At 71.0% G+C, this 57,300-nt stretch carries 55 protein-coding genes and 1 pseudogene (2 of these 56 cut by a window edge); 41 read left to right on the top strand and 15 right to left on the bottom strand.

All coding sequences use genetic code 11. The annotated features are described in order from the left end of the window. The 17 genes from OG622_RS22610 to OG622_RS22530 form a co-directional block, all read left to right on the top strand. On the top strand, window positions 1-254 hold the 3' portion of the coding sequence (locus tag OG622_RS22610; protein ID WP_371578448.1) for a polyamine aminopropyltransferase. The gene continues 1,378 nt to the left of window position 1, outside the view; the window shows 254 of its 1,632 coding nt (coding positions 1,379-1,632); the start codon falls outside the window, past its left edge; it ends in the stop codon at window positions 252-254. 206 nt (window positions 255-460) lie between these two features. Beyond that, entirely contained in the window at window positions 461-1,315 is an 855-nt protein-coding gene (locus tag OG622_RS22605) for an SRPBCC family protein (protein ID WP_371578447.1), read from the top strand. 340 nt (window positions 1,316-1,655) lie between these two features. Then, a complete protein-coding gene (locus OG622_RS22600; protein WP_371578446.1) occupies window positions 1,656-2,447 on the top strand; it encodes an aldose 1-epimerase in 792 nt (263 codons plus the stop codon). A gap of 33 nt (window positions 2,448-2,480) precedes the next feature. After that, entirely contained in the window at window positions 2,481-3,035 is a 555-nt protein-coding gene (pyrE, locus tag OG622_RS22595; protein ID WP_371578445.1) for an orotate phosphoribosyltransferase, read from the top strand. A gap of 260 nt (window positions 3,036-3,295) precedes the next feature. Then, entirely contained in the window at window positions 3,296-4,318 is a 1,023-nt protein-coding gene (gene fbaA / locus OG622_RS22590; RefSeq protein ID WP_371578444.1) for a class II fructose-bisphosphate aldolase, read from the top strand. A gap of 349 nt (window positions 4,319-4,667) precedes the next feature. Next, entirely contained in the window at window positions 4,668-6,140 is a 1,473-nt protein-coding gene (locus tag OG622_RS22585) for an MFS transporter (protein ID WP_371578443.1), read from the top strand. Window positions 6,141-6,271: 131 nt separating this feature from the next. Beyond that, the gene (locus tag OG622_RS22580) at window positions 6,272-6,685 is read left to right on the top strand and encodes a DUF3151 domain-containing protein (RefSeq protein WP_371578442.1); all 414 of its coding nucleotides are present in this window, start codon (window positions 6,272-6,274) and stop codon (window positions 6,683-6,685) included. A 153-nt stretch (window positions 6,686-6,838) separates the two neighbouring features. Then, complete coding sequence (locus tag OG622_RS22575; protein WP_371578441.1) at window positions 6,839-7,684, top strand: tryptophan 2,3-dioxygenase family protein; 846 nt, start codon at window positions 6,839-6,841, stop codon at window positions 7,682-7,684. Then, window positions 7,677-9,062 carry a kynureninase gene (locus tag OG622_RS22570; RefSeq protein WP_371578440.1) on the top strand — a complete coding sequence of 462 codons (1,386 nt, stop codon included), beginning with the start codon at window positions 7,677-7,679 and terminating at the stop codon, window positions 9,060-9,062. The genes OG622_RS22575 and OG622_RS22570 overlap by 8 nt, the downstream gene beginning before the upstream one ends. A 273-nt stretch (window positions 9,063-9,335) precedes the next feature. After that, complete coding sequence (locus tag OG622_RS22565) at window positions 9,336-10,346, top strand: alpha/beta hydrolase (protein WP_371578439.1); 1,011 nt, start codon at window positions 9,336-9,338, stop codon at window positions 10,344-10,346. A gap of 390 nt (window positions 10,347-10,736) precedes the next feature. Further along, window positions 10,737-11,627: an alpha/beta hydrolase gene (locus OG622_RS22560; protein ID WP_371578438.1), complete on the top strand. Its 891-nt coding sequence runs from the start codon at window positions 10,737-10,739 to the stop codon at window positions 11,625-11,627. A gap of 16 nt (window positions 11,628-11,643) precedes the next feature. Continuing rightward, window positions 11,644-13,038: an acyltransferase gene (locus tag OG622_RS22555; protein ID WP_371578437.1), complete on the top strand. Its 1,395-nt coding sequence runs from the start codon at window positions 11,644-11,646 to the stop codon at window positions 13,036-13,038. A 10-nt stretch (window positions 13,039-13,048) separates the two neighbouring features. After that, complete coding sequence (locus OG622_RS22550) at window positions 13,049-14,485, top strand: sensor histidine kinase (RefSeq protein ID WP_371578436.1); 1,437 nt, start codon at window positions 13,049-13,051, stop codon at window positions 14,483-14,485. After that, on the top strand, window positions 14,482-15,156 hold the full coding sequence (locus tag OG622_RS22545) for a response regulator (protein WP_371578435.1): 675 nt from the start codon (window positions 14,482-14,484) through the stop codon (window positions 15,154-15,156). Before OG622_RS22550 ends, OG622_RS22545 begins: the two co-directional genes overlap by 4 nt. A gap of 156 nt (window positions 15,157-15,312) precedes the next feature. Continuing rightward, window positions 15,313-16,668, top strand: coding sequence for a sensor histidine kinase (locus OG622_RS22540; RefSeq protein ID WP_371578434.1), 1,356 nt, complete (start codon window positions 15,313-15,315; stop codon window positions 16,666-16,668). Then, complete coding sequence (locus OG622_RS22535) at window positions 16,665-17,330, top strand: response regulator (protein WP_371578433.1); 666 nt, start codon at window positions 16,665-16,667, stop codon at window positions 17,328-17,330. The genes OG622_RS22540 and OG622_RS22535 overlap by 4 nt, the downstream gene beginning before the upstream one ends. Before the next feature lie 81 nt (window positions 17,331-17,411). Continuing rightward, window positions 17,412-18,629 carry a cytochrome P450 gene (locus OG622_RS22530; protein ID WP_371578432.1) on the top strand — a complete coding sequence of 406 codons (1,218 nt, stop codon included), beginning with the start codon at window positions 17,412-17,414 and terminating at the stop codon, window positions 18,627-18,629. A gap of 632 nt (window positions 18,630-19,261) precedes the next feature. Here the strand turns inward: OG622_RS22530 and OG622_RS22525 are convergent. Together OG622_RS22525 and OG622_RS22520 are read right to left on the bottom strand one after the other, a co-directional pair. Next, window positions 19,262-20,905, bottom strand: coding sequence for an ABC transporter permease (locus OG622_RS22525; RefSeq protein WP_371578431.1), 1,644 nt, complete (start codon window positions 20,903-20,905; stop codon window positions 19,262-19,264). Then, window positions 20,902-21,858 (bottom strand): ATP-binding cassette domain-containing protein, encoded by a 957-nt coding sequence (locus tag OG622_RS22520; RefSeq protein ID WP_371578430.1) that lies wholly within the window; start codon window positions 21,856-21,858, stop codon window positions 20,902-20,904. The genes OG622_RS22525 and OG622_RS22520 overlap by 4 nt, the downstream gene beginning before the upstream one ends. Window positions 21,859-21,987: 129 nt before the next feature. Between OG622_RS22520 and OG622_RS22515 the strand changes: the two genes are divergently transcribed. Then, window positions 21,988-22,545 (top strand): GbsR/MarR family transcriptional regulator, encoded by a 558-nt coding sequence (locus tag OG622_RS22515; protein ID WP_371578429.1) that lies wholly within the window; start codon window positions 21,988-21,990, stop codon window positions 22,543-22,545. Between the two features lie 25 nt (window positions 22,546-22,570). On the opposite strand, the gene OG622_RS22510 is transcribed toward OG622_RS22515, so the two are convergent. The 3 genes and pseudogenes from OG622_RS22510 to OG622_RS22500 all read right to left on the bottom strand — a co-directional run bounded on the left by OG622_RS22510 (window position 22,571) and on the right by OG622_RS22500 (window position 24,403). Further along, a complete protein-coding gene (locus OG622_RS22510) occupies window positions 22,571-23,053 on the bottom strand; it encodes a DNA-binding protein (protein ID WP_371578428.1) in 483 nt (160 codons plus the stop codon). 156 nt (window positions 23,054-23,209) lie between these two features. Continuing rightward, window positions 23,210-23,629 (bottom strand): annotated as a pseudogene (locus tag OG622_RS22505) (hypothetical protein); the annotation flags it as partial. 219 nt (window positions 23,630-23,848) lie between these two features. Next, entirely contained in the window at window positions 23,849-24,403 is a 555-nt protein-coding gene (locus OG622_RS22500) for a hypothetical protein (RefSeq protein WP_371578427.1), read from the bottom strand. A 598-nt stretch (window positions 24,404-25,001) separates the two neighbouring features. Here OG622_RS22500 and OG622_RS22495 point away from each other — a divergent pair. Genes OG622_RS22495 through OG622_RS22485 form a run of 3 tightly spaced genes read left to right on the top strand, consistent with a single transcriptional unit; the run spans window position 25,002 to window position 26,343 of the window. After that, complete coding sequence (locus tag OG622_RS22495) at window positions 25,002-25,385, top strand: hypothetical protein (protein WP_371578426.1); 384 nt, start codon at window positions 25,002-25,004, stop codon at window positions 25,383-25,385. A 33-nt stretch (window positions 25,386-25,418) separates the two neighbouring features. Then, on the top strand, window positions 25,419-25,955 hold the full coding sequence (locus OG622_RS22490; RefSeq protein ID WP_371578425.1) for a hypothetical protein: 537 nt from the start codon (window positions 25,419-25,421) through the stop codon (window positions 25,953-25,955). 16 nt (window positions 25,956-25,971) lie between these two features. Continuing rightward, entirely contained in the window at window positions 25,972-26,343 is a 372-nt protein-coding gene (locus tag OG622_RS22485) for a peptidase inhibitor family I36 protein (protein ID WP_371578424.1), read from the top strand. A gap of 103 nt (window positions 26,344-26,446) precedes the next feature. On the opposite strand, the gene OG622_RS22480 is transcribed toward OG622_RS22485, so the two are convergent. Continuing rightward, complete coding sequence (locus OG622_RS22480) at window positions 26,447-27,448, bottom strand: diacylglycerol kinase family protein (protein WP_371578423.1); 1,002 nt, start codon at window positions 27,446-27,448, stop codon at window positions 26,447-26,449. Window positions 27,449-27,646: 198 nt separating this feature from the next. Between OG622_RS22480 and OG622_RS22475 the strand changes: the two genes are divergently transcribed. Continuing rightward, a complete protein-coding gene (locus OG622_RS22475; protein ID WP_371578422.1) occupies window positions 27,647-28,930 on the top strand; it encodes an adenylosuccinate synthase in 1,284 nt (427 codons plus the stop codon). Between the two features lie 229 nt (window positions 28,931-29,159). After that, window positions 29,160-29,453, top strand: coding sequence for a DUF3303 family protein (locus OG622_RS22470; RefSeq protein ID WP_371578421.1), 294 nt, complete (start codon window positions 29,160-29,162; stop codon window positions 29,451-29,453). A gap of 18 nt (window positions 29,454-29,471) precedes the next feature. On the opposite strand, the gene OG622_RS22465 is transcribed toward OG622_RS22470, so the two are convergent. From OG622_RS22465 to OG622_RS22450, 4 genes are all read right to left on the bottom strand, one after another. Then, window positions 29,472-30,122, bottom strand: a complete 651-nt coding sequence (locus OG622_RS22465) for a hypothetical protein (RefSeq protein WP_371578420.1) — start codon at window positions 30,120-30,122, stop codon at window positions 29,472-29,474. 98 nt (window positions 30,123-30,220) lie between these two features. After that, complete coding sequence (locus OG622_RS22460) at window positions 30,221-32,677, bottom strand: dolichyl-phosphate beta-glucosyltransferase (protein WP_371578419.1); 2,457 nt, start codon at window positions 32,675-32,677, stop codon at window positions 30,221-30,223. Beyond that, window positions 32,674-33,474, bottom strand: a complete 801-nt coding sequence (locus OG622_RS22455) for a GntR family transcriptional regulator (protein WP_371578418.1) — start codon at window positions 33,472-33,474, stop codon at window positions 32,674-32,676. The genes OG622_RS22460 and OG622_RS22455 overlap by 4 nt, the downstream gene beginning before the upstream one ends. A 223-nt stretch (window positions 33,475-33,697) precedes the next feature. Further along, entirely contained in the window at window positions 33,698-35,053 is a 1,356-nt protein-coding gene (locus OG622_RS22450; RefSeq protein ID WP_371578417.1) for an aspartate aminotransferase family protein, read from the bottom strand. A 234-nt stretch (window positions 35,054-35,287) separates the two neighbouring features. Between OG622_RS22450 and OG622_RS22445 the strand changes: the two genes are divergently transcribed. The 3 genes from OG622_RS22445 (at window position 35,288) to OG622_RS22435 (ending at window position 38,783) form a co-directional block, all read left to right on the top strand. Continuing rightward, window positions 35,288-35,899, top strand: coding sequence for a DJ-1/PfpI family protein (locus OG622_RS22445; protein WP_371578416.1), 612 nt, complete (start codon window positions 35,288-35,290; stop codon window positions 35,897-35,899). Continuing rightward, window positions 35,896-36,381, top strand: a complete 486-nt coding sequence (locus tag OG622_RS22440) for a MarR family winged helix-turn-helix transcriptional regulator (RefSeq protein WP_371578415.1) — start codon at window positions 35,896-35,898, stop codon at window positions 36,379-36,381. The genes OG622_RS22445 and OG622_RS22440 overlap by 4 nt, the downstream gene beginning before the upstream one ends. Window positions 36,382-36,509: 128 nt before the next feature. Beyond that, window positions 36,510-38,783, top strand: coding sequence for a protein kinase (locus OG622_RS22435; RefSeq protein ID WP_371584178.1), 2,274 nt, complete (start codon window positions 36,510-36,512; stop codon window positions 38,781-38,783). Window positions 38,784-39,004: 221 nt separating this feature from the next. Here OG622_RS22435 and OG622_RS22430 read toward each other — a convergent pair whose 3' ends face one another. Then, complete coding sequence (locus OG622_RS22430) at window positions 39,005-39,772, bottom strand: SLATT domain-containing protein (protein WP_371578414.1); 768 nt, start codon at window positions 39,770-39,772, stop codon at window positions 39,005-39,007. A gap of 255 nt (window positions 39,773-40,027) precedes the next feature. Here OG622_RS22430 and OG622_RS22425 point away from each other — a divergent pair, with 255 nt between their 5' ends. From OG622_RS22425 to OG622_RS22405, 5 genes are all read left to right on the top strand, one after another. After that, window positions 40,028-40,375, top strand: coding sequence for a YbaB/EbfC family nucleoid-associated protein (locus OG622_RS22425; RefSeq protein ID WP_371578413.1), 348 nt, complete (start codon window positions 40,028-40,030; stop codon window positions 40,373-40,375). Between the two features lie 110 nt (window positions 40,376-40,485). Next, window positions 40,486-41,085: a recombination mediator RecR gene (recR, locus tag OG622_RS22420; protein WP_371578412.1), complete on the top strand. Its 600-nt coding sequence runs from the start codon at window positions 40,486-40,488 to the stop codon at window positions 41,083-41,085. Beyond that, entirely contained in the window at window positions 41,078-41,740 is a 663-nt protein-coding gene (locus OG622_RS22415; protein WP_371578411.1) for a DUF5063 domain-containing protein, read from the top strand. The genes recR and OG622_RS22415 overlap by 8 nt, the downstream gene beginning before the upstream one ends. 276 nt (window positions 41,741-42,016) lie before the next feature. Beyond that, window positions 42,017-42,952 carry a M56 family metallopeptidase gene (locus tag OG622_RS22410; RefSeq protein ID WP_371578410.1) on the top strand — a complete coding sequence of 312 codons (936 nt, stop codon included), beginning with the start codon at window positions 42,017-42,019 and terminating at the stop codon, window positions 42,950-42,952. Window positions 42,953-43,083: 131 nt separating this feature from the next. Next, entirely contained in the window at window positions 43,084-43,815 is a 732-nt protein-coding gene (locus tag OG622_RS22405) for a DUF6082 family protein (RefSeq protein WP_371578409.1), read from the top strand. Window positions 43,816-43,869: 54 nt separating this feature from the next. Here OG622_RS22405 and OG622_RS22400 read toward each other — a convergent pair whose 3' ends face one another. Together OG622_RS22400 and OG622_RS22395 are read right to left on the bottom strand one after the other, a co-directional pair. Further along, window positions 43,870-44,721 carry an alpha/beta fold hydrolase gene (locus tag OG622_RS22400; RefSeq protein WP_371578408.1) on the bottom strand — a complete coding sequence of 284 codons (852 nt, stop codon included), beginning with the start codon at window positions 44,719-44,721 and terminating at the stop codon, window positions 43,870-43,872. Next, on the bottom strand, window positions 44,714-45,154 hold the full coding sequence (locus tag OG622_RS22395) for a hypothetical protein (RefSeq protein WP_371578407.1): 441 nt from the start codon (window positions 45,152-45,154) through the stop codon (window positions 44,714-44,716). The genes OG622_RS22400 and OG622_RS22395 overlap by 8 nt, the downstream gene beginning before the upstream one ends. A gap of 135 nt (window positions 45,155-45,289) precedes the next feature. Between OG622_RS22395 and OG622_RS22390 the strand changes: the two genes are divergently transcribed. From OG622_RS22390 to OG622_RS22365, 6 genes are all read left to right on the top strand, one after another. Then, window positions 45,290-46,045, top strand: a complete 756-nt coding sequence (locus tag OG622_RS22390) for a helix-turn-helix transcriptional regulator (RefSeq protein ID WP_371584177.1) — start codon at window positions 45,290-45,292, stop codon at window positions 46,043-46,045. Further along, window positions 46,038-46,229, top strand: a complete 192-nt coding sequence (locus OG622_RS22385) for a DUF397 domain-containing protein (protein WP_371578406.1) — start codon at window positions 46,038-46,040, stop codon at window positions 46,227-46,229. Before OG622_RS22390 ends, OG622_RS22385 begins: the two co-directional genes overlap by 8 nt. Window positions 46,230-46,554: 325 nt before the next feature. Beyond that, a complete protein-coding gene (locus OG622_RS22380) occupies window positions 46,555-47,535 on the top strand; it encodes a hypothetical protein (RefSeq protein ID WP_371578405.1) in 981 nt (326 codons plus the stop codon). Then, entirely contained in the window at window positions 47,532-47,750 is a 219-nt protein-coding gene (locus tag OG622_RS22375; RefSeq protein WP_371578404.1) for a hypothetical protein, read from the top strand. The genes OG622_RS22380 and OG622_RS22375 overlap by 4 nt, the downstream gene beginning before the upstream one ends. A gap of 50 nt (window positions 47,751-47,800) precedes the next feature. Then, a complete protein-coding gene (locus OG622_RS22370) occupies window positions 47,801-48,379 on the top strand; it encodes a Uma2 family endonuclease (RefSeq protein ID WP_037702672.1) in 579 nt (192 codons plus the stop codon). Between the two features lie 416 nt (window positions 48,380-48,795). Further along, the gene (locus tag OG622_RS22365; protein ID WP_371578403.1) at window positions 48,796-49,296 is read left to right on the top strand and encodes an SgcJ/EcaC family oxidoreductase; all 501 of its coding nucleotides are present in this window, start codon (window positions 48,796-48,798) and stop codon (window positions 49,294-49,296) included. Between the two features lie 81 nt (window positions 49,297-49,377). On the opposite strand, the gene OG622_RS22360 is transcribed toward OG622_RS22365, so the two are convergent. Both OG622_RS22360 and OG622_RS22355 read right to left on the bottom strand, forming a co-directional pair. Beyond that, complete coding sequence (locus OG622_RS22360) at window positions 49,378-50,766, bottom strand: ATP-binding protein (RefSeq protein WP_371578402.1); 1,389 nt, start codon at window positions 50,764-50,766, stop codon at window positions 49,378-49,380. After that, window positions 50,763-51,506 carry a response regulator transcription factor gene (locus OG622_RS22355; RefSeq protein ID WP_371578401.1) on the bottom strand — a complete coding sequence of 248 codons (744 nt, stop codon included), beginning with the start codon at window positions 51,504-51,506 and terminating at the stop codon, window positions 50,763-50,765. Before OG622_RS22355 ends, OG622_RS22360 begins: the two co-directional genes overlap by 4 nt. 353 nt (window positions 51,507-51,859) lie before the next feature. On the opposite strand from OG622_RS22355, the gene OG622_RS22350 reads away from it, so the two are divergent. The 4 genes from OG622_RS22350 to OG622_RS22335 form a co-directional block, all read left to right on the top strand. Beyond that, complete coding sequence (locus OG622_RS22350; protein WP_371578400.1) at window positions 51,860-53,140, top strand: aspartate kinase; 1,281 nt, start codon at window positions 51,860-51,862, stop codon at window positions 53,138-53,140. Between the two features lie 85 nt (window positions 53,141-53,225). Next, window positions 53,226-54,323 (top strand): aspartate-semialdehyde dehydrogenase, encoded by a 1,098-nt coding sequence (locus tag OG622_RS22345; protein ID WP_371578399.1) that lies wholly within the window; start codon window positions 53,226-53,228, stop codon window positions 54,321-54,323. A 645-nt stretch (window positions 54,324-54,968) separates the two neighbouring features. Beyond that, window positions 54,969-55,643 carry a SigE family RNA polymerase sigma factor gene (locus tag OG622_RS22340; RefSeq protein WP_371578398.1) on the top strand — a complete coding sequence of 225 codons (675 nt, stop codon included), beginning with the start codon at window positions 54,969-54,971 and terminating at the stop codon, window positions 55,641-55,643. A 383-nt stretch (window positions 55,644-56,026) separates the two neighbouring features. Beyond that, window positions 56,027-57,300, top strand: partial view of a hypothetical protein gene (locus tag OG622_RS22335; protein ID WP_371578397.1) — the 5' portion only. The gene runs 10 nt beyond the window's last position; the window shows 1,274 of its 1,284 coding nt (coding positions 1-1,274); its start codon is at window positions 56,027-56,029; its stop codon lies beyond the right edge, outside the window.

Here is a 57,300-nt window from a genome sequence, read left to right as displayed (position 1 = left end):
CGACCGTCCGCGCCACCGGTCTGCGCACCATGCCCTACCGGGTCACCGCCGCCCCCGGCTTCGTCACCGGCCCCGACCGCGCGGCCCACACCTCCCAAGCCCCCCACGACTGGGGTTTCGTCCTGGCGACGCGGCCAGGCCCCGGCCGACGCCCACCACCGGACCTCGGCACCGGGGCCACACCACTCGACGCCGCCGACCGGGTGCGGGGCCTACCGCCGTCGACCCTGGTGCACCCGAGGTACACGGGCTGAGCCGTGCGGGGTCGCGTGGGGCGTATGGGAGCGGGGGCCTCCCGTGTGGCCCATGGGATCGGATGGAGCGCATGCGGCATGGCACCCGTGAGGCCCGTGAGGCCCGTGGGATCGGGTGGGTCGCCGGGGATCGCGTGGGGCGGAATACGAGCAATAACGCGTATGTATGGGTGCGGTGCGGTGCCACCTGGGTAGGCTCGGTTTCCATGGAGCATGAGGTGTTCGTTCCGGTTCCCGTCGGCCGCCTCCGGGAGGCGCTGTCCGACCCCGAGCGGGTGGCCCGAGCGGTCCCCGGGCTCCAGCAGGACGCGGGTACCCCGCCCGTCGCCGGCCGCGTGAAGGTACGCGTCGCCGGCCACACCATCACCTACCGCGGCACCCTCCGCGTGACCGCCCAGGACGACGGCTCCTATGCCGTGGAGGGCGACGCAACCGAGGCCCGAGGCACCGGCGCCGTGAAGCTCACCCTCACACTCCGCCTCACCCCGGCCACCGAGGGCACCACCCTCATCTGCACCGGCACAGCCACCGCCGACGGCCGCATCACCGAACTCCCGGCCGACTCGGTGTCCTCGGCGGTGACGCGACTGCTGGCGAGGTTCGCGGAGAACCTGGCGACGGCGGCCGAGCCCGAGCCCGAGCCGAAGCCCGAGCCGAAGCCCACGGCCGGATCCGAGGCCCCTGAATCCGGGACCGCTGAATCCGCTGAAGCCGCCGACGAGCGAGGCGGGGAGGAGGACAAGCCCTCGGCCCCCGTCGAGGACGAGCCGCCCGCCTCCGTCTTCGAGGCCGAGGTACCGCCGTCGGCGCTGGACCCCTTCGCCGAGGGGGACTTCGTCGCCGGGGGTGAGCCGCCGGCGGAGGCCGCGCACGCACGCCGGACGATGATCGGCCGTAGCGCGGAGGAGGTCGACCACGCACCGCCGCGCGGCCGGTACGCCCCGGTCCCGGCCCCCGAGCCCGTCTCCGCGAGCGACACCCTCCGCTGGGCGGCACCCGCGGCGGCCCTCGCCGTCGCCTCCGCCATCATCGTGAGCCGCGCCCTCCGCAAACGCCGCTGACGGCACGGCCCGTGGGCGTCGGCCGCCCCGCCGCACGGGCGAACCGGCCCGCCACACGGCCGCACCGTGGTCCCGGCCCTTGGCCCCTGCCCCCGGAGGCTGCTCCCGGCCCGATTCCGTCGACGCGGCCCTCCGTCGGGCGACTCGTCGCGCGGGGCGGCGACTCGCCGCAGACGTATCCGCCGCGCGGGCCGCACGCCCACCCGCTCCGTTCCGGCGCCCCGCCCGTCCCGCTCCGGCGCCCCGCCCGTCCGCGCCGAAACCGGCCTCCGTCGGCCGCCCCGTCGCGGGAAGCGTGGTCCGGCAACTCCTCGGTGGGGTGGGCCAGTAGGGTCGAGGGGTGAGTAGCGAAGAGATCAGGTTGGCCGCGGGTGACGCGGAGGTGGCGCTGGCGCCGGGGAACGGTGGCCGGGTGGCGGGCCTGCGGGTCGGTGGGGTCGAACTGCTGCGGCAGGGCGAGCGGTTCGGCTGCTTCCCGATGGTGCCGTGGTGCGGACGGATTCGGGACGGACGGTTCCGCGACGGCGGCAGCGTGCAGCAGATGCCCCTCAACGCCCCGCCCCACGCCATCCACGGCACGACCCGCGAGGGAGCCTGGCGCGTCGCGAGCCACGGCGGTACCGAGGCCGTCCTCACCTACGACCTCGTGGAGCCCTGGCCCTACCCCGGCCGCGTCACCCAGGTGGTCACCCTCACCCCGGACGCCCTGACCCTCACCATGTCCGTGGAGGCGCACGACTCCTCCTTCCCGGCTCAGATCGGCTGGCACCCCTGGTTCAACCGGAACCTGTCCGGCGGCGAGGACGTACGGATCGACTTCACGCCCACGTGGCAGGAGGAGCGCGGCGCGGACCACCTCCCCACCGGCAAGCGCCTCGACCCCGGGCCCGGCCCCTGGGACGACTGCTTCGGCATGCCCGACGGCGTCGACGTCACCCTCACCTGGCCGGAACGGCTGGAACTGAAGGTCGCCTCCCGCGAGGAATGGGTCGTGATCTACGACGAACAGGCGGAGGCCGTGTGCGTCGAACCCCAGACCGGCCCGCCCGACGGCCTCAACACCCACCCCCGCCTGGTCACCCCCATCGACCCCCTGGAAGCCACGACGACCTGGACCTGGCGGCACCTGTAAGCGGACATTAAGGGCCCCCTTAAGCTGGCTGCCATGACTGACGTGGACGTACGTGGATCTTTGCTGCAGCAGATCAAGGACAAGGCCGTGGTGCACGGCAAGGTGACCCTGTCGTCGGGTCTGGAGGCGGACTACTACGTCGACCTGCGCCGCGTCACCCTCGACGGCGAGGCCGCCCCGCTGGTCGGGCAGGTACTGCTCGACCTGACGGCCGACCTCGACTTCGACGCGGTCGGCGGTCTCACGATGGGCGCCGACCCCGTGGCCGGCGCGATGCTGCACGCGGCCGCCGCGCGGGGCCGCAGGCTGGACGCGTTCGTCGTCCGCAAGGCGGCCAAGGCGCACGGACTGCAGCGGCGGGTCGAAGGGCCGGAGATCAGCGGCCGACGCGTACTCGTCGTCGAGGACACCTCCACCACGGGCGGCTCCCCGCTGGCCGCCGTCGAGGCCGTGCGCGAGGCCGGGGCCGAGGTCGTCGCCGTCGCCACCATCGTCGACCGGGCGACCGGCGCCGCCGAGAAGATCGAGCAGGGCGCCGGAGTCCCGTACCTCTTCGCGTTCTCGAAGGACGAACTGGGCATCGACTGATGTCCACCGGGCTGCGGGGACAGTCCGTCGGGCTGCGTGAACCGTCCACCGGGCTGTGGGAACCGTCCGTCGGGCTGCTGGGGCAGTCCGTCGGACTGTAGGAACACCTGAGAACACCAAGGTCAGGGGTTACCGGGCAGTTCTGGACGCCCTGGCCGGAGCATCGGGTCCCGTCTGGAAGGATGGGGCCGACGATGACGTCGCAACCCTAGGTCAGGGCTCGTAAGCACAACGCCACCCGCACATACAAGGAGCGGACCATGCCCATCGCAACCCCCGAGGTCTACAACGAGATGCTCGACCGGGCGAAGGCAGGCAAGTTCGCCTACCCGGCCATCAACGTGACCTCGACCCAGACGCTGCACGCCGCGCTGCGCGGCTTCGCGGAGGCGGAGAGCGACGGCATCGTCCAGATCTCGACCGGCGGCGCCGAGTTCCTGGGCGGTCAGTACAGCAAGGAAATGGTGACGGGTTCCGTCGCCCTGGCCGAGTTCGCGCACATCGTGGCCGAGAAGTACCCCGTCACGGTCGCGCTGCACACGGACCACTGCCCGAAGGACAAGCTGGACGGCTACGTACGTCCGCTGATCGCGGTGTCGGAGGAGCGGGTCGCGCGCGGCGCGACCCCCCTCTTCCAGTCGCACATGTGGGACGGTTCGGCGGAGACCCTCGCCGACAACCTCTCCATCGCGCAGGAGCTCCTCGCCCGCGCCGCCGCCGCGAAGATCATCCTTGAGGTCGAGATCACCCCGACCGGCGGCGAGGAGGACGGTGTCTCCCACGAGATCAACGACTCCCTCTACACGACGGTCGACGACGCGATCCGTACGGCCGAGGCGCTGGGCCTGGGCGAGAAGGGCCGCTACCTGCTGGCCGCGTCCTTCGGCAACGTCCACGGTGTCTACAAGCCGGGCAACGTCGTCCTGCGCCCCGACCTCCTGAAGCAGCTGAACGAGGGCGTCGCCGCCCGCTTCGGCAAGGAGTCCCCGTTCGACTTCGTCTTCCACGGCGGCTCCGGCTCCACCGAGGAGGAGATCCGCACGGCCCTGGAGAACGGCGTCGTCAAGATGAACATCGACACCGACACCCAGTACGCCTTCACGCGTCCGGTCGCGGCCCACATGTTCCAGAACTACGACGGCGTCCTGAAGGTCGACGGCGAGGTCGGCGACAAGAAGACCTACGACCCCCGCACCTGGGGCAAGCTCGCGGAGGCGTCGATGGCGGCCCGCGTCGTCGAGGCCTGCGGCAACCTGCGCTCGGCGGGCACGAAGATCAAGTAACCGACCGGGAACGGCCCCGCCGCCCGATCCGGGCCCGGCCACACCACCGCGACTGCCCGCAGCCGGCATCACTCAGCTGCGGGCAGTCGTGTCGCTGCGGGCAGTCGCGGAGATGGTGGCGATGGCGGCGCCGAGGGTACCTCCGCTCGGGCGAAGCCGAGAGCGGGGGAGGGCGGGCGCAGCGGCATCCCGTCCGCCGCCGGGCTCGCGACCCCGCCCGGCGGCGGACGCCCACCGCCCGCCCGGCCGGCACCCTCACCACCCGCCCCCACCGCTACGGGCGCGTACCGCGCAACCGGCCCACCCGCACATCTGGCCCGATCGCCCCCGTCGCGGGATGATTCCGACCATGGCCGACGTACGCATGGCCTCCACCCAGGGCAAGTGGATCCTGTTGACCACCGTGCTCGGCTCCAGCATGGCCCTGCTGGACTCGACGGTCGTCAACGTCGCTCTTCCACGCATCGGCCTGGACCTGGACGCCGACCTCGCGAGCCTCCAGTGGATCGTCAACGCGTACACGCTCACCCTGGCCGGCCTGATCCTCCTGGGCGGCGCGTTGGGCGACCGCTTCGGCCGCCGCAAGGTGTTCGTCGTGGGCGTGGTGTGGTTCGCCGCGGCCTCGCTCCTCTGCGGCATCGCCCCGAACGGCGGCGTACTGATCGCCGCCCGAGCCCTCCAGGGCGTCGGTGGTGCCCTCCTCACCCCCGGTTCCCTGGCCCTCATCCAGGCGTCGTTCCACCCCGACGACCGCGCGAAGGCGGTCGGCCTGTGGTCCGGCTTCGGCGGCATGGGCGCGGCCGTCGGCCCGTTCCTGGGCGGCTGGCTGGTCGACGGACCCGGCTGGCGCTGGGTCTTCCTCCTGAACGTCCCCCTGGCCCTCTTCTGCGTTCCGATCGCCCTCCGCCACGTACCGGAATCCGCGGACGGCCGCAGCCACGACCGGGGCTTCGACATCCTGGGTGCCGTGCTCGGCGCCGCGTCCCTCGCCTTCATCACGTACGCGCTGATCGAGGCCCGAGCGGGCACCCTCGCGGTCGTGGTCACCGCAGTCGCCGGCGTGGCGGCGGCGGTGGCGTTCGTCCAGGTCGAACGCCACCGCCCCGACCCCATGATGCCGCCGGACATCTTCGCGTCCCGCCAGTTCACGGCGGTCAACATCGTCACCCTGTTCGTGTACGCGGCCTTCAGCGGCTTCTTCTTCCTCGCCGCGCTCCAGCTCCAGGTGGTCTCCGGCTACTCGGCCCTCGGCGCCGGCACGGCCCTCCTCCCCATCACCGCCCTGATGCTGCTCCTGTCCGCCCGCGCGGGCGCCCTCGGCGAACGCATCGGCCCCCGCATCCCCCTCACCGTCGGCCCCCTGCTGTGCGCGGCGGGCGTCCTGCTGATGCTCCGCGTGGGCCCCGACGCCGTGTACGCCACGGACGTCCTCCCCGCCCTCCTGGTCATGGGCCTCGGCATGGTCGCCCTCGTGGCCCCGCTGACCGCCACCGTCCTCGCCTCGGTCTCCACCGACCACGCCGGCCTCGCCAGCGGCATCAACAACGCCGCCGCCCGAGCGGCGGGCCTCCTGGCAGTGGCCGCACTGCCCCTGATCGCGGGCATGGGGCCGGAGGCGTACCGCTCACCCACGCAGTTCGACAGCGCGTTCGACACCGCCATGGTCGCCTGCGCCCTCGTCCTCCTCGTCGCCTCGGCCCTGGCCTACACCACGGTCCGCCGCCCCGCCCCCGACTGCCGCCACCCCGAATGCCGCACCCACGGCTGTGTGACGGCTCCACCGCTGGAGGGCACGCAGACGGGAGAGACGGCGGAGAAGTAACGGGCTGACGGGCCCCCGGGGGAAAGCCAGGGGCGCGGGCCTGCTTTTCAGGGGCGCGGGCAACCGCGCGAGCGACCCGCGCCACCCCCGCCCGACGAGCCCCACCCTCCACATGGGCCAGACTGGAACCCATGACGATTCACGAGAACCTCCTCGGCGGCCCACCCCCGACGCACCTCCCCGACTACCCGGAACCCCGCGAACTCCTCGCGAACGGCACACCCCCGGCCGACGTCGCCGCCAAGTACCCCACCTCCTCCCTCGCCTGGGCCCAGCTCGCCGACGACGCCTACGAGCGCGGCAGCCTCGTGGAGTCGTACGCCTACGCCCGTACGGGCTACCACCGCGGCCTGGACTCCCTGCGCCGCAACGGCTGGAAGGGCCACGGCCCCGTCCCCTGGGAGCACGAGCCGAACCGGGGCTTCCTGCGCGCCCTGCACGCTCTCGCCCGCGCCGCCGGAGACATCGGCGAGCAGGAGGAGTACGAGCGCTGCTCGCAGTTCCTGAAGGATTCCTCCCCGACGGCGGCGCAGACACTGAGCTGACCGAGGGACGTTCGTGCAGGTCCGCCTGGTGTGACCAGGCGGACCTTGCGGTGCGGGGGTGGTATCGCCGACTATGCGGGTGGGGACCGGGGCCCCCGTGTCGGAATTCGGCAGGGGCGGACCGCTACCCGGAGTACACAGCAGGAGACAGCGATGTCGCAGCCGGCTCAGCCCCACGAGGCTTCGGAGCCCGAGACCCCGCATCTCGACTTCCAGGGAACCACCCCGTACGAGGACTACGTCCAGGCGGACGTTCTCACCCACCTTCAGCACCCCCTCTCCGACGATCCCGGAGAGATGGTCTTTCTGGTGACGACCCAGGTCATGGAGCTGTGGTTCACCGTCATCGTGCACGAGTGGGAGACCGCGACCAACGCGGTCCGCAACGACGACGTGGCGACCGCGAAGGACGCCCTGAAGCGTTCCGTACGCGAACTGGAGGCCCTGAACGCCTCCTGGCGCCCGCTCGCCCAGCTCACCCCCGGCCAGTTCAACTCCTACCGCGCCGCCCTCGGCGAGGGCTCCGGCTTCCAGTCGGCGATGTACCGCCGGATGGAGTTCCTGCTCGGCGAGAAGTCCGCGTCCATGCTCGTCCCGCACCGGGGCGCCCCCCGCGTCCACGCCGAGCTGGAGAAGGCGCTGCACGAGCCGAGCCTCTACGACGAGGTCCTGCGGCTCCTGGCCCGCCGCGGCCACGCGATCCCCGACTCCGTCGTACGCCGTGACGTCTCCCAGCGCTACGAGCCCTCCCCCGAGGTCGAGGAGGTGTGGACCGAGCTGTACTCCGGCGACCCGGACCACGAACTCGCCCGCCTCGGCGAGGCGTTGACCGACGTCGCCGAACTCGTCTGGCGCTGGCGCAACGACCACCTCGTCGCCACCCGCCGCGCGATGGGTTCCAAGGCCGGCACCGGTGGCTCCGCCGGGGTGGCCTGGCTGGAGAAGCGCGCCCGGAAGAACGTCTTCCCCGAGCTGTGGACGGCGCGCTCCCATGTCTGAATCCATCGAACTCGGTACTGAACTGGCCTCCCTGGCAAGGGAGTTGGACGCGGCCGACGAACTGTCCGGCCTGCGCACCCGCTTCGTCCTCGACGACGCCGTGTACCTCGACGGCAACTCGCTCGGCGCGCTGCCGGTGTCGGTCCCCGGACGGCTCACGGATGTCGTGTACCGCGAGTGGGGCGAACTGCGCATCCGTTCCTGGGACGAGAGCGGCTGGTGGACCGCGCCCGAGCGGATCGGCGACCGGATCGCTCCGCTGGTGGGTGCGGCACCCGGCCAGATCGTGGTCGGCGACTCCACGAGCGTCAACGTCTTCAAGGCGGTCGTGGCGGCGGTGCGCATGGCGGACGAGTCCGGTGACGGCCGCCGCGACGAGATCCTGGTCGACGCGACGACGTTCCCGACGGACGGCTACATGGCCGAGTCCGCGGCCCGCATGACCGGCCGCACACTGCGCCCGGTGACCCCCGCCGATGTCCCGGCCGCCCTGAGCGACCGTACGGCCGTCGTCCTCCTCAACCACGTCGACTACCGCACGGGCCGCCTCCACGACCTCCCCGCCCTGACGGCGGCGGTCCACGAGGCCGGCGCCTACGCCGTCTGGGACCTCTGCCACAGCGCGGGCGCCCTCCCCGTGGGCCTCGACGAACACGGGGTCGACCTCGCGGTCGGCTGCACCTACAAGTACCTCAACGGCGGCCCCGGCTCCCCGGCGTACCTCTATGTCCGCCAGGACCTCCAGCCCCGCTTCGACTCCCCCCTCCCCGGCTGGACCTCCCACGCCCAGCCGTTCGCCATGCACCCGTCGTACGAGCCGACCACGGGCGCGCCGCGCGGCCGGGTCGGCACACCTGACATCCTGTCGATGCTGGCGCTGGAGGCGGCACTTGACGTCTGGTACGGGGGGAGGGGAGGCGGCTCCACCGCGGGTACGGGTACGGGTACGGGCGCAGGCGTAGGTGCTGGTGCTGGTGCTGGTGCTGGTGCTGGCCTGGGTGCAGGCGCCGGAGTCGGAGCTGAGGCCGGGACTGTGACGGGGTCCGGGGCCGTGCGTGGGACCAGGGTGACGATCGAGTCGGTCCGCGCCAAGTCCCTCGCCCTGACGGACTTCTTCCTGCGCTGCGTGTCGGCGTACGTTCCCGACGGCCGGGTCGAGTCCCTCACCCCGACCGCCCACGCGGAACGGGGCAGTCAGGTCGCCCTGCGGTGCGACGACGCCGGCGACGTCATGAAACGCCTCATCCACCAGGGCGTCATAGGCGACTTCCGCCACCCCGACGTCCTCCGCTTCGGCTTCACCCCCCTCTACGTCACCTTCGCGGACGCGGAGCGAGCGGCCCGAGTACTGGGGGAGACGCTGAAGTCGATGGGGTAGCGGCGCAGGGGAGACGAGGGGCCGTGGGAAGCGGCGCCGGGTAGGGGGAGGGGGCGCTGGGGTAGCGGCGTGGGGACGGCCCAACTGTCCCAGCGACTGGGCCGCGGTGCCGCCTCCCCAGCCGCCCCGTCCCTGCCGCCTGACCCGGCGTCACATCCGCGTGTCGACGCACGTCACGGGCCTGATACCGTCCCCGCCAACGGCAGGCGCGCCTTTCCCAGGCGCCCGCCCACCCAAACCCTTCCAAATCCGTTTTCCCCGAGAGGTTGGCACATGCCGGACGACGACGCCGCAGCCCGCGATGCCGCCGAAGAGGCATCCGCCTTCTCACACCCGCCGATCGCCCCCGACGCCACGGCGGCCTACGGCGACCACCCCGACCAGGTGATCGACTTCTACGCCCCCCGCACCTCCGACTCGGGCGGGGACGCAGGGATAGGGATAGGGATAGGGATAGGTAGAGGAGCAGGAGCGGGAGCGGGAGCAGGCGGTGGCACGGGCGCGGGCGCGCCCTCCGAGCCCGGCTCGGCCGCATCCACAGGCGCCGCCCCCGTGGTCGTAGTCCTGCACGGTGGAGCCTGGCGGGCCCCCTACGACCGCCATCACGTCACCCCCTTCGCCGACTTCCTCGCCCGCCACGGCTTCGCGGTGGCCAACATCGAGTACCGGCGAGGAAGCCCACTCCCCACCCAGGCCGGCCCCACGGGCACCCCCGCACCGACAGCGGGCCGCTGGCCGGAGACGTTCGACGACATCGCCGCCGCCCTCGACGCCCTGCCGGACCTCCTGCGCGCGGCCCTTCCCCAGGCAGACCCCCGCCGCATGGTCCTCACCGGCCACTCCGCCGGCGGTCACCTCGCCCTGTGGGCCGCGGCCCGCCACGTACTCCCGCCCGACGCCCCGTGGCGCACCTCGCGCCCCGCCCCCCTCCGCGGAGTCGTCGCCCTGGCCCCCATCGCCGACTTCACCGTGGCCGACAAGCTGGACGTCTGCGGCGGCGCGACCGCCCAACTCCTCGGCGGCCAGGACAAGTTCACCGACCGTCGGCCCTACGCCGACCCCGCGCTCCTCCTCCCGACCGGCATCGCCACCACCCTCGTGCAGGGCCGCTCCGACATCGTCGTCCCCGAGGCCGTCGCCGAGGCGTACGCCGACGCCGCGGCCAAGGCGGGCGAGGTCGTGGGCCTGACTCTGCTGGAGGACGTGGGGCACTTCCCCCTCATCGACCCGGCGGCGGACGCGTGCGCGGTGGTGGTGGAGGAGATCTCGCAACTGGCCTGGTGAACGGGGCCCTGACACGACCCCCGTCACCGTCCTCACCCCTCCCCGCTGATACCCGTAATACCTGAGAGCTACATCCCAGGTGAGCTCCCTGGCGTGACGCGGACGACGACCCCCGATCCATAACTTCCTTCTCAGAGCGGCCCGATGGACGGGCGGCCCGAATGGGAAGGGGTGGGTGGCATGGGGGTCGCGACATGGCCGGAGGCAGACCTCCGGCCGGCCACGGAACCACGCTCCACGGCACAACCACCCCGACCGTCCCCCACACCGGCGGACCTCCGACACGGCGGTCTCCGGCGTCCCACTCCCCGGTGTCCCACTCCCCGGTTTCGCCCCTCCTGGTCGGCCCGGCTGCGCCGAGCGCTGCTCGCCCTCCTGGTGGCGACGGCCGTGATCGCCCCCATCTCCGCCGCGGCCAGGCCGCGGATCCCGGCCCCGGCCCCGGCGTCCATCGCCCCGCCGACCCCGACGACCCTCCGGTCGACGTACGAGGCCAACCGCGAGAACGCGGCGGAGGCGGCCCGCATGGCGGACGCCCACGGCGACCGAAGCCGAGCCGCGACCGACCGGTGGATGGCGGCACCCGCCCGGCAACTCCTGACGTTCGACGGCCGAGGCTCCGGCCAGGCGGTGGAAGTCCTGGGTGACCTGCTGAAGGCCGACCACATAGCGGTCCTGGTCCCGGGCTCGGACACGAGTCTGGACACGTACGACCGCTTCCACAGAGCCGCACAGGCCCTGCACGACCGCACGGGCCCGGACACAGCGGTGATCGCCTGGCTCGGCTACGAAACGCCCGTAACCATCAGCACGACGGTCCTCACTCCCACCCGAGCCGAACAGGCGGCCCCTCACCTCCGCGCGTTCATCGGCGAACTGCGAGGCCTGGTGGGCGACTCCACCAGCGTCGCCCTCATCTGCCACTCCTACGGCTCGGTCGTCTGCGCCCGCGCCGTCACCGATCTCGACGCCGTCGACGACATGGCACTGATCGGCAGCCCCGGCACCGGCGCGGACAGCGCGGCCGCCCTGCACACCTCGGCACGCGTATGGGCGGCCCGGGGAACGGACGACTGGATCGGCATGGTCCCCCACACCCGATCCGACTTCTTCGGCACCACCCTCGGCTTCGGCACCGACCCCACGTCCCGCTCCTTCGGCGCCCACGTCTTCACCGCAGGCCCCGCCGGTCACAGCGACTACTTCACCCCCAACTCCACCTCCCTGAAAAACCTCGCGCACATAACCCAAGGCGCCTTCCCGGAGGAAACCCATGCCTGACCACACCAGCACGCCCATGGCTACCCACACTGCGGGAGCGGGAGCGGGAGCGGGAGCGGGAGCGGGGGCCGGGGCCGGGAGCGGCGCACGACCCGCCCAGACCGAACGCCCCCGATCCCCCCTCAGCGCCGCCCGCCGAGCCGCCCACCACATCGACACCGCCACCCCGCCCCACCGAGACCGCGCAGTGGACGCCCTCCGAGCCCTCGCCATACTCGGCATAGTCCTGGGCCACTGGCTGGTCACCGCCCTCGTCGCGGACGGCAACACCCTCCACACCACCAGCCCGCTCCAACACATGCCCCAACTGGCCCCCATCTCCTGGCTCTTCCAGACTCTCGCCGTCTTCTTCCTGGTGGGCGGCCACGTAGCCACGAAGAGCTACGCCTCGGCCCGAGCCCACGGCACCACGTACACCCAATGGCTCCGCACCCGCCTGACCCGCCTGTTCCTCCCGGTCGCCGCCCTCCTGACCCTCTGGACGGCGGTCACGATCACCCTCCTGGCCACAGGCACCCGCATCGACACGGTCCACACCCTCGCGAAACTGGCCCTGTCCCCGCTGTGGTTCCTGTTGGTCTTCGCCGCCCTGACGGCAGCGACGCCGCTACTGACCCGCCTCAACCCGCTCTGGCCCCTGGCCGTCGTCCTCCACGTGGACCTCATCCGCTTCGGCCTCGGCGGCCCCCAGGGCATCGGCTGGATCAACCTGGCGGCGGGCTGGCTGGTCCCGTACACCCTGGGCGCGGCCTGGACCCGAGGCGAACTGAAGAGCCTGCGCGCAGGCTGGACCCTGCTGGTGTCCGGCACGGCGGCGACGGCGGCCCTGATCATCTGGGCCGGCTACCCGGCGTCGATGGTCGGCGTCCCCGGCGCGCAGATCTCCAACCTGAACCCACCCACCCTGGCCGCCGTCACCTTCGGCCTGGCCCAGTGCGGTCTGGCCCTCCTGTCGCGCGGCCCTCTCCGCCGCGCCCTGCGGCACCGACCGATGGCCTGGGCGGCGGTGGCAGTCGTCAACCTCTCGGCGATGACCCTGTTCCTCTGGCACCAGACGGCGATGATGGCGACGACCGCCACAGGTCTGGCGGCAGGCCGCCTGCCCGGCCTGCACACCCTCCCCGACAACCTGACCTGGGTGGCGGCCCGCCTCGCCTGGCTCCCGGCCTTCGTCCTCGCCCTCCTGCTCTGCTGGTCGGCGTTTCACGGCTACGAGAACAGCGGCCCCAAGAAGACGTCACGACCGGAGACGTCACGACCGGAGACGTCACGACCGGAGACGTCACGACTGGAGACGTCACGACGGACACGGCCCCGAATCAGCCATCAGCCCCGGCCGCCACGTCCGTCACGGCCCCGAACCAGCGCCCAACCACCGAACAGGCAGACCTCATCGGTGCGCCATGCCTAGGCTCATCCGAATGAGCGAGGTGGAGGAGCGGCTGACCAGAGGACTACGGCTGCTGCGTGAGGACCTGTGGAGTGCCAAGCCCCACCCGCTGCCGCCCTCCGCCAGGCTGCGCCGACTCCCACACGGGCTGGTCGTCGTCGTCGCGCTCGTCACCACGCTCGGCAACATCGAGGTGATGGGCGAGAGTTACCGACTGGGCGCGCAGTACGCGCTGTTGTGCTCGCTGGCACAGGCGGCAGCGGTGGTGCTCGCCCTCTGGTGGCCGGTACCGGCATGGTGGGCCTCCATGGTGGTCACCACCGTGGTGGCGATCGGTGTCCGAGCCCAGTTGTTCACCCAGCAGACAGACCCCGACTCCGGCTTCCGGCGCCCCGACGCCACAGACGGTCTCGGCTCCCCCCTTCCCCACGGCACACCCGACACCGACGTGCCCTGGCCATGGAGCCCCATGGGGCTGATCGCGCACGCGGTCATCCTCTTCCTCCTCGCCCTGCGCCTGCCCAACCGCGTGGTGATCGGGTCGCTGGTGCTGACCACGCTGGGCACCTTCGCCCTGCAGGGCCTCGCCGGCTCCCATGAGTACGCGCCGACGACTTCGCTGGCCCTCGTCTTCTTCGTCGGTGCCGTCCTCCTCGGCAGCGCCATCCGCGGCCGCCGCGAGGCCCGCACCCAGCTCGTCGAGCTGACCAGCATCACGGCCGAGGAGCGCGCCCGCCGCACGCTCCTGGAGGAGCGCAGCCGTATCGCGCGCGAACTGCACGACGTGGTCGCCCACCACATGTCGGTGATCTCCATCCAGGCCCAGGTCGCCCCACACCTGGTGGAGAACCCTTCCGAGGAACTGAAGGAGAACCTCCACGGCATCCGGCAGAACGCGCTGGAGGCCCTCACCGAACTCCGCCGCGTCCTCGGCGTACTGCGCTCCGAGAACCCCCCGGACGCCGGCCCCGACGGTCCGCACGGGATAGCGGCCGTCACCGAGGGCACCGCCCCGCACGCCCCGCAGCCCACCCTGGACCGTCTCGACGCGCTCATCGACAACACCCGCGCGGCCGGCCTGGCGGTCGTCACCGAGATCCACGGCGAGGTGAGCCCGCTGTCGTCGGGCGTGGAGCTGTCGGCGTACCGGATAGTGCAGGAGGCGCTCAGCAACGCCCTGCGGCACGCGCCCGGGTCGACCGTTCGGGTGGAGCTCACCCACTTCCCGCACGGTCTGCAGGTGCGGGTGATCAACTCCCGTCCCGTCCGCAAGGCCCCACCGTTCCCCGGCGCCGGTCACGGGCTCCTCGGTATGCGTGAGCGTGCCGCGATGCTCGGTGGCACCCTCATGGCGACCGAGACCTCCCACGGCGGCTTCGCCGTCGTGGCCTTCCTCCCCCGTGACGGCGACCCGGGCAGCGAGCCCGCCCAGCCGACATCGGACACGACAGGAGAAAAGAGTCCATGACGAGCAGCACCATCCGCGTACTGATCGCCGACGACCAGCAGATGGTCCGGCAGGGCTTCTCGGTGCTGCTCAACACCCAGCCCGACATCGACGTCGTCGGCCAGGCGGTGCACGGCCTCGACGCGATCGACAAGGTCGCCGAACTCGCCCCGGACGTCGTCCTGATGGACATCCGCATGCCCGAGCTGGACGGTATCGAGGCCACCCGGCGCATCACCACCGAGCGCCCGCACATCAGAGTCCTCGTCCTCACCACCTTCGACCTCGACGAGTACGTGTACGAGGCGCTGCGCGCCGGCGCGTCCGGCTTCCTCCTCAAGGACGCCTCCGCCGACCAGCTGGCCGAGGCGGTACGGGTCGTCGCGGCGGGAGACGCCCTGCTCGCACCCGGCATCACCCGCCGCCTCATCGCCGAGTTCTCCCGCCTCGGCACCACACCTCGCGCCCCCCTGAAAGCCCGCGTCGGCGACCTGACCGAGCGGGAGACCGAGGTGCTCACCCTGATCGCCCAGGGGCTGTCGAACGCCGAGATCGCCCAACGCCTCGTCGTCGCCGAACAGACCGTGAAGACCCACGTCGGCCGCATCCTGGTCAAACTGGGCCTCCGCGACCGCACCCAGGCAGCGGTCTTCGCCTACGAATCGGGCCTGGTCCGCCCCACGGGCTACTGAACGAACGCCACCGACGGACCCCGTATACGGACCGCCGACCACGATGCGCACGACCACGACCACCACGCGCACTACCCGTAGTACCTGAGGTGGACCTGGACAGACCCTCCTCACTGGTGACGACGCCGCACCTGCCCTCCGCCTACCGTTTTCAACGTGACCGAGACGACCCAGACCCAGACGATGCCCTTGCGCGGCGGGGGCAAGCCGAGCAGCCCGGAGTTCCGGGTGGCGATGGACGCGTGGCGCAGGCTGCGTCAGGACCTGTTCCGCGACGGGTTCGCCTACCGGCCGATGCCTCCGATGAAGATGGAGGGCCAGTTCACCAGCCGGCTCTCCGGCCGCCTGCGCGAGTACGTGGCCTGGGCGCCGCACGCGGCCGTGGTGATGGCCGGCCTGTTCTCGATGGCCATCGCCGTCTCCGCCTCCGCCAGCGACGGAAGCGGACTCGGCGCGATGCTGGCTGCCGCCTTCGCCCTGCTCCCGGTCCTGCTGACCATGATCAGACCCGTGGCAGCCTTCTGGCTGTCCATGATCGCGACCCCCGTGACCGCGGTGGGCAGCGGTCTGTGGGACGACTGGCCGTGGACGGCCGGCAGCTTCGCGGCCCACCTCGTGGTGATGACGGTCGTGGCCTTGCGTACGCGGCCGCGCGTAGCCGCCTGGATGTGGGGCCTGACCGCGGCGTACGGGGCGTTCTTGGAAGGTGTGATGGGCGGCGGCCACTACGCGCCGAACAACACGGCCCCGCTGCTCGTCGTCTCCGCCATGTCCTTGCTGGCCGCCTGCGCCGTGACCGTACGCCGCACGGCCCAGCGGGAGGTGACCGCCCAACAGACGGTGACCGAGCACGAGCGCTCCCGGCGCACCCTCCTGGAGGAGCGCACCACGATCGCCCGCGAGCTGCACGACGTGGTCGCCCACCACATGTCGGTGGTCGCCATCCAGGCCGAGGCCGCGCCCTACCGCGTGGAGAACCCGCCGCCGGAGCTGGAGCAGGCCTTCGTCACGATCCGGGAGAACGCGGTGGCGGCGCTCACCGAGCTGCGCCGCGTCCTCGGGGTGGTCCGTGCCGAGGACTACGAGGCCCCGGACGCCCCACAGCCCACCCTCGCCGACCTCGACGGCCTGCTCGCCAACGTGCGGGAGGCCGGCCTCACGGTCGACAAGGCGGTGACCGGAGCGGTCCGTGAGCTCCCGCAGGGCGTGGAGCTGTCGGCCTACCGCATAGTGCAGGAGGCCCTCAGCAACACGCTGCGGCACGCGCCGGGCGCCGCGGCCCGCGTGGAGATCGGCTACGTCCTGGGCGGCCTCGGCCTGCGCATAGTCAACGGCCCGTCGCCGGAGGTGAGCCTGGTGAAGTCCACGCACGGCACCGGCCACGGCCTCACCGGCATGCGCGAGCGCGTCACGATGCTGAACGGCGAGATGACGACGGGCGAGACGGAGGACGGAGGCTACGAGGTGACGGTGTTCCTGCCGGTGTCGAGCGTGAGCGAGGCCGACGCATGACGATCCGTGTGCTGATCGCCGACGACCAGATGATGGTCCGCGAGGGCTTCTCCGTGCTGCTCGGCGCGATGCCGGACATCGAGGTGGTCGGCGAGGCGGTGAACGGCCGGGACGCGGTCGACCGGGTCCGGGAGCTGTCGCCGGACGTCGTCCTGATGGACATCCGGATGCCGGAGATGAACGGCATCGAGGCCACCCGGGAGATCGTCGCGTCGGACGGCGGGGCGAAGGTACTGGTCCTGACCACGTTCGACCTCGACGAGTACGTGTACCAGGCGCTGCGCGCGGGAGCCTCCGGCTTCCTCCTCAAGGACGCCTCCGCCCGCCAACTGGCCGACGGGGTCCGCGTGGTGGCCGCCGGGGAGGCCCTCCTCGCCCCGTCCGTCACCAAGCGCCTGATCACGGAGTTCTCCAAGCTGGCCCAGGCCCCCCGCCCGTCGGCGGCCACCCAGCTGGCGTACGGCGAACTCACCGACCGCGAGACCGAGGTCCTGGTCCTCATCGCCCAGGGCCTGTCGAACTTGGAGATAGCCGAGCGTCTGGTGGTCGCCGAGTCCACGATCAAGACCCATGTGAGCCGGGTCCTGGTCAAGCTGGGCCTGCGTGACCGCACTCAGGCGGCTGTGTTCGCCTACGAGGCACGCTTGGTCACTCCCGGCTGACAGGGCCCGGGAGCGGCTCAGTCGAGGTCACGCGTCGGTTCCCCCTGGTCATAGGGCCCGCTCGCGGGTTAGCGTCCGGTCATGGCAGCTGCTTCCGACCTCGCTTTCGACCCGTGGGACCCCGACTTCGTGGCCGACCCGTACCCGGCGTACGCGGAGCTGCGGGCCCGGGGCCGGGTGCGGTACTTCGAGCCAACGAACCAGTGGCTCGTGCCGCACCACGCGGACGTCTCGGCGTTGCTGCGGGACCGGCGGCTCGGACGGACGTACCAACACCGGTTCACGCACGAGGACTTCGGGCGGGGCGCGCCGCCGGCGGAGCAGGAGCCGTTCCACACGCTGAACGACCACGGGATGCTCGACCTGGAGCCCCCGGACCACACACGGATCCGGCGGCTGGTGTCGAAGGCGTTCACACCGCGCACGGTGGAGCGGCTGAAGCCGTACGTGCGGGATCTGGCCGGTGAGCTGGTGGCCGGGCTGGTCGAGGCGGGTGGGGGTGATCTGCTGACGGATGTGGCGGAGCCGCTGCCGGTGGCGGTGATCGCCGAGATGCTCGGTATCCCCGAGTCCGACCGGGCTCAGCTGCGGCCCTGGTCGGCGGACATCTGCGGGATGTACGAGCTGAGTCCGGCGGACGAGACCGCGAAGCGGGCGGTGCGGGCGTCGGTGGAGTTCTCGGAGTATCTGCGAGGGCTGATCGCGCATCGTAGGGCGGAGCCGGGTGAGGATCTGATCTCGGGTTTGATCGCCGCGTACGACGAGGGCGACCGCCTCACCGAGCAGGAGATGATCTCCACCTGTGTGCTGCTGCTGAACGCGGGCCATGAGGCGACGGTGAACGCCACGGTGAACGGCTGGTGGGCACTGTTCCGGAACCCGGAGCAGTTGGCGGCCCTGCGCGCGGACCACTCGCTGGTGCCTGCGGCGGTGGAGGAGCTGATGCGGTACGACACGCCGTTGCAGTTGTTCGAGCGGTGGGTGCTGGACGACATCGAGATCGACGGGACGACCGTCCCCCGGGGCGCGGAGATAGCGATGCTGTTCGGCTCGGCGAACCACGACCCGTCCGTGTTCGCGGACCCCGAGAAGCTGGATCTCACCCGCGAGGAGAACCCGCACATCTCCTTCAGCGCGGGCATCCACTACTGCATCGGCGCCCCCCTCGCCCGTATCGAACTGGCGGCCTCGATGACGGCCCTCCTCGACAAGGCCCCGACGCTCGCCCTGGCCGCCGAGCCGACAAGGAAGCCGAACTTCGTGATTCGCGGCCTGGACGGCCTGTCCGTCAAGATCTGAGGCACCCTCCACTGCCTGCCTGCCTGCCTGCCTGCCTGCCTGCCTGCCTGCCTGCCTGCCTGCCTGCCTGCCTGCCCCTGACCCCTGCTCCGACCCCTGCTCCGACCCTTGCCCCGACCCCGAGCGGTTTCTCGACCTGCGTCTCCGGGCCAGCAGCAGTGCGATGACCAGGCAGACGGCGGCCGGGAGGGCGGCTCCGGCCAGGGCGATGAAGGGGAGTTCGGTGGCGAGGACGGTGTAGTCCATGTCCTCGCCCTCGAAGCCGCCCCGGAGATGGTCTTGCGTGCGGTCGGAGGTGCCCCAGGCGAGCGTCGCGGCCAACGCGCCCACCGCCGACAGCGCACAACCACCACACCCCAGGGCACTCTGCCGATCCAACTCCCGCCCCCCTCGTCCAGCCCACCCCGCTGTGCCGGGCCGCTCCGGTTGGTCCATGAGCGGAAGGACGCGTCCCGTTCCGCCATGGTTCTCGCGGTCGGAAGGGCGCGACCCGGCTTCGGGCGACAGGCGGACCCACCGGCCCCGAAGCCGCACCGACGCCGAGCCAACCTCTTCGCACCACCCTTCAGCTTCTTCGTCCCTCCGCCCTGCCGTCCTCAGTTGCCCCGCTGCCCTCAGTTGCCCCGCTGTCCTCAGTTGCTGAGATCCCGCCGCCGCAACCCCGCCAGACCTCCCGCCACCAGCACCACCGCGATCCCGGTCAGCACCAGTACCGGCGTCCACGCCATCTCCCCGCCCGGCAGCTTCGGGAGGTGGCCGAAGGGGGAGAGGTCGAGCACGGCTTGGGGGACGTCGAGCACGGGGCCGATCCAGCCGATGAGCAGGACGGCGCCGGCGAGACCCCAGGCCGCCGGCGCCGCTCGGGGGGTGAGCCCGTGGAGCAGGACGGTGGCGCCGCCGATGACCCACACCCCGGTGACCTGGACGAGGCACGCACCCAGGATCGGGCCGGCCGCCCTGCCGTAGCCGAGGGCGAAGCCGAGACCGGCGAGGAGCATGATCCACATGGTTCCGCCGAAGGCGACGACCAGATGTCCGGCGGCCCAGCGGACCCGGCCCACCGAGTTCGCCAGCAGCGGTTCGGCGCGTCCGGAGGTCTCCTCACCGTGGAGGCGCAGCACGGTGCCGACGATGTACAGCGCGGCGATCAGGCCGAGCATGCCGATCATCGAGGCGAGGAAGGCGTCGGTCAGACCGGACTGGCCGCCCATGCGTTCGAAGATCTCGCGGGCGCCCTCGTTGTCGCCGACGAAGTCGGCCGTGCCCTCGGTCAGCCCGCCGTAGACGACCCCGGCGAGGAAGAAGCCGATGCTCCAGCCGAGGACGCTGCCCCGCTGCAGCCGCCAGGCCAGGGCGCCGGCCGTGCCCAGTCGGCCGGACGCCGGTCCCGGCCGGGTCGGCAGGAAGCTCATGCCGACGTCACGGCGCCCGGCGAGTTCGTACGCCACCGCACCCTGGATCGCCGTCGCCGCCACGAACAGCAGCAGCACCCACCACCGCTCATCCGCGAACGAACGCTCGTTCTCCAACCAGCCCAGCGGCGACACCCATGTCAGAGAAGACGAACCGCCGTTCTCGGAAGCGTCGCCGGCCGCCCGCAGCACGAACGCCGCGCCCAGTACCCCAGCCGTCAGCCCCCGCGCCAGCCGCGCGCTCTCCGTCAGTTGCGCGACGACCGCCGCCGTCGTCGCGAACACCATTCCGACGCCCGCGATCCCCAGCCCGAAGGCCGCTGCTCCCGCCGCGCCCTGCCCGGCCAGTCCGAGCGTGACGAGCGACGCCAGCCCACCGTTCGCGACGGCCGCCGTGAGCAGGGCGGCGGTCAGCGGTGCCCGGCGGCCGACCATGCCCGACGCGACCAACTCCTGGCGGCCGCTCTCCTCCTCGTCGCGGGTGTGGCGGATGACGACGAGGAGGCTCATGACGGCGGCGAGGAGCCCGGCGTAGACGCCGACGCGCCAGGCGGTCAGGGCGCCGAGGGAGTCGTCGAAGACGGGGCCCACCAGGGCGCGCAGTGACGGGTTCGTGGTCATCTGGCGCACGAGGTCGGCGCGTTCGGCGGCGGTGCCGTACAGGCTGTTCAGGCTGTTCGGCATGGACAGGACCATCAGCCCGGTTGCCGCGGCCCAGACCGGGACCATCACACGGTCGCGGCGCAGGGCGAACCGCAACAGCGCGCCCGTACCGGCCAGTTGGTGAGAGCCACTGGACCGCACGGCGAACGGGCCGGAGGTGGTGGTGCCGGTGGTGCCGGTTGTGCCTGCGGTGGCCGTCATCGCGAGACCGCCTCTCCCGCCACTCCTCCGGCGTCAACCTGCACGCCGTCCCGCTCGCCGTCCCGCACGTCGTCCTGGTAGTGCCGCAGGAACAACTCCTCCAGCGTCGGGGGCGTGGACGTCAGGGACCGTACGCCGGACTCGGTCAGGGAGCGGAGTACGGCGTTGATTTTGTCGGTGTCGACCTGGAGGTGGACGCGGTTGCCCTGGACGTCGAGGTCGTGGACGCCGGGAAGGCCGGTCAGGCCGACGGGTGGACCGGCGAGTTCGGCTGTGACGGTGGTGCGGGTCAGGTGGCGCAGATCGGCGAGGGAGCCGCTCTCGACGGTGACGCCCTTGCGGATGATGCTCACCCGGTCGCACAACTCCTCGACCTCGCTGAGGATGTGGGAGGACAGCAGGACCGTACGGCCCCGGTCGCGCTCCTCCCGTACGCACCGTTGGAAGACCTCCTCCATCAGCGGGTCCAGGCCCGAGGTGGGCTCGTCCAGGATGAGGAGGTCCACGTCGGAGGCGAAGGCGGCGACGAGGGCGACCTTCTGCCGGTTGCCCTTCGAGTAGGTGCGGCCCTTCTTGGTCGGGTCCAGCTCGAACCGTTCGACCAGCTCCGCGCGGCGCCCCGCGTCCAGCCCGCCCCGCAGCCTGCCGTAGAGGTCGATGACCTCGCCGCCGGACAGGTTCCGCCACAGGGTCACGTCGCCGGGGACGTACGCGATCCGGCGGTGCACCTCCACCGCGTCCACCCACGGGTCGCGGCCCAGGACCTGCGCGGCGCCCGAGTCGGCGCGGAGCAGTCCGAGCAGGACGCGGATGGTGGTGGACTTTCCGGCGCCGTTGGGGCCGAGGAAGCCGTGGACCTCGCCGGTCTCGACGGTCAGGTCGAGGCCGTCCAGCGCGTGGGTCCGTCCGAAGGACTTGTTGAGTCCGGAGACGGTGATGGCCTTCGTCGTCATGTTCAGAACGTACGCTTACTTCAGAAATTTGTGAAGTTAAGGAAAGGTGTGAATCACCGGTAGGCTGGCCGTGGTGTCTGACCAGGGGATATCGGATATCAAGGGAATGCCGAGGGAGTTGATCCAGGGATGACGGATGCGAAAGCCGGAGTGGCGGCCAGGGCGAAGGCCGGGGCGAAGGCCGGAGTGACGGCCGGGGCGGAAGCCGTGGGGCGCGACCCCGAGTCGGTCTCCCGTTTCGTCGAGCACTTCGCGGCGCAGCTCGTCGAGGCCGGGGTGCCGCGTATGCCGGCCCGGGTCTTCGCCGCGCTCCTCGCCTCCGACACCGGTGTGCTGACCTCCGTCGAGCTGGGCGAACAGCTGCGGATCAGCCCGGCGGCCGTCTCCGGCGCGGTTCGCTATCTCGCCCAGGTGCACCTGGTGTCACGCGAGCGCGAGCCCGGGTCGCGCCGCGAGCGCTATCGGGTCCACAGTGACCAGTGGTACGAGGCCCTCACCAACCGTGAGGCCCTCATCAAGCGCTGGGAGGACGCGTTGCGTGAGGGTGTCGCCAGTCTGGGCGCCGACACCCCGGCGGGGCGTCGGCTCTCCGAAACCCTCGCCTTCTTCGAGTTCATCGAGACCGAGGTCGAGGCGATGATGGGCCGCTGGCGCGTCCACCGTGACGAGATGTTCGGCCGAGGCTGACCGGCGCCTCGGCCTGCGCCGGCCCCTACCTGTCCGTCTTCTCCGTGCCCGCCTCCGTGCCCGCCTCCGTGCCTGCGCCCGTCTCCGTACGGCTCGCCAGGCGTTCGTAGCGCTGCCTCGCCGCCTGGGGGGTCCCCAGGCCGAGACCGAAGGCGATCTCCGGCCAGGTCATGCCGCGACCCCGGGCCATTTCCAGGAGTCCGACCTCCAGTTCGTCCATCTCGCCACGGGCGAGGGGGATGAGCGTCAGGGCGGCGGTGATGTCGGCCTGGTCGACCTCGGCTTCCCCGTCGCCGAGGAGGGCGGCACCGCTGAGCAGGTACGAGACCAGTCTGATCGCTTCGTGCGCGCCGAGGATGTGCGGGTGGACCTGACGGTGACGCTGCTCGGCCGTGGCCGCGTGCCGCTCGGCGATGCGGAACAGGGACGTGTAGACGCGCTGGGCGCGCGCCCCGTCCGCGCTCGGGGGTGTGAAGGGGTCGGCGGGTTGTGGAGGTGTTGACGACATGCGGCCAGCATCAGATAGAAACACTATGTTGTCAACGGTTTATTGTTTCCAGGGCTATCGCCTGCTCCTGGTTGCCGTCCGAACCTGCGGTGGATGGTTCCGCGGTCAGTCGCAGCCGGGCGGGAAAAGTGACGCCCGTCAGTTCCTCGGAGACGGTCACAGGCGGCGCGGGGAAGGCTCAGGCACCTCGACGTCGGCGTACCGGTCCCCGGCCAGTGCGCCGCGCGCCGCGTACCCGTCAGGGGCCCGGACCAGCGCCGCCGCAACCAGCCGGGCCGCGCCGTCGTCGGACAGCAGCGGCCCGTACGTGACCAGCTCATCCCGCCACGCGGCCGGTACCCGGTGCTCGGCGGCGTCGCCCGAACCGGGCCCGAAGCCGAGTACCAGGCACCGGGGGCCACCGCTCCGCCCGCCGGGGAAGTCCCACATCGTGCGGCCCATCAGATTCCGCCACCGCCGCCGCAGCAGGTCCCGGTACTCGCCGGCCTGCTGGTTGGGCTCGTCGAAGGCGAACGCGAACGCCGCGGCGGGATCCGGCCGATCGACGATGTGCACGCTCCCGGAAGGTGTACGCCCAGTGCGCCTCCACCGCCTAGGACGGCGCTCGCGGTTTTTGGTAGGGCGATGTGCGGCAGGGCACGGGTGGAGTAGTCACAGGACCGTGGCTGTGCCGCACGGATTAATATGGGGAGGTCATCTCCCAGCGGGATGCCCCGTGCCGGAACCCCGGCTCGATTACGGCGAGCCGGGGTTTCCGATGGTGCAATGAGGGGCTTCAGCCCTGCGTCGTCATATTCAGTGGTGTCCGTGGATCACGCGGAAACTGCCCAGGACGACCGGAGACCGCTGCTGCTGTTGCTGTTGCTGCCGTCCGGTGACCGAGTTGCTGGAGCTGCGAGGGCCGACCGTGGCAACGGGAGCGCCGTTGTCACAGGTGACCCCGTTGTAGAACTCCACGGTCCGGTCGCTTTCGTTTCGGATGTTGAAGCTGTTGGCGCCGAGCCCGGGGAAGGCCGCGTTGCTCACGTTGACCACGACGATGCAGGAACCCGGGTCGGCGGAATAGGACCGCTCGTTGACGTAGATCCGGCCCTCATCCCGGTTCCCACCGCGCCTGGAGCCGCCCCAGCTCTCCTTCGCCCCTGCGTCGGCCGGGGCGTTGGCGGCGTTCGAGCCGGCTTCGGTGCCCGTGCCGTTCCCTCCACGCGGGGCTACGGGGGCGGCGTCCTGGACGACCGAAGTGGACTTGGGGGCGGACTCCAGGGCGGAGCTGGCGTAGGTGACACCTGTGGCTGCCGCGACTGCCACGCCGACGGAGGCGGCGATCACTGTGGCTTTACGAGTGCGCAATGCGCTTCCCCTTCTCTTCGTTCTCGTCGGCAGGACCTGCCGACGAGAACGAACGTAATGACGGCCATTTCCGCTGTCATTTCGAGGGAGCCCGGAGCGGTGTGAAAATAGGGCTGGACGGCCGTGTGGAATGTCGCCCCGGAGAGTGATGGTCGGCGCGCCTGACGCCTCATCAAAATATGGCAATGAGCTGGTGTTTTGATCTGAGAGAAGCATCTGTTGGGAATGCCCTGATGCGTCGTCACCCTGTTGGGGGTGCCGTCGGGGTCGCATCCCGAGCGTCTGTCGGACCGCCTCCCCATCGGTGTTGCTGATGGCTCCTCAGGAGCCTTTGGGGTGCGGGTAAATGGCTTTGCACCCCCCTGTATGAATTCGCTGCCGATAAATTATCGCAACGGCGTGTCGCGCGCTCGTACGGGCATTCCTGTGCCTATCGTGATCGGTCCTCTGTCGAGGGCCGCGACGTCGGCAACACGCGCCCCCCGCGCGCTCACCTGAAGGGGTGGAAGCGGGCATATCGGTGTGCGTGCTGGGCAGGTCGCCGTGTCAGCTGTGGCTGGCCCCTGTCGACCGACCACCATTTCCGGGAATCCACCCCATGCGCCAACTCGCCATCCTGTCCGCGGCCTTCGCGGCCCTCCTTCCCACCGCCTCCCCGGCGGTCCCGGCCACCGCGCCGGCCGCCCCCGCCGCCGTACCGCCGGGGCATGTGTACTTCTGGCCCGAGCGCGGTCAGATGGGTCCGGGCGGTGCCTGGGACTACGCGCCGCGCGGCTACCGCGAGGCCGACGCCCGAGTGAAGCGCCACGCGTACTCCTTCGACTCGCACGCTCCCATCAGCGTCTTCGCCATCCACTACAGGTCCGGCGGCGGCTGCCTCTACCGCGAGATCCGCCCCGACGACTACGACGACGACTGGAGCGACTGGGCGACGAAGTTCGACGGCGTCAGCGACACACGGATGGGCTGCGAGGCGGGTTGACCGACGGCAACCGTCGAGCGGACCGAACCCACGATGAACCCCCGCACCCGCCCCCGTACCGCCCTCGCCGCGCTCCTCGTCAGCGGTCTGCTCCTCACCGTCGGTACCGCCTGTTCGGCTGCCTCGGCCCCGCCGCGGCTCTCCCCGGACGACGTCATCAAGGCCGCGACCCAGCGGCTGACCGACACCTGCCTGACCCGCCGGGGGTTCGCTCCGCCGCGCCCCGGGGACAGCGCGCCGCCGGACGCCGAGCGGGCGCGGGTCGCCGAGGCGATGTTCGGGGCGGGGCGTACGGAGCTGTCGTTGCGGCTGCCCACCGGATTCGTCGTCCGCGCCCACACCGACGGCTGTCTGGCCGCGGCCCAGCGGCGGCTCTACGGCGACCAGCGCCGCTGGTTCCGTACGTCGACGATCGTCAACAACCTCGAACCGGAGGCCGCCCACACCGACCGCAGCCTCGCCGAGGTCCGCGCGGAGCACCGTACGGAACTCGCCGACTGGCGGCGGCTGCGCGGCCGCGCCCTCACCGAAGCCACCTCTCTGATCAGCAGTACCAACCCCCCGCCCTGAAGGGAAAAACAGCCCAGTGAAGCGCTTCACCGCCCTGTTCTCCGCCGTACTCCTCTCCGCCGGAGTGGTCCTCGCGTCGTCGGGCTCGGCTCAGGCCGCCGCCTGCGGCAGCGGCAACTTCTGCGTCTGGACGGACGCCTATTTCTCCGGCATGAAGATCGAGTGGCCGGGCGACGACCACTGGTGGGAGAGCAACATCGCCGACGCGGACTCCTCCTGGGCCAACCACGGCATCTCCGGCGCGGGCATCAAGGACCACGTCAAGGTGTACTCCAGCGGCAACCTCGGCGGCCACATGACCATCTGCCTCACCCCCGGCCAGGAGGTCGGCTACAACGGCGCCGCCAACGACGACGGCGACTCCCACACCTGGGCCGCGAGCTGCTGACCCCGTGAGCCAGGGGGCGCCCGGCACGCACCGAGCGCCCCCACCCCGGCCTCACCCTCACCCGAGCCGTCACCCGCGCCCTCACCCGAGCCGTCCCGCGCCCTCACCCAGGCAACGTCAGCCCCCAGGCCCCCTCCCGTACCGTCCACGTCCGCGTCCGTACCGGCCCCGCCACCAGGGAATCCGCCCGGTAGCGGAAGTCCGCGCCGGACACGGTCACCCGGTGGCCGACCGCGTGCAGCGGGGCCGCCTCGGCGCCCACCGACACCGGCCGGATCTCGATGTCGGCGCCGCCGTCGATGCCGGGCGTGATCGACACGGCCTCCACGGGCTGGTCGAGGTCGACGAGCAACACCCCGTCCACCTCCACCCGCAGCCGCGAGGGCCCGGCACCGCCCCCGGCGGCGACCCGTATGCGCGCCGGTCGCAGGGGACGGGTCAGCCGGGCGGGCCGCGTCGGACGCGTCGACAACGTACGGGCGAGGGACTGCGGCCAGGCGCGCAACCAGGAGTGATGGCCGGGCGACGAACCGTCGTCCGGCGACGCGCCCGCCGCCGGTCCCCGGTCCGTTCCCGTGCCGGCGCCCGTCCTGGGGCCCGTACCTCCGCCCGGTCCCTGGCCCGTGTCGGTGGCCGCCGCCGTCCCCTCGGCCAGGTCCGGCGGGGGCGCACCGGGCAGGACCGGGATGCGCAGCATGCCCAGCACCACCCCGTCGCTGTCGTCGACGAGCAGGTCGAGCCGGCGCTCGACACCGTCGAGGGCGGCGCGGGCCGCCGCGACCGCGCCGGTGGGCACGCCGAGGGTGTGGGCGAGACCCAGGGCGGAACCCACGGGGATCAGGGAGAGGGCGCACGCCGCCAGCTCCCGCCGACGGTGCAGAAGAGCCACCGCCCGCAGCAGCGCGCGGTCGTCGCCGATCACCACCAGCCGCCGCGAGCCGCGTCGGATGAGCGCCCGCGCGAATTCCTCGGGCCCCTCCGGAAGACATACTTTCGTACTCGCCGCACCCGCGCTGAGCACGTCTTTCGCGATCCGTACAGCCTCGCCGTCCGTGCGACGGGCGAGGGGGTCGACGACCACGAGGAGCTGGTCGGGAGTCACCACCTCGGTCCTGCCTCGCTTCCTCGGGTAGCATCTTTGTGCAAGAGCCCCTTGCGCTATTGCGCCAGGGGCTTGGTCTATTCCGGGGCATCCGGGTCCTACAGGTGCGACCAACGGCGGTCGCGGTGCACGCGGCGGTAATGAGCCACCGCGTACGCCCCCCGACCTTGGACATGCCCCGCCCGGAAGGGGTGTACGCGCGTGCCCGCACTTGTGCTGCTCGGTGCTCAGTGGGGTGACGAAGGCAAGGGAAAGGCGACGGACCTGCTAGGTGGGTCCGTCGACTATGTGGTGCGCTACCAGGGCGGCAACAACGCCGGCCACACGGTAGTCGTGGGTGACCAGAAGTACGCCCTCCACCTTCTCCCTTCCGGGATCCTCACTCCGGAGTGCACTCCGGTCATCGGTAACGGTGTCGTCGTCGACCCGTCGGTCCTGCTCTCCGAGCTGAGCGGTCTGAACGAGCGCGGCGTCGACACGTCCAAGCTCCTGCTCAGCGGCAACGCCCACATCATCACGCCGTACAACGTGACCCTCGACAAGGTCACCGAGCGCTTCCTCGGCAAGCGCAAGATCGGCACGACGGGGCGGGGCATCGGCCCGACCTACGCGGACAAGATCAACCGCGTCGGTATCCGTGTCCAGGACCTGTACGACGAGTCGATCCTGACGCAGAAGGTCGAGGCGGCCCTCGACGTCAAGAACCAGGTCCTCACCAAGCTCTTCAACCGCCGGGCCATCTCCACGGACCAGGTCGTCGAAGAACTGCTCGTCTACGCCGACAAGCTCGCCCCGTACGTCACCGACACGGTCCTGGTCCTCAACCAGGCCCTTGAGGACGACAAGGTGGTGCTCTTCGAGGGCGGTCAGGGCACTCTCCTCGACATCGACCACGGGACCTATCCCTTCGTCACTTCCTCCAACCCCACCGCGGGCGGCGCCTGCACGGGCGCGGGCGTCGGACCGACGAAGATCAGCCGGGTCATCGGCATCCTCAAGGCGTACACGACCCGTGTCGGCGCCGGCCCGTTCCCGACCGAGCTGTTCGACGCGGACGGCGAGGCGCTGCGCCGCATCGGCCGCGAGCGGGGCGTCACCACCGGCCGGGACCGCCGCTGCGGCTGGTTCGACGCGGTCATCGCCCGTTACGCGACCCGCGTGAACGGCCTGACGGACTTCTTCCTCACCAAGCTCGACGTCCTCACCGGCTGGGAGGAGATCCCGGTCTGTGTCGCGTACGAGATCGACGGCAAGCGCGTCGAGGAACTCCCGTACTCGCAGTCCGACTTCCACCACGCGAAGCCGATCTACGAGACCCTGCCGGGCTGGTCCGAGGACATCACGTCGGCGAAGTCCTTCTCCGACCTGCCGAAGAACGCCCAGGCGTACGTGAAGGCGTTGGAGGAGATGTCCGGGGCGCCGATCTCCGCGATCGGGGTCGGCCCAGGCCGCGACGAGACGATCGAGATCAACTCGTTCATCTAGTTCAACTCGTTCATCCAGTTCATCCAGTTCGTCCAGCCGTTCACGCTCGTGGCGACACCCACCGGGCCGGGCACGCACATGGCGTGCCCGGCCCGGTCCGTGCGTGCCCAGCCCCTGCGTGCCCGGTCCGTGCTGGGCGCCGAACTCGCCGGGCCGAGCGTGCCTACCGGGCATATCCTGGAAAAGCGGGCGATCTGCGCATGTTACGCGACCAGGGAAGGTGAGTGCGATGCGCGTCCTGTTCAAAGCAGAATTCGATACGGAGAAGTCGAACGAGACCATCCGCAACGGCACGCTGGGGAAGCTGATGCAGGCCTCCATGGAGCAGGTCAAGCCGGAGGCGGCCTACTTCACCACCGACCATGGCCATCGCACCTGCTTCATGGTCTTCGACATGCAGGACAGCTCCCAGATGCCGTCGATCGCCGAACCGTTCTTCCTCGAACTGGGCGCCGATGTCACGTACACCCCGGTCATGAACCCCGAGGACCTGCAGAAGGGCCTGTCGGCGCTCGGCCGCTGAGCCGCACGCCGCCGGGCGTCAGCTGAACACGATCATCGAACCCTGTGCCAGGCTGCGCGTCGCCGCCGCGTGCAGGCCCAGCCAGACGTGGCGTTCGCGGGCGAAGGGGCTGGGGTCGTACGGGGCGGGGACGGCCGGTTCTTCCAGTTCCGTGGGCGCGAGCGGTGCTTCGGGCGGTGCCGGAGGGTTGGCCGGGTCGATGCCGATGGCCGCGGCCACGAACTCCAGTTCACGCAGGAGGCCCTGGGAAGAGCCCAGGGGGCCGCCGCCGGCGAGGAGTTCGTCGCTGGAGAGGGGCCCCGGGAAGTCGACGGGGACGTAGGCGCCCGCATGGTCGTAGTGCCAGACCAGGTGCGACTGCTGGGCTGTTCCCTCGAACATCTCCAGCAACTGCTCGTAGTCGCCGCCCAGCGCGTCCACCGGTGTCACCTCCAGGCCGCACACCTGGAGCAGATAGGCACGGCGCAGGAAGTGCAGCGCGTCGTAGTCGAAGCCGGCGACGGGGGCGACCTCCCCGCTCAGCCCCGGCATGTACTGGTACACCGGGACCGGTGGCAGTCCGGCCTCACCCAGCAGCTTGTTGTAGAGCGCGAGTTCCTCGGCGAAGGGGTTGTCGGGCGTGTGGCACAGCACGTCGACGAGCGGGACCAACCAGAGGTCACAGGCCAAAAGAGAACTCCTCGGTCATCCGGCACGCACACGGACGGTACGGATACGTTCGCGTACGGCACACAGTGGTCAGGGAAGCGTAGTCGCTGAACGCGGCTTCAGTCCCCTTCGTGCAGGTCCCATACCCACACACCGCCCACCCATTTACCGGGTCGCCCGACGAGCTTCTCCACCGCCTCGCGCACCTGCTCGTCGTACGGCTGCGGGCGCAGCACCAGAGCGCCCGCGTGCCAGTACGCGAAGTCCTTTCGGGCCTGCGCCCGCCAGTTCACGCCGATCACCGGGACCTTGCCGCTGTAGCGGACGTCACGCAGCAGTTTGGAGGTGTGGCGGGGGACGGCGCCGTAGATGCCGACGCGTTCCTCGCCGAACGGGCCGTTGAAGTAGCCGCCGGGCATCCGGAAGCCGAATCCGGCCGTGGTCTGCCAGCGCAGGGCCTCCGCGTTGCCCGAGTCCGGCAGCGGCACGGGCACCAGGGTTTCGCCGGCCCTGGCGTCGACGTACGACTTCCAGGTGCCGTCCGCGATGAACGCGGGGACCTCGGCGCGTTCCACGGACTTCAGTGGGGCCGGGACGATGGGGAGCAGGGCGAGGGTGATCGCCATGAAGCCGGTGTACCGGGTGCCGAGGCTCGGCACGGCGGTGAGTCGCTCCCAGGCGATCGCCAGCAGCATGCCCAGGACCGGGGCGCAGATCATCGCGATCCGGCCCTCGATGACCGACTCGAACAGTGGCTTCCCGGCGAGCAGCGTCCACGGGCCGGGCAGCACGAGGTCCGTCCTCGGGAGGCGGATCTCGGGGCCGAGGGAGAGGACGGCGGCGGCGACCGCCGTGAAGGCCAGCGCCTTCACCAGGGCGTGCTCCCACAGGCGTACGACGATGCCCAGGGCCAGGAGGACCAGCGGCCAGCCGTAGAAGGCGTTCTGTTCGGTGGAGTTGAGGGAGAGCGCGTCCGCCCGTTCCTTGTCGCCGGCGAGGAGTGAGCGTTCGGCGAAGGAGAGCAGGGCGAGCGGGCTGTTGCCGGCACGGTCGCCGTGCGCGATGTTCCCGTAACTCTGCGGGCCGAAGAACTGCCAGCTGAGAGGGAAGGCGGCGAGGGGGAGCCCGACGAGGACCGCGATGCCCAGGCCCTTGAGGAGCGGCCGCAAGGAGGCGCGTGCCGCGTCCCGCCGTACGAGCCCGTACGCGGCGGCGAACAGCAGCATGCCCATCGCGGCGAGGAGGAGGGGTTCCTCGCCGAGGAAGATCTGGTAGGCCACCATCAGGCCGAGGACGATCCCGTCCCGCTGGGTCCGGGCGCCCGTGCACAGGCGCAGCGCCCGGTCGATGATCAGCGGGATCATGAACAGGACGACGAAGTTCGGGTGCGCGTTGGCGTGGCTGACCATCGGCGGCGCGAAGGCGGCGAGGGCCGCTCCCGCGAAGGCCGCGCCCCGGTGCCGTGCGACTCTTCGCACGATCAGCCAGTACCAGGCGGCGGCCGTGGCGGCGAGGCCGAGGGTCATCACGAGGGCGAGCGTGACGGCCGGCCCGAGGGCGAGCGTGACGGGCGCCAGGGGGACCGACAGGCCCAGCATGACCGTGTTGGCCATCAGGTTCACGCCGTCGGGGAAGCCCTGGAAGGTGGTGAAGAGCGGGTTGCGGAGGTGGACGAGGTTGTCGGCGGTGACCGCGAAGAACCACTCCCACTGGTTCTGGTCCTGGAGGGAGTCGGGGAGGTAGCGGCCGTTCGGGTCGAGCCGGCGGCCGATGTGGAGGGCCACCGCCATCAGGAGGAAGAAGGCGACGGCGAAGGCGTCGGCCGGGCGGACGGAACGGGCCCGCAGGACGGCGAGTTCGCCGAGGACACGGGCGTAGTCGCTCGGCCGGATCTTCGAACCGGGCTGGTGGGACCAGCGGACGGGGACCTCGACGACGGGCCAGCCGCTGCGGCGGAAGTACCGGAGGATCTCCACGTCGATGCCGAACCCGTCGAGCCGGGAGGCGGCGAACGCCTCGCGGGAGCGGTCGCCGTCGAACAGCTTGAAACCGCACTGGGTGTCGCGGATGCCGGGCACCGCGACCCCGCGTATGAGCAGGTTCCCGGCCCGCCCGAGTGTCTCGCGCAGCCGGTGCTGATGGTGCTCGATGCTTGCGCCGGGCGCCTCGCGCGAGCCGATCGCGGCCGTGTGCCCGTCGGAGAGGGCCTTGTCGAGCCGCTCCAACTCGTCGATGGGCGCGGCGAGATCGGCGTCCGTGAGCAGGACCCGGCGGCCCTGCGAGGCGAGGACACCGAGCCGCAGTGCATGGCCCTTGCCCCGGTTGCGGGGTCCGCCGGAGACGAGTTGGACCCGGGCGTCGCGGGCGGTGACGGCGGCCACGACGTCGGCCGTACCGTCCGTCGACCCGTCGTCGACGACGACGACCTCCCAGCGGGCGGCGGCCTCGCTCGCCGAGAGATGGCTGATGATCGAGTCGAGCGTGGGGGCGAGCCGGTCCTCCTCGTTGTAGGCGGGCACGACGACGGAGAGGTCGACGCTCGCCTGCGCACCGCCCGCCTTGAGGGCTGTGCTCATCCGTCCGCCAGGCGTTCCACCAGGGTCAGGGACTGCTCGTCGTACCCGGCGATGAGCTCCTGCGCGGTGTACGTGTCCCGGCGGGAGAGGGCGTCGACGAGGTCGGTGTGGTCGGCCCACAGTCGGCCCTTGAGGTCGTCCGGGCGGTCGTTCACCCCGCCGCACGCCCGGTCGCTCGCTCGCTCGCCTGCTCGGTCGCCCGTCCGGTCGTTTGTTCGGTCGTTGGTCCTGGGGTCCGTCCGGACGTCCGTCTGACGCAGGTGCTGGACAGCGCACACCCAGGCCTGCACGCGCAGCCGGTGCAGGAAGTCGGTGAGATACGGGTTGCCGAACAGGGCGCTCAGCTCGCGCCAGAACCGCAGGTCGTAGCCGATCAAAATGTCCAGGTCCCCGGCGGTCGCGGCCCGCCGGGCCTCCTCGCCGCGCCGCCGGACCCCGGCGAGGGCGGCGGCCGTACGAGGATCGACCTTGCGGTCGCCGAGCCGCCGGAACATGCCGTCGGTGACCAGGATGCGGGCCTCGACCATGTTCCGGTAGTCGGCCACGGAGTACGCGTGGACCTCGAAACCCCGGTGCTGCACGGCGTCCAGCAGCCCCTGCGCGGACAGATCCACCAGCGCCTCGCGCACGGGCGTCGCCGACACCCCGTACTGCTCGGCGATCTCCTTGACCGTGAACTCCTGCCCCGGCTTCAGCCGGCCGGCCAGCACCTCGTCACGGAGCGCGTCCGCGAGCTGTTGCCGCAGGGTGCTACGGGTCACGGCGCCATTGCCGCCGCCGGTGCCGGTGCCGGGCATCGTGGTCTGGGTCCCCCATCCGCGTACGCGTACGCATCCTGTGCGTGCTCTCTGTCTTCTCTTACGAGCACGTCACCTTACGCGTTCGGGTTCCGGGGAGGAGTTTTTGCCCTTCTGCTCACACTCCGCTCGGCACCGGGGGAAAACATGGGGGCGCAGGACGGATCAGGGACGGGTCGCGGACGGGGCAGGGACGGGTCGCGGACGGGGTATGGCCCCAGCCTCACACCGTGTGTTCGTCCGCCACGGACAGGGCCGCGTCCAGGGCGGCGAGGCCCTCCTTGGCCTCGGTCTCCGTGATGTTGCACGGGGGGACGACATGGGTGCGGTTCATGTTGATGAAGGGCCAGAGACCGTTCGCCTTGGCGGCGGCGCCGAAGGCGAGCATGGGGGCGTTGGCCTCGCCGGCCGCGTTGTAGGGGACGAGGGGCTCGCGGGTCTCCTTGTTCTTGACCAGTTCCAGCGCCCAGAACATCCCGGTGCCGCGCACCTCGCCCACGCAGGGGTGGCGCTCGGCGAGTTCGCGGAGTGCCGGTGCGATGAGCGAGGCGCCGAGGGTGGCCGCGTGGGTGACGACCCCTTCCTCCTCCATGACGCCGAGCGTCGCCACGGCGGCGGCGCAGGCCAGCGGGTGGCCGGAGTACGTGAGACCGCCGGGGTAGGGGCGCCGGGCGAAGGTCTCGGCGATGGCGGGGGAGATGGCCACGCCACCGAGGGGGACGTAACCCGAGTTCACGCCCTTGGCGAAGGTCATCAGATCGGGTACGACGTCGAAGAGGTCAGCGGCGAACCAGGTGCCCGTCCGCCCGAAGCCCGCCATGACCTCGTCCAGGACGAACACGATCCCGTACTTGTCGCAGATCTCCCGGACCCCGGCCAGATAGCCCGGCGGCGGGACCATGATCCCGGCCGTGCCCGGGACGGTCTCCAGGATGATCGCGGCGATGGTCGACGGCCCCTCGAAGGTGATCGTCGTCTCCAGGTGTTCCAGCGCCCGCGCGCACTCCTGTTCCTCCGTCTCCGCGTGGAAACGGGACCGGTAGAGGAAGGGCGCCCAGAAGCGCACGACCCCGGCCGAGCCGGTGTCGGAGGCCCAGCGGCGCGGGTCGCCCGTGAGGTTCACGGCCTGCTGGGTACCACCGTGGTACGAGCGGTACGCGGTCAGCACCTTGGGGCGGCCGGTGTGCAGTCGGGCCATCCGGACGGCGTGCTCGACCGCGTCGGCGCCGCCGTTGGTGAAGAAGATCTTGTCCAGGTCGCCCGGGGTGCGCTCCGCGATCAGCCGGGCCGCCTCCGAGCGGGCCTCGACGGCGAACGCCGGGGCGAACGTCGTCATCGTCGCCGCCTGCGCCTGGATCGCCGCGACGACCTTCGGGTGCTGGTAGCCGATGTTCGTGTAGACGAGGCCGCTGGAGAAGTCGAGGTACCGCTTGCCGTCGTAGTCCCAGAAGTACGAGCCCTCCGCGCCGGCGACGGCGAGCGGGTCGATGAGTTCCTGCGCGGACCAGGAGTGGAACACGTGCGCACGGTCCGTGGCCTTCACCGCGGCGCCGGCCTGGGGGTTTGGCTGAGGGGTCATGGGGCGAGGGTAGGGGGTCGCTGTGAGGAGGGGACATCGGCGACGTGTCTGCGACTGGCCGTGGGATCACGACAGTGTGTCGCGGGAGAGCTCGGCAGAGAGCTCAAGGGATGCGGTGCGGTGTGGTGCGTTGGCGGGTGCGGGTGGGGCGTGGCTGCTCGCACAGTTCTTGACAGTAAGCTGTCGAAATGTAAGCATGCTGTCATAGTGTTCCGGAGTGCCCCAGGAGGAGTCATGAGCGACCGCAAGCCCGTTCATCTCGCCGTGTACGACACCTACGCCGACTGGGAGACGGGGCACACGACCGCGTGGCTCGCCCGGGGTGGCTACGAGATCCGGACGGTCGGGCCGGGTCCGAGCGCCGTGCGGACCATCGCGGGCGTGCGGATCCAGCCGGACGGGGTTCTTGACGAACTGCGGCCGGAGGAGAGCTCGCTGCTCGTCCTCACCGGCGCGGATCTGTGGGACACGGGTGACGACCTCGCGCGGTTCGCCCGGAAGGCGCGGGAGTTCCTGGCCGCCGGGGTGCCCGTCGCCGCGATCTGCGGGGCGACCGCCGGGCTCGCCCGGGAGGGGCTGCTCGACGATCGCGCGCACACCAGCGCGGCTCCCCTCTATCTGGCCGCCACCGGCTACCAGGGCGGTGAGCGGTACGTGGACGCGGACGCCGTGACCGACGCCTCCGGACTCCTCGTCACCGCCGGGCCCACCGAACCCGTCGCCCTGGCCCGCGAGGTCCTCGGCCTTCTCGGTGTCTACGAGGGCGAGGTCCTCGACGCCTGGTACCGCCTCTTCCACGACTCGGACCCGGAGGCGTACGCCGTTCTGGAGGCGGCGGGACAGTGAGCCGTGAGCAGCAGGACCTCCTCAGCCGAACCGCCCTCGGGGTCTTCCATCTGAACGGTCAGTTCCTTTCCGTGGCCGAAGAGTTGGCGCGACCGGCGGGGCTGACGGCCGCCTGGTGGCAGGTGCTGGGCGCGGTGCTGCCCGAGCCGCTGTCCGTAGCCGGGGTCGCCCGTGCCATGGGCATCACCCGGCAGAGCGTCCAGCGGGTCGCCGATCTCCTCGTCGACCGGGGCCTCGCCGAGTACGTCCCGAACCCGGCCCACCGCCGAGCCAAGCTCCTCGCCCCGACCCCCGCCGGCCACGCCGCGATCGCGCGGATCGACCCCGGCCACGCCACCCTGGCCGCGCGCCTCGCGGAAGCGCTGGGGGAGGAGGAGTTCGCCGAGACCGTACGGGTGCTCGAACGGCTGTCGGGTGCCTTGGAACACCTCGCGGCGGTATCGGAGCCCGACGCGGCACCGACCGCTGTTACGGAACCGTAGACACCGCTCCACCCGCCTCCCTGTACGGCCCCACTACGATCGGTCCGTTGCGCACGTACACGACGTACCCGTACGTACGCGTACACATCTGCAGGGGATGGCACGGGGAAAAGACGGGGGACGTGGCCATGGAGAAGCTCGGGCCGGGGGATCCGCAGCGCATCGGGGCGTACCGGCTGCTCGCGCGGCTGGGGTCGGGCGGCATGGGGAACGTGTACCTGGCCCGGTCCGAGCGGGGCCGTACCGTCGCCGTGAAGCTGGTCCGGCAGGAACTGGCGGAGCAGGAGGAGTTCCGGGCGCGGTTCCGGCAGGAGGTGCGGGCCGCGCGGCAGGTGGGCGGGTACTGGACCGCGCCGGTCCTGGACGCGGACACCGAGGCGGGCGTCCCGTGGGTCGCCACCGGGTACGTCGCCGGGCCGTCCCTGCAGGCCGTGGTCGGGCGGGATCACGGGGCACTGCCCGAACGGTCCGTACGGATCCTCGCGGCGGGGCTCGCGCACGCGCTGGAGGACATCCACGCGGCCGGGCTGATCCACCGGGACCTCAAGCCTTCCAACGTCCTGGTGACCATCGACGGGCCGCGCGTCATCGACTTCGGCATCGCGCGGGCCCTGGAGACCGTCACGGACGGCGGGCTCACACGCACCGGCGCGCTCGTCGGTTCGCCGGGCTTCATGGCCCCCGAGCAGGTGCGCGGCGACCGCATCACCCCCGCCTGCGACGTCTTCTGCCTCGGCTCCGTCCTCTCCTACGCCGCCACCGGCAACCTCCCCTTCGGAGCCGCCAACTCCGGCGTGCACGCCCTGATGTTCCGCATCGCCCAGGAGGAACCGGATCTGGAAGGGCTGCCGGAGGGTCTGTACGACGTCGTCCGCGACTGCCTGCGCAAGGACCCCGCCGCCCGCCCGACCCTGGCCCAGATCCTCCAGCGCACCGGCGCCGAGGACACGGTCTTCGCGGGCCGCTCCCGCGACCCCTGGCTGCCGAGCGCCCTGGTGGCCCAACTGGGGCGGCACGCGGTGCAGTTGCTGGACGCCGAGGATCCGGAGGAGTCGGGGGGCACGCGAGGGGCGGGAGTGCCGGGCGCTGGCCTGGCGGTCGCGGGAGCCCCCGGTGTGGCGGGAGGTCCGGCGGACCGTGGCGGCCCGGGGGCGCCCGACGCCGCCGGACAGCCGTCCGCAGCGGCTTCGTCGGCCTCGTCGGCGGCAGCGGCTTCGTCAGTTCCGGACGGGGCCGCTGCCGCGTCGCCGTCCGGTCCCGCGGGCCGGTCCTCGGCTCCGTCGGCGCCCGGTTCCGGGACCCCGCCCGTTCCCGCGGGCCCGCCGTCGGCTCCGCCCGTGTACCCGCTGGGCGCCCCCGACTCTCCGTACGGTGGCTCGGGGGGCTCGTCCGGTGCCCCCGTGTCCCCGCCCGAACACCCGGCCGCCACGCCCGAGGGTGCGGTGCCGCCTCCGCCGGGGGCGCCGGGTGCCGGGTCTCTGGACCGGATGCCGACGCAGATCGTGGGGGCGGGCTCGCAGCCGCCTCCGCCGAGCGCCCTGCCCGGGCCCGCACCCGCTGGGTACGGCTTCCCGCAGCAGTACACCCAGCAACCCGCCGGCGGGTACGGGCAGCAGCCCGGTGCCGCCCCCGGTTACGGCTACCCGCAGGGCGCGCCGCAGACGCCGTACGGGGCCTACGGGCAGGGGGCGTACGGCGGCGGACAGGGCCCCGGAGCCGCTCCGGGGCAGGGCCTCGGCCCGACCCCGCCCTACGGGCCGAACCCCCTCTACGGACCCCCGCCCGGGGCGGGCCCGGGCGGACAGCCCGAGCCCGCGCGCGGGAACCGGCGCTCCTCCGCGCTCCTCGTCGTCGTCGCGCTGGTCGTCGCGCTCGGTGCGGGCGGCTCGGTGTACGCGTTGATGAAGAAGGGCGACGACGGCGGCAAGGAGGACGACGCCAAGAGCGGCCCGGCGACGAGCGCGCCGGAGACACCGGGGCCCGCGACCGACCAGCCGACGGACCCGGAGACGTCCCCGGACGAGACCACCGAGTCGCCCGACGCGGGCACGATCCCGGAGGACTTCCTCGGTACCTGGAACGCCACCATCGCCGGTTCCGACGGCGCGGACACCCGCCAACTGGTCATCCAGCAGGGCGAGGTCGGCGACACCGTGCTCGCCCTCACGGCGGACGGCCCGCTCGAAGGCGGCGGCACGTACCACTGCGTGTTCGAGGCGGCGCTGACGGACGAACCGGCCGACGACGGCCCTCTGCGGATCGGCCCCTCCACCGTCACCACCGGCGAACCCGCCGCCTCCTGCTCCGCGGGCGCCGCCACCACGGTCACCCTCCTGCCCGACGGACAACTGCGACGCGTCGACACGGCGGGAAAATCGGTGACGTACGCGAAGGCCGACTGAGCGACCGTCGCCCTGCGCCCCGCTGCCTTGTGTCCTGAAGGCCCTACGGGCCTGAAAGCACGGGGCGCGGCCCCTGCCTTTCAGGGGCGCGGGGAACTGCGCGACCAGCCCCACCCACCCGCAGCCGACAACCCACCCGGGGGCCTGGGGGCGAAGCCCTCAGCTCGCGGAAGGGACGGGTAGGGGCGGCGGGGGCGAAACCCATGAGGCACCCCCGGTCGCTACCGAGCCTCCGGCGGCCGTTGCCGAGGCATGTTCGGTCGCGCCCCCGGCGGCATCGGCACCCGCCCGTTGGGACTGCCCTCGGACCGGGAGACGGCACCTCCCGCCTGCACACCCAGCGGCGCACCCCCCGCCCGGAACTCCACCATCCAGTCCGCCGTCTCCGTCCGCACCAGCTCCGTGACGTCCTCGGAGAACCGCCGAAGCACCCCGAGGCACCGCTCGGCGGCCTCCCCTGCCGTCCCCTCCGCCGGCCCCAGCACCTCCCGCGCGCTCTCGGACGCCCAGTCGAACCGCAGCACCTGCAGCCGCCGCTGCACCGCCTGGGCCGTGGCGACATCCCGCATCCACCCGGAGGTGACACCGAAGAACCGGTCCACCACCACGCACGCCACGCAGGACAGGAGTGCGAGATACCCCCAGGGGGCCGCCCCGCCCACCGCCCCGGTGAGGTCGAGCAGCGGCAGCCCGGCCCCGGCGAGCGCCCCCGTCGCCGCCCCGATCCGCAGCACACGCGCCGCCATCCGTTTCCACACCCGGTCCGTGAGATACCACGCGGCGGTCTCCAGGGCCGCCCGCTCGACCCAGTGGTACAGCTCCTCCAACCGCTCCGCCGGCTCCCCCCAGTCCCCCTGCGGGAAGGGCTGCCCGGCCAGATCCCCCACCCACGGTCCGGTCGCCGAGGTCCACGGCTCCGCCCACAGCCCGGACCCCTCACCCCGCCCGCCCTGGGGTCCCCCCTCGGGCTGCATCTCCGGCTGGCTCACCCGGCACTCCCTACGTACGTACGGCGCTCACGCACCACCTTGACGCGGCCGGACCCTTCCTACCGCCCAATGGGTGGCGAAGATGGCGTTTTCACCGCTTTTCCTCTGAGAAGATGCCCTTGATCAGATATACGAATCCCCGCCGACTCACTCGAAAGAGTGGCGCGGCACAGGTCGGGCCGACCACGTAGGCTCGTGGCGACCGTAAGAACGTGAACGGTGACGTCCGTTCGTACTCGTACGAGGGAGCTGAACGTGATCCCCGGTGGTGGCCAGCCCAACATGCAGCAGCTGCTCCAGCAGGCCCAGAAGATGCAGCAGGACCTGGCGAGGGCACAGGAGGAGCTCGCGCGGACGGAGGTCGACGGTCAGGCGGGCGGCGGCCTGGTGCGGGCCACCGTCACCGGCTCCGGCGAACTGCGCGGTCTGAAGATCGACCCCGAGGCGGTGGACCCGGAGGACACCGAGACCCTCGCCGACCTGATCGTCGCGGCCGTCCAGGCGGCCAACGAGAACGCCCAGACCCTCCAGCAGCAGAAGCTGGGCCCCCTCGCCCAGGGTCTCGGCGGCGGTGGCGCGGGCATCCCCGGACTGCCCTTCTGAACACCTCCGCGATCCCCCTCTGAGCCCATCCGTGCCCCCCACCGCCTTCCTCGGAGCGGCGGCGGCCGACTACGGTACGTACTGAAAGACACCAGGAAGGACGGCAGTCCGTGTACGAAGGCGTGGTCCAGGACCTCATCGACGAACTGGGGCGGTTGCCCGGCGTCGGTCCCAAGAGCGCGCAGCGGATCGCCTTCCACATCCTGCAGGCGGAGCCGACGGACGTACGGCGGCTGGCGCACGCCCTCCTCGAAGTGAAGGCGAAGGTCCGCTTCTGCGCGATCTGCGGCAACGTCGCTCAGGAGGAGCTGTGCGGCATCTGCCGCGACTCCCGCCGCGACATCACGGTCATCTGTGTCGTGGAGGAGCCGAAGGACGTCGTCGCGATCGAACGCACTCGCGAATTCCGGGGCCGGTACCACATCCTCGGCGGCGCGATCAGCCCGATCGAGGGCGTCGGCCCCGACGACCTGCGCATACGGGAGCTGCTGACCCGTCTGGCCGACGGGACGGTCACCGAGCTGATCCTGGCCACGGACCCGAATCTCGAAGGCGAGGCCACGGCCACGTACCTCGCCCGCATGATCAAACCCATGGGCCTCAAGGTCACCCGCCTGGCCAGCGGCCTCCCGGTGGGCGGCGACCTGGAATACGCGGACGAGGTGACCCTCGGCCGCGCCTTCGAGGGGAGACGATTGCTCGATGTCTGACGCCACGCTGCACGCGACGGACCTGAACCCGGACGACTTCGCGGTCCAGATCGCGGACCAGATCGAGAGCTTCCTGGTCGCCGTCACCGAGGTGGCCAAGGGTGACGAGCCGGACTCGGCCGTACCCTTCCTCCTCCTGGAGGTGTCCCAGCTGCTCCTTGCCGGCGGCCGCCTCGGCGCGCACGAGGACATCGTGCCGGACGAGCGTTACGAGCCCGACCCGGGCCCCGAGACGGACGTCGACGAGCTGCGCGAACGCCTGGCTCTGATGCTTGAGCCGGTCGACGTCTACTCCGAGGTCTTCGACCCCTACGAGCCCCGCAAGGCGCCGGTCCCGGCCCGTATCTCCGACGACCTCGCCGACGTCATGGCCGACCTCCGCCACGGCATGGCCCACTACCGCGCGGGCCGCACCTCCGAGGCCCTCTGGTGGTGGCAGTTCTCGTACTTCTCCAACTGGGGCTCCACGGCCTCGGCGACGCTCAGGGCCCTTCAGTCCCTGGTCGCCCACGTCCGTCTCAACCAGCCCCTCGCCGAGCTCGACGGCCTCGACACCGACCAGGAAATGATGGGCGACGAGACCCTGGAGTTCGAAGCGGGCCAGGTCATGGCGGAGGAGATCGCGGCACCGCTGGGGCTGCGCAAGGTGAAGTAGCCCCTCGCGCCGCCCGCGCTCGGCGTCCGCTCAGGGAATCGCGTCCCGTCCGTCGCCGGGCTGGACGCTCGGGGAATCGGGTCCCGTCCGTCGCCGGGCGGGACCCTTCCGCGTCACCGGGCAACTGAGCCGAGCAGTGGAAGGGTGACGGAAAGTGCTCCCGCGGGGAGCCTGCAAGCGCGGGCACCAGCGGTAGCGTAGGCACCGTCGTCGTACGACGCCCCGTACCTCCTCGCGCAATCCCCTCGCACCCCGACAGGAACCGGACCCAGTGACGTGACCGTTCTCCTGCTCCTTCTCGCGACCGTGGCCGTGACCGCCGCAGTGCTGGGCCCCCGCGCCCTGCTGAAGGCGATGTGGCCCGAGCGGGAACCCGTGGTCGCGCTGTGGGCGTGGCAGTGCCTGGTGGCGGCGGCCCTGCTGAGCTGCCTCGCGGCGCTCGCGCTCGGGACCGCCGCGGTGTTCGAGACGGTCCGCACGCGGGCCTTCGCGCCCGCGCCCCCGGCCGTGACCGCCGCGTACGACCTCACGGCCGCGCCGCCCTGGACGGCCGTACTGACGCTGGCGCTGGCCTGCGGGGCCGCATGGAGCGGCGCGATGCTGGCCCGGGAGCTGGTCGAGGCCCGGCGCAGCCGGCACCTCCGCCGCGCGCACCTGCGCGAGCGCGCCCCGGACCTCCCGGCGGGCCTGCCGCAGACGAAGGGGCCGCTGCTGGTCCTGGAGGACGAGTACCCGGACGCGTGGCTGATGCCGGGCACCCCGCCCCAACTGGTCGTCACCACAGGCGCGTTGGGCAAGCTGAGCGACCGCCAGCTGGACGCCGTGCTCGCCCACGAACTGGGCCACGCCCGCGCCCGCCACGACTGGCTGCTCCACCTCTCCACCGCCCTCGCCACGGGCTTCCCGCACATCCCCCTCTTCGCCCACTTCGCCGACCAGACCCACCGCCTGGTCGAACTCGCCGCCGACGACACGGCATCGCGCCGCTGCGGCCACCTCACCACCGCCCTGGCCCTCATCGAACTCAACCAACACCGGGGCGTGTTGACCTGCTCCAACACCCGCCGTCTGCTGGGCGACCGGGTGGAGCGCCTGCTGGAACCCCCGCCCCGCCTGGACCGCACCCGCCGCGCGGCCACCACGACCGCCGCCGCGCTCCTGGCCCTCCTCCCCCTCCTCATCGCGTTCGCACCGGCACTGGGAACGCTGTAGGCCCGTCCCATAAATGATCTACGGACCGGTCGGCTGGAAGTAGGCTGCGCGGGCTCGGTCAGTCAAAGGGGCAGGCCGGCTTGGGGGTGGTTGACCTGATAGTTCGTCATCGTTCTGTGGGGACGGCATCGTTGGCTCGCCGGGCGACCAGGATGCTGGGGCTGCTCGCCATCGCCGCGATCGCTCTGGCGGCGGTGCTCTTGTCGCCTTTCGTGCTGGAGGAGATCTCCGGCTCCCGGGGCGTGGACTGGAACCGGCTGAGCCAGGTGGGCGCCGCGTACGGCTTCACGTCGGCGATCGTCTCGGCGCTGGCGTTGGCCGGCGTCGCGGTGTCACTGATCGTGCAGAACCGGCAGGCCAGGGCGGAGCAGATCCAGGGAATCCGCGGCTACTACCTTGAGCTGGCCCGGCTGGAGCTTGAGGACATGGCACTCTTCCAACCGGTCTGGGGCGTCACGGACATCGCCGATCCGGACGAGCGGAAACGGCATGTCTATGCCGACCTGATGATGAACTACGCGTGGATGGGCTACGAGATCGGGACGATTTCCGAGACTCTGCTGCGGGACATGTTCGCCGGGATGTTCACCGGAGCGGCCGGGCGCGACTACTGGAGCAGGGCTCACCCGTCGTGGGTGGCCCGTTCGTCCGGGAGCCGGATCGGCCGTCGCTTCTTGAGCATCGTGGCCGAGGAGCACGCGCGCGCAGTCGCCGCCGGTCCACCGGTTCGCGCTCCGCGGGGGCCCAGCCCGGTTCCCGCCCCTGCCGCGGTGGCGGCACGCCGCTGGCAGGCCTCGGCCGGCGCCCTGATCGGCCTGGGCACCGGGCTGGCCCTTGGATCGTTTCTGCGCAGCCGACGCTGAGGCCGTCCTCGGGGTGGTCGACGCCCCTCGGCGAGACGATCTCGCGGACGGCCTCTATCCAGGTCCAGCCGTCTGGTCCCGGAGGAAGTCCAGGAGTATGGCCGTGAGTTCGGCGGGGGCGTCCTCCTGGACGAGGTGTCCCGCACCGGCAATCGGCTCGAATCGCGCGTCCGGGATGCGGTCGGCGAGCTCCCGCCCCTTGGCCAGGGGGATCCAACCGTCCTCCTCGCCCCAGCACACCAGTGCCGGGATGCCGATCTCCCCGTACCGGTCCTGGATCTCGTCGGTGTGGGTCTGGTCCGCCTGGGCGATCTGCCGGTAGAAGGCGGGCTGACCGTGTTCGCCGAGCCACGGCTGTACGAGCCGGTCGAGGACCGCCGGGTGCAGCCCCGGGCCGCTGGCCGAGCTGATGTACTCGCGCACCAGGGCGCGGTGCAACGCGGGCGGCAGCTGCTCGAAGACCTCGGCGTGGCGGCCGAGCAGCCGGAAGGAGGGGGAACCCCACGGGGCCAGCGCCACGGGGTCGACGAGGGCGAGCGCGCGGTAACGGGCGCCGTGCAGCAGATGCGCCCGCAGCGACACGGCCCCACCGAAGTCATGGGCCACCACCAGCGGTTCGTCCAGCCCCCAGTGCGCCAGCAACTCGGCGAAGACCCGGCCCTGGGCGGCCAGGGAGACGTCCTGGCCGGTGTGCATGTCCGACTCCCCGTAACCGGGCATGTCCCACACGAACACCTGGTACCGGCCGGTGTCGGCCAGCGCACGGGCGACGCCCCGCCAGACGTACGACGAGAAGGGCGTGCCGTGGAGGAGCACGACCGGATCCCGGCCGGGATCCCCGAGGCTGCCCCACCGCACGTCTCCCGATGCACTGGGGAAGGTCTCGGTCAGTCTCACGTCACTCACGGTCGGGTTCCTCTCGGTCGGCCTGAGCTGTGCGCACCGCGGTGAGCAGCGACTCCGGTTCCACGAACGGCGTTTCGGGGGTCGGTTCGGAGTACCAGCGCAGCGGGAAGGTGTTGCCGTCGAGGGCCGGGATGCCGACGTACGTCACCGTCCGCATGGTCCTCGCGGTCAAGCCGAAACGCTGTACGCCCGGCAGCCAGGCGTGTCTGTGTACCGTCCCCGGCCCTAGCAGGAAGTACATCCACCGGAACCCGGCCTGTTCGAGAACGACCGGCCCCGCGTCCCCGTCGGTCATCTCGATCAGTTTGCCCGCGACCGTCTCGCCGCGCCCGCCCTCGATCCGTACGGCGTCGAAGTGCACGCCGATCACACGAAGTCGGTGTCCCGCCACGGGTACCCACGAGGGCCGGTGAATTGCGTTCGTCATGGTCACACGGTGGCGATGTCGGAGCTACGCTCGGTAGTGACTGAGGTGATACACGCCGGTGTGTATCGGTCGGAGGTGCGCGCGGTGTCGGCCCAGTACAACTCCCAGCCACCGGTTGCCTGGCGCTACGGCGGCAACCAGATGAAGCGCTGGCGCACGAAGGCGAACGTGAGCCGCGAGGAGCTGGCGGTGGCCGCGAACTACTCGCCGGACACGATCAAGTCCATGGAGCAGGGGGTACGGATGCCGACCCCGAGGGTGCTGGACGTGGCGGATGAGCTGTGCCGGGCGGAGGGTTTGCTGAGCGCGGCCAAGGAGTACTTGCAGAGGGAGAAGTTTCCGGCGCGGGCTCAGGACTTCATGCTGCGGGAGAGGGAAGCGATCAGTCGGTGGTCTTACGAGGTCGCGCTGGTTCCTGGGCTGTTGCAGACGAAGGGGTACGCCCGGACGCTGATCGAGAATCGCTACCCACCTCTGGACGAGGAGACGGTGGAGGAACGGATCGCCGCCCGCCTGGAGAGGCAGACGATCCTCACGGAGCGAAAGCCCCCGGTGGCATTGAGCTTTGTGCTGTACGAGGCCGTACTGCGCAGCTCTCAGGTGGACACCGATCAGCTCGGCCGCTTGCTTGAGGCGTCCTGCCTTCGGAATGTCCTTCTGCAGGTGCTCCCCTTCGAATGGGCCATCAGTGCCGCCCTGCTGGGGCCCATGGTGTTGCTGGAGACGCGTGATCACGAGCGGTTCGTTTTCACGGAAGGACCGCTTGCCAGCGAACTTTCGGCCGATCCAGAGGTTGTCAACCGTGTGACCGAGCGGCTTAGCATGATCCGCGCGCAGGCCCTCAGCCCCGCTGAATCGGCCCGTTTCATCGAGCGGATGGTGAACCGTGATGAGTGAGCAGTTGGCGTGGTTCAAGTCGAGCTACAGCGACGACGAGGGCGGCGACTGTGTCGAAGTCGCCCTACCTGACGCACGGTTGACGGTCCATGTACGAGACTCGAAGAACCCCACCGGGCTCACCCTCATCCTGACTGCACCCGCCTGGGTCGCCTTCATCTCCGCAGGTCAGCCCGGAGCTTGAGCCCCGGGACCCGAGCTCTTCCCATGGGTTTCCAAGATCTCTGGGATGGGTGAAAAACCAACCCAACCAACCAAGCCTGGACGTGAGTTGAAGGGGCGTAACTCGAAAGGGTGACGTTCCGTGATCGGCTTGCTTCGGAACGTAAAGTCGCTCTAGGTTCGCGGCAACTGACCAAATAGATCGGCCCCGGCCGGTGCGCCAACACCAGTGCCAGGGCCTAGACCTACGGATCGAACGGACCTCGATCGTGGCTTACGCCCAGCCTAGTGCTGCCCTGCCTTCCCCGTCGCACCCGATGGCCAAAACGGGCTACGGAAAACGCTCCGTGGGTGACGAAGACCCGCACGCGGACCCGGACTTCGCACATCTGAGCCCCCGCGATGCCGAGGTCGCCGTCTTCATCGACCACCTCGAAGACGGCCACGCGATGAGTCAGAAGGTCATCGCGGCGGCACACCCCCGCTACGGACAGCAGGCCGTGAGCACCTCGACGGGGCGCCTCGTCCACGCCGGTCATCTGCGCTGGATCAGGGAGCACATCACCATCGAGGACAGCTCGATGCGGTGGGTGACGCGCACGTACTGGTCGCGTACCCCCAGGTCGGTGGCGTGGTGGGCGAACTTCGCACGGGAGTGCGACGGCAGGGACGTGACGGAGCACTACCAGTCGGGACTGGCCCGGGTCGAGGAGAGCGAGCCCGCGGAGCCGGCCGAGCGAGCGGAGCGCACCGAACCCGCCGAAGCTGCCGAGCCCGACAGGGCGGAAGCCACCGCCCCGGAGCCCAGCACCGCCTACCAGACCCTCGCCGAAGTCCGCTCCGTGGATCCCCGGATGCCGCTGTCCGACGCCGACTGCCACTCCCTCGAATCCCTCGTCACGCAGTGGCTGTCGCGTGGTGCGACGCCGCAGGACGTCACCGAGGCGCTGACGGACGGACTGCCGTCGGATGTCACCAACCCGGGCGGCTTCGCCCGCAAGCGATTGGAGAACAAGATGCCCCCGATGAGGCCCACGAAGGCCAGGATCCGGCAGAAGGCCGGCCTCCGTGCGCGTATCGACAAAGTGATCATGATCTGCGGTATGTGTCACGCGGACGAGCGGACCGTCGAGCTCGTGAACGGGCTGTGCCGTGACTGCCTCGCGGAATGTGAACGGGAAGGGCCGATGCCGGTGTACGTGCCCGTCCCGGACACCTTCCTCCCCGCCCCGCGCGCCGGTGGCCTCCCGGGCGCCGACGAGGTCGTGGACGTCACGGCCCGTGTGGACGAACTGCGCCGTGCGGCCGGTCTGGGGCGCTGGAAGTGACCCGGTCCACGGAGTCTCCGGAGGGCGAGCGGCTCTCCCTCGACCTCGGCGCCGACCTCACGGCCCGCCTGCGAGCACGAGCAAAGGTCAACCGGCGACCTGTCGACGCCGCGGTCGCGGCGGCCGATGCCCGGATCGACCGGCTTATGGGTCCGGCGGCCGACGAGCAGGGCGGGCCTCCCGCTGGAGACCCGCCGGACGGGAGGGGCGTATGAGCGTGCAGGACGTGCCGGTCAGGGCACCATGGAGTCGAGGAGGCGACGCCATGACCCCCAGGACCGAGCACCGGCCGCAGATGTCCGTCGAGGAGTTCGAGGAACTGGAACGCCATGCCCCGGAGACCGTCTGGCTGGAGTTCATCAACGGAAAGGTCGTGGTCAAGCCCATGGCAGACGGCAACCATCGCGAGATGATCGCGTGGCTGCAACGGGTGTGCATGCAGCATCGCCCCGATCTCTGGCTGCACTCGGAGAGCGGTTTGAAGACGGAGCGTTACCGCAAGGGGCGCGCCCGCGCGGATGGCGTTCTGGTGCGCGTGGGCGGTCTCAAGGGACATGGGGAGTGGTCGGAGGCCGAGGCCGCCCTGATGGCGGTGGAGGTTACGTCCTACGACTCCGACACGAATCGACGGGACCGAGTTGAGAAGCCCGACGGTTATGCGGCTGCCGGCATCCCCGTCTACCTCCTTATCGACCGCGACGACTGCTCGGTTGTCGTGTTCAACCAGCCGGAGAACGGTCGCTACCGCCATGAGGAAAAGTTTGCGTTCGGGGCCACCATCAAGCTCCCGGAGCCGGTGAACATCACACTCGACACCGAGCCCCTCAAGGAGTACGTGGACTGACGCTCTCCGTCCACCTCCGTTCGCCCCCGAGGCGGATGGCGGTGGACGGTGAATGGTGCATCGGCGGGGGAGTCCGGCGGACCGTGCCGTTCGTCGGCGGGAACATGAACCAGCCCTACTGGACGAGGCGTTCGAGGCGTCCGGCGGGGTCCTGGCGCATGCCGCGCACGGGCTTGGTGGGGTCGGCAAGTCGACCCCGGCGGTGCCGTGGGCCGCCGGGCGGGGCGTCGCTGGACCGACCCCGGGCGAGCCCGACCGACCCCGTCCGGGACCCCTCCGGAACACCTTGTACGAACGTTGCCCCGGGCCTGTACGTCCGCTGCACAGCCCCTAACCGGCGTCACGCGAATCTTGAGTCACTTCCACCGCACGAGAAGCGGAGGCAGTAACACCCCAACCTCGCACGGGAGATCGCGATGACCCGCAAGAACCGCATACGCGCCGCCATCGTCACGGCCGCCGCACTCGTCACCGCAGCCACGGTCACCGCCGGAGTCAGCACGGCCGGTGCCGAGTCCGCGCCGAAGAAGCCCTCCAAGAAGGAGATCGCGGCACTCTTCGACGGCTGGAACAAGACGCTGCGGACCGGCGACGCCAAGAAGGTGGCGAACCGCTACGCGAAGGACGCGGTGCTCCTGCCGACCGTCTCCAACAAGATCCGCACCGACCGTGCCGGCATCGTCGACTACTTCGACCACTTCCTGGAGAACAAGCCGGTCGGCAAGAAGACCAAGACGATCATCAACGTCCTGGACAGCAACTCGGCGATCGACACCGGCTCGTACTACTTCATCCTCACCGACCCGAAGACCGGCGAGAAGAAGAGGGTCGACGCCCGCTACACGTACGAGTACGAGAAGCGGAACGGCGTGTGGAAGATCGTGAACCACCACTCGTCGGCGATGCCCGAAGGCTGAGCGACAGCCGACCCCCAAGTCGTGGCTGGGCCACACCCCCCGGCCCAGCCACCCAAGGCCGACTGAGCCAACTCCCCCGGCTCAGCCACCCCCGTGCCGCGTCGCACGCAACGTGAGCGCGACGCACAACCCGCCCCCGGGCGCGTCCTTGAGGGCCACGGTCCCGTTGTCGTCGGTGACGAGTTGCTTGACGACGGCGAGGCCGAGGCCCGAACCGGACCTCCCGGTGAGGCCCTGACCGCGCCAGAAGCGGTCGAAGGCGCGGGACTTCTCGGCGTCCGACATACCGGGCCCCTCGTCCAGCACCGACAGCACCACCTCGTCGCCCCGGGTCTCCATCGAGACCGTGATGGCCGCACCGTCCGGTGAGACCTCCAGGGCGTTGGAAAGCACGTTGTCCAGGACCTGGTCCAGATGACCGGGACTGGCCAGCACGAACGGCCGGCCGTCGGCACTCCCCCTGAGCGTGATGGTGACTCCGCGCTCGTCGGCGGCCGGTCTCCACACGTCGAGACGTTCCTGGATGATCTCCCGGAGGGACAGCGGTTCCGCCGCCGTCACCTTCGCCTCCGCCCGCGCCAGCACCAGCAGGCCGTTGACCAGGCGGCTCATCCGGACCACCTCGGCGGTGGCCTGCTCCACGTCCTCCCGTACGAACTCGTCGTCCGTGCCGTCCGCGATGTTGTCCAGAGACAGGCGCAACGCCGTCAGGGGCGTGCGCAGTTGGTGCGAGGCGTCGGCGACGAAGATGCGCTGCGACGCGATCAGCGTGTCCAGGCGTTCGCCCGCCTGGTTCAACGTGCGCGCCAGGGTCTGCGTCTCCTGCGGGCCCGTCACGGGGGAGCGGGCCGTCAGGTCGCCGTCGCTCATCTTGCTCGCCATCTCGTTGAGCTGGCGGAGGGGGGCGGTCAGGCGCCGGGCGGCGAAGACACCGATGATCGCGGCTGCCAGCAGGACGAGGAGGGCCAGTGCCGCCCGGAATCCCCAGATCTGCCAGAGCCGGTCCGTGAGGTGGTCGGTCGAGAACATGATCCGGACGGCGCCGACGACGTTGTCCGTCTTCGTCTTCCCGTCCGGCGAGCGCTCGAAGGCAGGGACGGTGACCACCAGGTTCTCGCCCCAGATGAACTTGGAGCCCCAGTCGACGGTGGCCCGGCCGCGCTCCAGAGCCACGGCCAGCGCCGCGTCCGGGACCGGTTCGTTCAGGCCTTGCCCCGCGCACCTGTCGGTGGCGGTGACCTCGACCTGCTCCTCCTTCTTCGGGTACGCCCCGGCCATCTGCGCCAGGGCCGCGCACGAAGCGGTGTCACCGGCGCCCAGCAGCCGGGCCATGGTCTCGGCCTCGCGCTGGACGGCTTGGCTGGTGTCCCCCCGCAACTGATTTGTGAGCGTGAACGCCACCGGCACGGTGAACAGGGCGATGGCGACCGCCACGAGGAGCACGTAGCTGCGGATGAGCTGACGGATCATGACGTGCCGTTGCCCTCACGCGTGCCGCCGGTCGGCGCGGCCTCTTCGTTCTCGGCCGCGTTCACGTTTTCGTTCACGATCAGCCGGAACCCCACCCCCCGCACCGCCTCGATCGTGATCGCCCCGGCCAGCTTGCGCCGCAGCGCCGCCACATGGACGTCCAGCGTCTTCGTCGGGCCGAACCAGTTCGCGTCCCAGACCGCTTCCATGATCTGTTCGCGCGACATCAGGGCGCCCGGCTCCTCGGTGAGGAACGAGAGGAGGTCGTACTCCTTGGGGGCGAGCCCCACCTCCGTACCGTCGAGGTGGACGCGCGCGGCCTTGCGGTCGATGGTGAGGCGGGGGCCGTAGCGGTCGGGGCCGGCCGCGGGCGCGCCGGCGGCGCGCGGCTGCACGCGGCGCATCACCGCCCTTATACGGGCGATCACCTCGCGGACGCCGAACGGCTTCGAGACGTAGTCGTCGGCGCCCAGCTCCAGCCCGACCACGCGGTCCGTCTCGTCGCTGCGGGCGCTGATCACGATGATCGGCACCTGGCTGCGGTCCCTGAGGGCCTTGCAGACGTCGAGGCCGTCGGTGTCGGGCAGGCCGAGATCGAGGAGGACGACGTCGTACGGGCCGCCGTACGACAGCGCCGCCCCGCCCGTGTTGACCCACTCCACCTCGAAGCCGTATCGCAGGAGTCCACGTCGCAGGGACTCGGCGACCGGCTCGTCGTCTTCCACCAGAAGTACGCGCACGGCCACGACCTTAGTGCTTGAAAGTTGGCGTTTCGTCGGCGCGGGCGCCCTCGGTGTGACTCCAGGCACTTTTCCCCGTCCGCGCCGACTGTTCGGCGGTGACCTGGGCAGAGACGTTCCCGGAGCGGTCGAAGGTCCGGGCGACAAGCCGGGGTGAAACCGGTGGAAGGGCCGGAGAAATCCCAGGTGATCAAAAGGTGAGCGGGACATCTCACCATGCGATACCAGGGAAGGGAATTTCGGCCGCTCGATAGACTGAGCCGACCGCCGCAGCACGTATGAACACATATGAAAACGTATGCATATGTGTGTAGGTGCGGATATTAGGGACTGAAACGGAGCGAGGAGCGCACGTGGGCCTTGTCGTGCAGAAGTACGGAGGCTCCTCCGTAGCCGATGCCGAGGGCATCAAGCGCGTCGCCAAGCGGATCGTGGAAGCGAAGAAGAACGGCCACCAAGTGGTCGTCGTCGTTTCCGCGATGGGCGACACGACGGACGAGCTGATCGATCTCGCCGAGCAGGTGTCACCGATGCCTGCCGGGCGTGAGTTCGACATGCTGCTGACCGCCGGAGAGCGGATCTCCATGGCGCTGCTGGCCATGGCGATCAAAAACCTGGGCCACGAGGCCCAGTCGTTCACCGGCAGCCAGGCAGGTGTCATCACCGACTCGGTCCACAACAAAGCCCGGATCATCGACGTCACGCCCGGCCGGATCCGTACGGCGCTGGACGAGGGCAACATCGCCATCGTCGCCGGGTTCCAGGGCGTCAGCGCGGACAAGAAGGACATCACGACCCTCGGTCGCGGCGGGTCGGACACGACCGCCGTCGCGCTGGCCGCCGCGCTGGAGGCCGAGGTCTGTGAGATCTACACCGACGTCGACGGCGTCTTCACCGCCGACCCGCGGGTCGTGAAGAAGGCGAAGAAGATCGACTGGATCTCCTCCGAGGACATGCTCGAACTGGCGGCGTCCGGTTCGAAGGTGCTGCTCCACCGCTGTGTCGAGTACGCCCGCCGCTACAACATCCCGATCCACGTCCGCTCGTCCTTCTCCGGACTGCCGGGCACCTGGGTCAGCAACGAGAAGCCAGAGTCGCAAGGGGACCACAAGGTGGAGCACGCCATCATCTCCGGAGTCGCCCACGACGTCTCCGAGGCCAAGGTCACGGTCGTCGGCGTCCCGGACAAGCCGGGCGAGGCCGCCGCGATCTTCCGCGCCATCGCGGACGCCGAGGTCAACATCGACATGGTCGTGCAGAACGTCTCGGCCGTGACGACCGGTCTGACGGACATCTCCTTCACCCTTCCCAAGACCGAGGGCCGCAAGGCCATCGCCGCCCTGGAGAAGAACAAGGCGGGCATCGGCTTCGACTCGCTGCGCTACGACGACCAGATCGGCAAGATCTCCCTGGTCGGCGCGGGCATGAAGACCAACCCGGGCGTCACCGCCTCCTTCTTCGAGGCGCTGTCCGACGCCGGCGTGAACATCGAGCTCATCTCGACCTCCGAGATCCGCATCTCGGTCGTCACCCGCGCCGACGACGTGCCGGAGGCCGTGCGCGCAGTGCACACCGCCTTCGGACTCGACTCCGACAGCGACGAGGCCGTCGTCTACGGGGGTACCGGACGATGACGGCCCGCTCACGCGGTTCTCACGGCTCGTACGGTTCTCACGGCTCGTGCGGCTCAGGCTGCCGGTGCGACGGCGGCTTCGGTCGTTGAGGGCCGTCGATGCCGGGCGGGCCGGGCGTGCCGGTCGGCCGACGCTCGCGGTCGTGGGCGCGACCGGTGCCGTCGGCACGGTCATGCTCCAGATCCTGTCCCACCGGGCCGACATCTGGGGCGAGATCCGTCTGATCGCCTCTCCGCGCTCGGCCGGCCGCAAGCTGGCCGTGCGCGGGGAACAGATCGAGGTGACGGCCCTGTCGGAGGAGGCCTTCGACGGGGTCGACGTCGCCATGTTCGACGTACCGGACGAGGTCGCGGCGCACTGGGCGCCGATCGCCGTCTCCAAGGGCGCGGTCGTGGTGGACAACTCGGGCGCCTTCCGGATGGACCCGGAGGTGCCCCTCGTCGTCCCCGAGGTCAATCCGCACGCCGCCCGCGTCCGGCCGCGCGGGATCATCGCCAACCCCAACTGCACGACCCTCTCCATGATCGTGGCGCTCGGCGCGCTGCACGCCGAGTTCGGGCTGCGCGAGCTGGTGGCCTCCTCGTACCAGGCGGTCAGCGGCGCGGGACGGGCCGGCGTGGAGACCCTGCGGCAGCAGATCGCCCTCGTCGCCGGTACGGAACTGGGGACCAGGCCCGGTGACGTGCGGCGGGCCGTGGGCGACAACACCGGGCCGTTCCCGGAACCGGTGGCGCTGAACGTGGTGCCGTGGGCCGGGTCGCTCCGCGCGGACGGCTGGTCCTCGGAGGAGATGAAGGTCCGGGACGAGTCCCGCAAGATCCTCGGACTGCCTAAGCTGCCGGTCGCCGTGACCTGCGTACGGGTGCCGGTCGTCACCACGCACTCCCTCACCCTGCACGCCCGCTTCGAGGGCGAGGTCACGGTCGCCAAGGCGCGCGAGATCCTCGCCACGGCCCCGGGGGTCGTCCTCTGCGACGACCCGGCCGCGGGCGAGTTCCCCACCCCCGCGGACGTGGTCGGCACCGACCCGACGTGGGTGGGGCGCGTACGCCGGGCCCTGGACGATCCGACGGCGCTGGAGCTTTTCGTCTGCGGGGACAACCTGCGGAAGGGCTCCGCCCTGAACACGGCGCAGATCGCGGAGCTGGTGGCGGCGGAGGGTGTGGGGTCGGGCGCTCGCTAGCTCGGGGGTTCGGGTGCGTCGGAGGGTGCGGGTGGTTCGTGGTTGCTCGCGCAGTTCCCCGCGCCCCTGAAAGACCAGGCCCTTGCGGGCCTGAAAGACCACGGCCCTGCGGGCCTGAAAAGCACGGGGCGCAGCCCCTGCTTTTCAGGGGCGCGGGGAACTGCGCGACCAGCCCCCACCGGACCCGCACCCGCCGACGAACCCGCCCCCCGACCCCCTGGGCACCCGGCGAAAGCGGCGCAGCCCCTCGTGGCGTGTAAGTTCTTCGAGTCGACGGTTCGGTGGGCGGAGAATTTCCGGCCGTGCCGTCGTCGGATCTCCGGGTTGATTCAGGCCTCCCGGTGATCGAGGATTTTTTCTCCCCGTCCGCCGCAACCGCGCGCGGACGGGGAGCGTCTTTCACGGGCGCCCTTCGGCGGGGCTGGGCGCCAAAACTTGGGGCATAGGGGAAGAGCTGGTACGCATGAGGGCGTTCGACGTGCTGTCCGGTGTTCGGCGGGCCGTACCGACAGCTGAGCGCAGCGTGCCGCGGGGCGCGTCTGCCGCACCGACCCACGCAGGTGTCATGCGGACACGCGTGCGGTCCGACGCAAAAGAGATGCCTGCGGCGTACAACCTCAACGGGGGGATGCGGGTCCAACAGGCGTGGCAGAGGTACTCGAATTCACCGCGGTACAGACGAGGGGCACCGCCCTTCGTCCACCCCGCCGTCCCCGCTTGCCCGGTTCGGCCGGCGGCATGCCGGTGATCGCGCCGATGCCTGCGGCGCGGCCGACCCGCATACCCAATCAGCGCGACGGCGCGGACGACACGACGGTGCCGGCCTCCGGCACGACGGTCGACCATCTCACCGAGACCTATCGCGCCCACTACCGCTCGCTTCTCGGACTCGCGGCGCTCCTCCTCGACGACACCGCCTCCTGTGAGGACGTCGTCCAGGAAGCGTTCATCCGTGTGCACTCGGCGCGCAAGCGCGTCCGTGAACCGGAGAAGACGCTCGCCTACCTGCGCCAGACGGTCGTGAACCTCTCGCGTTCCGCCCTGCGCCGCCGCATCCTCGGCCTGAAGCTGCTGTCGAAGCCGATGCCCGACATGGCGAGCGCGGAGGAGGGCGCGTACGACCTGCTGGAGCGCGACTCCCTCATCAAGGCGATGAAGGGGCTGCAGCGCCGCCAGCGCGAGGTTCTCGTACTGCGCTACTTCGCCGACATGACCGAGGCCCAGGTTGCCGAGACCCTCGGCATATCGCTGGGCTCGGTCAAGGCGTACGGTTCCCGCGGCATCGCGGCACTGCGCGTCGCCATGGAGGCGTCGGCATGAGCACGCACGGCAGGGACGACGGATCCGACACGCGCGACGGGCGGGACGGGCGGGATGACCTCGGCGCCCGGAGGCGTGCCTCCTGGGGACGCCGGGACGACGACGAACGCGCCGATGCGCGCGGGGACGAACGCGCCGATGAGCGCGGGCCGGACGGGCGCGTCGGGGGGCGCGGGCTCGAAGAGCACGAAGAAACGCAATCGCACGCTGGGAACGGAACTGTGAATCACGGCCCCGCAGAACAAGGCCCCCACCCCAAGGGCCGGCATCTCGAAGGCCGCTCGCCGGACGACGCGCGGTCGAACGACTCGCGTTCGGAGGGCCAGCCTTCGGACGACGTGCCTTCGGAGCACCAGCCTTCGGAGCACCAGCCTTCGGACGACGTGCCTTCGGACGACTCGGGCGACTCGCGGTCGGGCGACCTGAATTCGGCTGACCTCGATCCGGATGCGGACGACTTGGGTGCGGACCCCTCAGAGGCGGGTTCCTCGTCCGAGGACTCCTCGTCCAAGGGCTCCTCGCCCGAGGGCATCTCGGGTGCGGCCGAGCCGGATGGCGACGGGCCGCGCTTCGGTGCGCTGGGCTCGGCGGGCCTGGGGTCGGGCGGTGAGGGTTCCGGCGGCTCGGGTTCGAACGGCTCCGGGCCGAAGGGGACCGGCGGGTTCGAGCCGGACGACGAGCTGGTGCTGCGCAATCTGCTGCAGCTCGCGGTGTCGGAGATCGAGCCCAGGGACGGCACGCTGGAGCACCTGCGGCGGGCGGTACCGGCGAGGCGGGCGCGCAAGCGGCAGGCCGTCGTCGGTATGGCCGCCGCCGCGCTCTTCATCGGCACGGCGATCCCCGCCCTCGTCCACGTCTCCAACTCCACCGGCTCCGACCTCAACACCTCCAACATGGGCAACGGCTCGCACACGCAGGGGAGCGCGGGCCAGTCCAAGGGGCAGACCGGCGGGGGTGGCTCGTCGGGCGGTTCCTCCGGCGGTTCCAAGGGCTCCGGCAAGGACACCGGCAAGAGCAAGGGCGACAAGGGCAAGGGCCAGAGCAACGGCTCCACGGGCGGCGCCCAGCCGACGCCCACTACCAATGCCTCCGCCCTGTGCACGTCGGCCCAGCTCGGCGGCGGCGCCAGCGTGATGTCACCGGACTCCGGCGGCGCCGTCTACGGCACGTTCCGCGTCTCCAACATCTCCGGCACGAGCTGTACGGTCAGCGGCGCGGGCAGCGTGAACACCACCGCGCAGGGTGCCGCGGATCAAGCGAAGATCACCGTGGCGAACCATGTCGCGGGCGACGTGGCGGCCGGACTGCCCGACCCGTCACTGTCCCTGACGCAGCTGATGCTGGCGCCGGGAGCCGCGTACGAGGTGCAGTTCGCCTGGGTGCCTTCCGAGCCCTGCCCCACCACCAGCGGCGGCACGACCGATGGCGGCGGCACCGGCGGCACGGACCCGTCACCGGACCCGACGCCCACGGGGGAGGCGACCCCCGGCACCACCACCGACGGCTCCAACTCCGTCTCCACCCAGCTCTTCACCGAGGACGGCGTCATCGACGGCAGCGTCCTCGTCTCCCACACCACCGAGGGCGGCATCGCCACCTTCACGACAGCCGTCAGCAACGCCTGCGCGGGCGTGGTCTACCGCACGGGCCTGATGGC

The sequence above is a fragment of the Streptomyces sp. NBC_01314 genome, from assembly GCF_041435215.1.
In the GTDB taxonomy this organism is placed as follows: Bacteria; Actinomycetota; Actinomycetes; order Streptomycetales; family Streptomycetaceae; genus Streptomyces.
Note: the sequence above shows the minus strand (reverse complement) of the source record. Positions and strands in the feature narration are given on the sequence as shown.

Bases quoted from the DNA above. Each gene is read 5' to 3' on its own strand.
- OG622_RS22605 (WP_371578447.1), top strand. From the start codon at position 461: ATGGAGCATGAGGTGTTCGTTCCGGTTCCCGTCGGCCGCCTCCGGGAG.
- pyrE (WP_371578445.1), top strand. From the start codon at position 2,481: ATGACTGACGTGGACGTACGTGGATCTTTGCTGCAGCAGATCAAGGAC.
- fbaA (WP_371578444.1), top strand. From the start codon at position 3,296: ATGCCCATCGCAACCCCCGAGGTCTACAACGAGATGCTCGACCGGGCG.
- OG622_RS22585 (WP_371578443.1), top strand. From the start codon at position 4,668: ATGGCCGACGTACGCATGGCCTCCACCCAGGGCAAGTGGATCCTGTTG.
- OG622_RS22580 (WP_371578442.1), top strand. From the start codon at position 6,272: ATGACGATTCACGAGAACCTCCTCGGCGGCCCACCCCCGACGCACCTC.
- OG622_RS22575 (WP_371578441.1), top strand. From the start codon at position 6,839: ATGTCGCAGCCGGCTCAGCCCCACGAGGCTTCGGAGCCCGAGACCCCG.
- OG622_RS22570 (WP_371578440.1), top strand. From the start codon at position 7,677: ATGTCTGAATCCATCGAACTCGGTACTGAACTGGCCTCCCTGGCAAGG.
- OG622_RS22565 (WP_371578439.1), top strand. From the start codon at position 9,336: ATGCCGGACGACGACGCCGCAGCCCGCGATGCCGCCGAAGAGGCATCC.
- OG622_RS22555 (WP_371578437.1), top strand. From the start codon at position 11,644: ATGGCTACCCACACTGCGGGAGCGGGAGCGGGAGCGGGAGCGGGAGCG.
- OG622_RS22550 (WP_371578436.1), top strand. From the start codon at position 13,049: ATGAGCGAGGTGGAGGAGCGGCTGACCAGAGGACTACGGCTGCTGCGT.
- OG622_RS22545 (WP_371578435.1), top strand. From the start codon at position 14,482: ATGACGAGCAGCACCATCCGCGTACTGATCGCCGACGACCAGCAGATG.
- OG622_RS22535 (WP_371578433.1), top strand. From the start codon at position 16,665: ATGACGATCCGTGTGCTGATCGCCGACGACCAGATGATGGTCCGCGAG.
- OG622_RS22530 (WP_371578432.1), top strand. From the start codon at position 17,412: ATGGCAGCTGCTTCCGACCTCGCTTTCGACCCGTGGGACCCCGACTTC.
- OG622_RS22525 (WP_371578431.1), bottom strand. From the start codon at position 20,905: ATGACGGCCACCGCAGGCACAACCGGCACCACCGGCACCACCACCTCC.
- OG622_RS22520 (WP_371578430.1), bottom strand. From the start codon at position 21,858: ATGACGACGAAGGCCATCACCGTCTCCGGACTCAACAAGTCCTTCGGA.
- OG622_RS22515 (WP_371578429.1), top strand. From the start codon at position 21,988: ATGACGGATGCGAAAGCCGGAGTGGCGGCCAGGGCGAAGGCCGGGGCG.
- OG622_RS22510 (WP_371578428.1), bottom strand. From the start codon at position 23,053: ATGTCGTCAACACCTCCACAACCCGCCGACCCCTTCACACCCCCGAGC.
- OG622_RS22495 (WP_371578426.1), top strand. From the start codon at position 25,002: ATGCGCCAACTCGCCATCCTGTCCGCGGCCTTCGCGGCCCTCCTTCCC.
- OG622_RS22490 (WP_371578425.1), top strand. From the start codon at position 25,419: ATGAACCCCCGCACCCGCCCCCGTACCGCCCTCGCCGCGCTCCTCGTC.
- OG622_RS22470 (WP_371578421.1), top strand. From the start codon at position 29,160: ATGCGCGTCCTGTTCAAAGCAGAATTCGATACGGAGAAGTCGAACGAG.
- OG622_RS22460 (WP_371578419.1), bottom strand. From the start codon at position 32,677: ATGAGCACAGCCCTCAAGGCGGGCGGTGCGCAGGCGAGCGTCGACCTC.
- OG622_RS22455 (WP_371578418.1), bottom strand. From the start codon at position 33,474: ATGCCCGGCACCGGCACCGGCGGCGGCAATGGCGCCGTGACCCGTAGC.
- OG622_RS22450 (WP_371578417.1), bottom strand. From the start codon at position 35,053: ATGACCCCTCAGCCAAACCCCCAGGCCGGCGCCGCGGTGAAGGCCACG.
- OG622_RS22445 (WP_371578416.1), top strand. From the start codon at position 35,288: ATGAGCGACCGCAAGCCCGTTCATCTCGCCGTGTACGACACCTACGCC.
- OG622_RS22435 (WP_371584178.1), top strand. From the start codon at position 36,510: ATGGAGAAGCTCGGGCCGGGGGATCCGCAGCGCATCGGGGCGTACCGG.
- OG622_RS22415 (WP_371578411.1), top strand. From the start codon at position 41,078: ATGTCTGACGCCACGCTGCACGCGACGGACCTGAACCCGGACGACTTC.
- OG622_RS22390 (WP_371584177.1), top strand. From the start codon at position 45,290: ATGAAGCGCTGGCGCACGAAGGCGAACGTGAGCCGCGAGGAGCTGGCG.
- OG622_RS22385 (WP_371578406.1), top strand. From the start codon at position 46,038: ATGAGTGAGCAGTTGGCGTGGTTCAAGTCGAGCTACAGCGACGACGAG.
- OG622_RS22370 (WP_037702672.1), top strand. From the start codon at position 47,801: ATGACCCCCAGGACCGAGCACCGGCCGCAGATGTCCGTCGAGGAGTTC.
- OG622_RS22365 (WP_371578403.1), top strand. From the start codon at position 48,796: ATGACCCGCAAGAACCGCATACGCGCCGCCATCGTCACGGCCGCCGCA.
- OG622_RS22360 (WP_371578402.1), bottom strand. From the start codon at position 50,766: ATGATCCGTCAGCTCATCCGCAGCTACGTGCTCCTCGTGGCGGTCGCC.